The organism is Mesorhizobium sp. BAC0120 (genome assembly GCF_033542235.1).
In the GTDB taxonomy this organism is placed as follows: Bacteria; Pseudomonadota; Alphaproteobacteria; order Rhizobiales; family Rhizobiaceae; genus JAWRCU01.
Genome location: NZ_JAWRCU010000002.1, coordinates 167,897 through 225,567, shown reverse-complemented (window position 1 = coordinate 225,567; position 57,671 = coordinate 167,897). Strand labels below are relative to the sequence as shown.

Below are 57,671 nucleotides of genomic sequence, written 5' to 3'. Positions count from 1 at the left end.
GATTGCATTGCAGTCGGTGCCGTACATCGCCCACGCACCTTGCATGGCCTCCATCGGTGCGGCCGACGCCGCACCGACGACGCCGCTGATAACGAGTACGGCCAGGCCCTTCCCGAGATGTCCATATTTCATGGTTAAGCCTTTCCTCCTACTCTTCTCAGCAACGAGCGGCCTAGCCGGGATCCGGCCCCCCGCACCGAGGGCAAAACCCCTGTTTCCATGCACTCGACCCGTAAAAACGACTTCAGACTCCCGGCGCCTATTTCGTCTCAGGAGCCCAGTTCAGGAAGAAGCCGACGTCGCCCGGAATTCCGCCTGGAAAATTGATGATCATGGCCTTCAGCTTGTAGCCCTGCGGCTTGCCGTATTTCAGGTAACGCTCGTAGAACTCCCTGGCCTTACCCTGGAGGGAGTTGGGCCAATCGGGATCGCTGTTGTTGATGGCCCGCCCGCCGTCAGAGCAAAGGTCAGACGGGAAGCTGTATACCATAGCTTCGAACTTGCCGTCCTTTAAGGCGTTGGTCACCAGACGCCGGACCATAGCGATTTCATTTTCCGTAACATGCCCCTTCAGGAAGTCGTCCGTGAACGCGGACAGCTTCTGCTGCTCCTTCTGCTTTTGTTGCTCGTACTTCTTCGCCTCTGCGAGTTGTTCCTCCAAAAGGCGCATGCGCAGTTGTTCCGCGCTTGGCGGCATCTCGTTCGGGTTCGTAGGGTCCGACATTTTTCGGTCCTCCGGTTGGATCTGTTGTCGTTCTTGCTATTCTGAACTCCTCACAACACGTCCGGCACGATATTCCGGACCGCAGTGTCCTCGACGAAATCGTCCGGGCGCTTCTGTCGCTTGCCCAATTTGGGTTCATCGAATGGGACGCGCTCGTAAGGGATCGACTTCAAGATGTGTGAGATGCAGTTGATGCGAGCCCGTTTTTTGTCGTTGGATGGCACGACCCACCACGGCGCATACCGCGTGTCTGTCATGCTGATCATTTCATCGTAGGCTCGGGTATAGTCCCACCAACGCCGATAGGATTCGACATCCATCGGGCTCAGCTTCCATTGCCGCAGCGGATCATTGATGCGCTGCCGGAATCTCTTCTCCTGCTCCTCCTCGCTCACGTCGAGGAAGTACTTCAGAAGAGTTATGCCGCTTTCGACGATCGCGGCCTCGAAACGGGGGGCCAGTTCGAGGAAGCGCCGGGCCTTTCCCTCGCTGCAGAAGCCCATTACGCGCTCGACGCCGGGGCGGTTGTACCAGGAGCGGTCGAATATCACGATCTCTCCGGCCGCCGGCAAGTGTGCAACATAACGTTGCATGTAGATCTGCGATTTCTCCCGATCCGTCGGCGCCGGCAGTGCGGAGACGCGGAACACGCGTGGGCTCACTCGCTCGGTGATGCGCTTGATCACCCCGCCTTTGCCGGCAGCGTCCCGGCCTTCGAAGATAATGACGATGCGCGCGCCAGACTTTTTGACCCAGGCCTGGAGATGGGCCAGCTCGACCTGAAGCTCGGCAAGTTTCTTCCTATAACTACCTGATTTCTTCTTTTCGACTGGCTCGAACTCGCGTTCCATCACTGCAACGTCAGACGCGCTGCCGCTGCTGCCGTCGGCATCATCGTGATCCCGGCCTTTGTTATTCCTGTGCTTGTTCTTGCCCATGCTTTTCTCCTAGTCCTGTCTGGAGCTCCGCCGCGGTCGACCTCTTGAAGGCATTGTCGGCGTCCTCGAGGTTGTCGAAGACCATGGCGGCGCCGATTTGTCCGATCACACCTGATCGCGTCAGGATCTCGCGCACTTCGGCGTGCAGATCCGCGACCCCCAGCGAAATGCCGCGATTGGCTAGTTCGCCGTGCATCTCTTCCAGCATTGCTGCTCCAGAACTGTCGATCTGCTGGATTGCACTGGCCTCGATCACCAACCAGCGCGTGTCTGGAGGCAGCCCGTTGGCAATCGTCTGCAGGCGCAACTTCACGTGTTCGGTGTTGAAGAACAGAAGGCTGCCCTGGATCAGGCAAATGGCGAGCCCGGGCACTGGTTGGGCCTCCGTCGTGCGATGCAGCTTATAGAAGCCGTCTCGGCCCGGTACACGGCCGAGCATCGCATCGCGTGGATACATCAGTTTGTGGAGGACGTAGGCGAGCGTGGCGGCAATCGCGATAACCACGCCATTGAGCACGCCGAGGCTGATCGGGCCCCACATGGCAATGAGCGCAAAGACGAACTCCATGCGGCTGATGCGCCAGATCTGTTTCAGGCCGGCGAAGTCGATCAGGCTCAGCGCCGTGGCTGCCAGAATTGCTCCAAGCGCGGGGATCGGCATGATCCGCAGGGCCGGCCCCAGAAAGAGCACCGTCGCCACCAGGGCCAGGGCCGCAACGATGCTCGCAGCCTGGGAGCGGCCCCCGATGGTCATGTTGACAGCAGTTCGTGAATCGGAGGCGGATACAGGGAAGGCACCGAACAAACCCGCAGCTATGTTCGCTGCGCCGAACCCGGTGAGTTCGCGGTTCGAGTCGACGGGATAGCCACCCCTGATCCCAAAGCTCCGCGCCGTAACGACCCCGGCGCCGAAACTTACAAGGAAGATCGCCAGAGCGCCGAATGTGAGCGTTCCGACCGGAAGTCCTGCCGCAATCCGCGGAAGGGCCAATCCGGGCAACCCTTGCGGGATATCGCCGACGATAGCTATGCCCCTCCCCTCGAAATTGAACACGGCCGAGAGCACGACCGAGATCACGACCACCAGAACCGGGCCGGGAACCGGAAAGCGGCTAAGCCGAGCGGCTTGCAGCAGGGCGAACATCGACAGAGCCAAGAGGAAGGTCGGCCAATGTATCGATCCCACCTTGCCGATCAGGTCGAGCACGGGGCCGACAAGCCCGTCTCCCCGGACGTCCAGTCCGGTAAATCGGTCGATCTGACCCACAAGAATCGAGAGCGAGATTCCGGCAAAGAACCCGGTCAGGATCGGGCGTGAGAGGAAGTTTGCAACGACACCCAACCGCAATGTTCGAGCCAGCAGGCAGAGCAGGCCAACTCCCAGCGCCAGAATTGCGGCCACAGCCGTGCGGTCAATACCGGCGGGAGCAGTTGCAAAAACGGCCACCAGCACCGCGGCCAGGACCGTCATGGTAGCGGCATCCGGCCCGACGACAAGCTGTCGCGATGGTCCAAACAAGGCGTAGGCGATCAACGGCCAGATGCTTGCATAAATGCCGGTTTCAGGAGGCAGTCCGGCTATCGCGGGATAGGCGATGGCGCTCGGGAGCCCGACGGCCGCAATCGCAAGCCCTGCAGAAATGTCGCTACGGATCCACTCGGCGCGATAGCCCGAAAAGCTGGTCAGGAGCGGAAGCCGAAACCTCTGCCTGATCTTCATCTCGCCGCTAGTCGACATTCGACTGGCCTTTCAGGGATGGCAGGCTTTCAATAGCCAGCCCGAGTCCCGCCAGGATTGCCGGATCGCTTGTCCGAGCCCCGGCGTCATACACTTCAGTCGCCCACGACACTCCATTGAGCACCTGGATTGAAGCGCTTCATGCGCTTGACGATCTCTTCCGTCTGAGGGCCGAGATCTGCCTGGTAGACGACACCCTGTTGGTTGACGAGGAACGTGTTTACGCCCGTCTCCCGATATTTCACCGGCCAGGCCACCAGGGCGAAACCGCCGATCATGTTGCCATTGATGACGTAGTCGTAGGCACCGCCGGCGACATTGTCGCCCTGGCCGGTCAGGATGCGGAAGCGATAGCCGAAGTATCCTTCGCCCTTCTTCGCCTTCTCGAGTGCCGCCTGATTGGCAAAGTTCCCCGCCGGGCTGTCGCCGTCGCCCTGGTCAGGGGGCCAATAGAGGCCATCGGTCTTGCCCGGGGAGCTGATCAGCTTCTGCGCATATTTCAGAACACCGCTGGCGTCCCGGACCTGAGACGCATACTCCCGTTGTGCATCGACATATTCATGCATGGTGTCGATCGCCTGAAGCTCGTTCTCGCCCACGCGGCGGTTGATGATCTCTTCGAACCCTGCGTTGGTATCGAACGCCCATTTGGCGTCCGGTGCCTTCACGAGCGGAAACGGGAATGGCCAGAGCTTGTCGCCGAGATCGAGAATCTTGCGATCATTCAGATCCTCCACCACCACCTGCTTGGCGGCGGCGTCGCGGATCTGGTCGAATGTCGACATCACATCCTTGTCTGCCTTCAACTTTTCGACATTGAGCCCGACAAGGTTGGCGAGGGCAGCAACGTCGTTCTTGGCGAGCGCATCCTTGAACGCGTCGATCGCCGCGCCGGGATCGTCGAACGTAGGCGGCTTCTTGTCTGCCGCGAATGAATAGATGCCGGTCCGATCCTGCGCAAAGGCCATTCCCGATCCAGACACCGCGACAACTGCGACAATGGCAGCGGCGTTGAGCCAAGCTCGCAAAATGGTAAGGGAAGATCTCATTGTCCTGCTCCCTTCAAGGTCAACGCCGACCGCCACCGCGACCGCCACCACCACGACCACCACCGCCACCACGACCGCCGCCACCGCGCGCTACGGGTGGCCGGTATCCTCCTCCCCGCGCTGCTGGTGGCCGACCGCCACCGCGCGAGACGGTGCGTGGGCCGCCACGGGCACCACCGCCCATGCTTTGACGGCCGCGGTTCGAGTTTATTTGGGAGGCCTTGCCCCGGTCGACGTTGCCGAGAGCCGAGGGATTATTCGGGCGACGATCGACCTTGCCGCCTGCTTTGGGCTTGGCCGAGGCACGATTGGCGCCCGACGGCCTGTTGAGGTTTGCGTTGCCGGCGCCGGGCCGGTTTGCATTCCCCGCACCAGCCCTGTTGAGATTTGCGTTTCCAGCGCCCGGCCTGTTGCGATCCGCATTCGCCCGGCCCAGATCTGTCTGCTGCAAGGCATTCTTTCGCACATCCCTAGCCTGCGTCCCCCTGTCGGCGAGGTTTCTTGCTCGCTCGCCACTGACGTTTGCTGCCTGGTTACGAAGGGAATTGGCACGGTTTGACTCAAGGCCATTCTTGATTTTCGTACGATCGATGTTGGCCAGCTGGTTCCTGTCAAAATTAAGCTTGGAGCGGTCGACGTTCTTCCAATCGACATCTTTCAGGTTGACCTTGCCGTTGATGTTGTTGAGGCAGTTGTTGCAGTCGACATCGATGTCGCCGCCCCAGTTGCCGCCCCACACGCCCCAGTTGTCCCAGTCCACGGCGGCGCCAAAGATCGCGCCTGTCACCGCACCCGCCCAGAAACCTGCAGATGGAAAATAGTAGTTGGGATACGGGTCCGCGTAGTAAGATATGGGTTGGGGTGGGTAGTCGGGCACGTAAAGGACCTGCGGATCATATTTCGGCACATAGATCTTCTCCGCGACTGCCGGCTGAATGACGATATTGTCTCCTTCCGAAACCACCTTGATCTTGTCATCTGTCTTGATGATGTTCTTGGCGACCGCCTCATCGCGAAGTTGCTGAATTGCGACGAGGACGTCCTTCTGCTGGTTTGTCAGCGCATCCGCCAGTGCCTGCGTCCAGTCCAGATCGTCGGCCATCATCTTCACGATGTCAGGATAGTTGAGCAGGGAGATCACGCTGGGGTCCCAGCTGTCCTTGGGTTTGAGTGTCTTGTCCTTCGCCTGCTTCTCCAGAAACCGTTCGGCCTCCACGATCTGCAGCGGAAACAGGGAGGCCGAGCAGATCAGAGCCACCAGCTCATCCGGGTAGAGCGCAAATCGCGCCACTAGTTCTTCTAGCTCGTCCTCGGATAGCGGTTCCGGCTTCTGGGCTTCGGCTGCCGGCTGATTGGTAGTCGCGGTCTTTTGCTGAGCAGAGACCGGCAATGAAGTTCCCGCTACTGTCATGAGGGCCGCGACGCCTGCAGCCGCTGCGGTGGCAATCGGGATCCCAAACCACCTGTTGGCCATCATGTTACCTCTCGCACCAGACGTCGCCCGACGGCGGCCCACAGCCGCTGGGCTCCTTGGACACACCGCCCAAGTCACACAGCCATTGATTGTTGGCAGGAATGCAGGGATCAAGAATCGGCAACGTAAGTTACCGTAGCTTCACGCGCGGCTAGTGAATGGCCAGTCCAGAAGGCAACCCGGCATCCCGTAAGGCTGCCATGATGTTGTCGGCGAGACCGGGATTGATGCTCTGGAGGCCCAGCCCGCCCAGGGTCCCGATGCCACCGTGACTGGCGATCTCCACAATCTTCCCGATCGCAGCTGTCGCCTCTGCGCCGCGCCCTAGACGGATGAGAGAGATGGCCTCGGCCACGAAGCCGTTTGCTGCGTCCGGCGTACGGATCCGCTGCGCCTCCGAAAGAGCGTCTTCGTAACGTCCGTTCATGAAATGATAGAGCGAAAGTCCGATCCGCTGTGAACCGAACTCGGCCGGATTTCGAGCGAAGGCCTCTTCGAGCAGAGGGACGCCTCGCTCCCAATTGCCCGCCAAGGACAGCAGCAAGCCGAGGTCCGCCATCACTTCGGTGGCGTTCGGGTTGATCGCCAGCGCGGTAGACATTGCCTCCAGGCCCCCAGCCATGTCCTTGAAAAGCCAGCGCGCCACACCTCTTGCGTGGTACCCCCGGCTTGAATCGGGAGCAAGTTCTATGGCTCGATCTGCCAAATGTGCCGCCCGCTGAAGCAGCCGCGCCTGCGGCTCGTCGGGTGCAAAGCCGAAGCGATACCCGTCCGAATAGATGTGGGACAGACAACCGAAGCCTTCAGCATAATCCGGGTTCGCGCTGACCAAGTGCTCCAGCAGCGCGCGAGCCTGCGCAAAGAGTTCGCGCCGGTACGAGCGTCTGTACTGATAAAATCGGATCACGCAATCCAACGAGGTCAGCTTGTCGGCGGCCCTTCCGTCTGCAACCCTGGCATTGCACTTGAAGATCACCCCATAGGGCTCGGCGAGGATTCGCGTGATCGCGTTGGCGATGTCGTCGCGGAAGTGCAGAATATCGGCAGAGTCCAGCTTTCGCTCAAATGTCTGCCCCCAGACCACTCGTCCGGTCCGCGCCTCCGAGAGAACCGCTTTCACGTTCAGCACGCCTTGATACAGCGAAGTGCTGCCGCCCAGCACCAGATCGACACCGGGTTCCGGCTGCGAATGACCGTCGCCTTGCGTCGGCTGGCCCTTCGGAACTGCGTTTGGTTCAAACACCTCTATCTCGGGAAAACGGCTCAACCCGACGAGAATCTGATGTCCGAAGCCACGATTGAACCCCGGAAACATCGATTCATCACCCTCGGCATCGAATGGCGCCACCAGGATCGATGTGCCACGTACAGCAGGGTTGGGATCGTGCGGGAGAGATGGCCGAGCTACACTCCCCGCGGCTGTACCCTTGCTAGAAGGCGGCTGGAATTCCGGTACGTATCCGCCTTTCGGCAGTTCGATCCTGATCAAGCTGTTCTTGCCATCGGTCAGGTAGAAGCGTTCGAGCGATCTCCGCAACCGTCTGGCTTCCATTCGTACAACCGGATCCAGTTGAGGATCGAAATTCACATCACGGCCAAACACTTCCGTCGCAATGTTGTAGGCTTTGATGCGGCCGGCTCGCCCCGCCAGCGTCTCCTCGACCACATATTCGAGAAATCGCCTGTTGCGCTCCGAAGCGTCAAACTCGCTGGAGCCCAACACACGTCGCACCTCGGCCCGAATCTCATCCGAAGACCGGCTTTCTGGTAGCAGCTCAAGCCCAAGGCCGCAGCCCGCCAGATCAGCATGGCTGCCATTAATGTTTACGGACATTGCAGCGCGCCTCGATCATTCGCATCGCCATCTCTGGGCAAGGAAGCATCTGGGCAAACCGATGATTTGGGTATTTACCTTCCAGTTCCGCCAATTTCTGTCTTTGACGTGAATCAAATTTTGATGATTACACGCAGAGGTAGAACTGACTATCTTATGTTAAGATAATGCTTGCATTAGATAATCAATGTCAATGGGCAAGATAGTCGACAGCCATCGATCTTTCGATTGACGGGCGGCCTCTGAGGAGCCTGCCAAAGCATAATATACCTTCAGACCCTGGTAGAGTTTTTATTGCAATTTTATTAACCTGTTCAAATGTGACTACCTAAACGGGTGGCCGTCTTCAGTCGCGCTAGCCGCAAAGCAGCCGGCCGAGCCCGTGCTGCTTCATAGTCGGGCCGCATCTTCAGTGCCCTGAGAAAACGAGCGTCTGCACCGGGAGCAGCGCGGCCTGCAGGCGCAGGATCATGGCGTGCACCAGGCCGACCGTATCGATCGCGTGCAGCACGAAACGGTGAACGGTGCCGAGATCCTCGGTGGCGAGAATCTCGTGATTGCTGGTGTAGGCGTTGGCAAGGCAGCTGCTTCCCGGAGGGAGTCCATCTATCCCTCCCGAATATAGCGGCTCCAGATAGGCCAGGACTGTTCCGGGTTGCGCCGTTTGCTGTGCGTCGAGCAATATGTCCGTCGGACGCACCTGGCCCGTGGAGACGACTTGCTGGACCTGCGTGACGACCATTGGAATGATGGTATAGGGCATCGATGCGCAGGCGGCCTCCGCGACCATGCCAACTTTGATGACCTGCGCCTCGATCTGGTTGAAGCCGGCAAACAGCACTCTCCTGCCCGCCTCCGATGGAATGAGTATTCCGGCCGGGCGCAACAATGGATTGATGATGTCTCCCTTACGAAGCGTGAACTGCTCGAGATAGCCGTCAACGCCAGCGCGGATGACCGCCTTCTGCAAATCGACCTGTGCCTCGGCCAACGCAGCTTCGGCGCTGGCCTTCTGCGCGGGCAGGACCGTCGAGATCTCGGCCTCTATGCTCTGCTTGTTTGCCGTCGCAGTGGCAACTCCGGCCTCCCTGCCCTGCATGGCGACGCGAAGCCGATCCACTTCACGCTGGGCGACCGTAGAGGCGTTCCGTTGAAGCAACTCGTTTTTGGTCTCGTACTCGTCGCGGGCTTGCTGGTATGCGCTCTGGGCTTCCTGGATCTGCGAGTCGGCGACAACGAGCTTGGTCTTGTCCGCTTCAAGCTGCGCATCTGCCTCGGCTATACGGCGCCGGGCCGTCTCGGCTGCGGCCTCCTCCGCAGAAGTGTCGAGCTTGAACAGCGGCTGTCCGGCTTTGACCTGCTCGCGATAGCCCACGAACACCTCCTCCACGCGGCCAGTCCTCTCCGGCAGTATCGGTATAGTCCGAAAATACGAAACTGCGTTAATGGCGGACGGATGAAAATAAAATATAGCGGTTATAAGCGAAATCGTCAGTATCAGGCATGTGGCAATTCCATATCTGAGCTCGAACCAGACCGAATAGAGGTTGATTTCCTTCCCGAACCTTTTCCCTTGCACGTAGCGACGGAAAAGGTAATCCGGCAATATCGTCACCATGGAGCAGAGCATCAATTCCAGCACGGTTCATGCCCTTTCCTTCGACGTCGCGCGCTGCCGCGCCGCCTGATCGTTGCCGGACGAAAACATCGATCCGTCGGCGGCAGGAGTCTGGCCTGCGCGCGTGACTTGTGAACTCGGCTCCGGTTGCGGAGCAGCTGGCGTGGCGGAGGGCGCATCCGCAAGTTCGGTCCGAGAGACCATGCTCGCCTGCACATCGCTTCCGGACAAATGTCCCGGCTCCGGTCCTGCAGATGATGTGCGGCCGCGCTTTCCCCTGCCGGCCATCCTCGCGAGAGAATCGGCCATTCCATTCAGTGGGGTCGAGAAGTCCGGAAGGGGAATGAATGCCAGCAGCAGGCCCGCGATCCAGAAATAATGATTGTGCGTGAACAAGGAGATCAGCGCAAGAAGGGCCACCAATTCGTATTGGATCTTCTGGCCTTTATGCGCGATCTGCTCCGGAAGGGCGTGCAGCTTGAAGTAGACGACTATTACCAGGAGGACCATGACGATCAGGAAGACCACCATGGCATTGAACAGCACGTCCGTCTGACCGGGAGCAGTGATGAAGAACGGCAAATGGTGGGGAGCGGCAGGATGTATTTCACTGGCCATGGCCGCGACTCCGGGTTGATCTATGCAGCCGAAAACGATCGAGGTCCGGATGCCGCCGATCGGCCGGCGGCGAACGGTATCTGCAACATAGATCACAGGCAAATTTTATTTCCACAACCAACCTTCAGTTCTCAAGCTTGTCCTCCACTCCCAGCAATGTACGAATTATCTCATCTTCAAGTTCCAGTATTAACGACTTATATTCAGATATTTCTTTAGATCGTCTAGGTTTCATTTTTTTCAGATTTGTCAATGTTTCACGTGCCAACTGATAATCCTCACAGAGATCCTTCAAAGCCTCGTCACTTTGCGAACGAATTTTAATCAGGTCAGCCACATCAGCGAACCTCGCCATTGCGGTTGTCAGCTGCATTGACCGGTTCTTCGGCTCTTTCATCGGTCGACGCTGGGAGGCGGTTGCGTAGAATTACCATCACAGACCTCATCGCCGAGAGCACGCAAGTAAGTTACTGTAGGTGCCTGAGTGGAGTGTGGTCGTGGCGGTTCGCAACTTCGCTTAAGTCATCCATAGTCCGTATTTCTCACGTCCAGTTGAGCTCATGGAGGGGTCCAAGACGCGAGCTGGCCGACGCCGGCGTACATTCAAGCTACGCAGCTCCATCTCTTTGTTTTCGCATGGAATTTCCGAAACCGGTGCGCATTTGTCGGTCGATGCGCTAGTCTGCCGCCGCTCCGCCCTTCTCCCGGACGTCAGCGCCTGCAACCTGCATCGCTGGTTCCCTGGCTTCTTCCATCCAGGCATTGAGCAGTGTGTAGGCGACAGCCAACACAGTCGGTCCTATGAAGATGCCTAGGACGCCGAATGCGATCAGGCCGCCGATCACACCCGCCAAGATGAGAAGCAAGGGCAAGTGTGCCCCCTTGCGGATAAGGATCGGACGAATGACCTGATCGATTGTCGCCGCGACGATGGTGAAGAGGAGCAGGACGGCGCCGCCGATCGTGTTGCCGGAGTAGTACATCCAGATCACCGCCGGAACGAGCACCAGGCCGGGACCGAGCTGTATGAGGCAGAGCACAAACATCAGCGCCGTGAGCAGCGCCGCGAAAGGCAGCCCCACCAGTCGCAGGCCGATCCCCCCGATCAGACTTTGCGCCAGAGCTGTCACGACGACACCGAGCGCCACGCTGCGAATGGCTTGCCCGGCCAGGAGGATTGCCGTCTCGCCACGCTCGCCGGCAAGCCGCCGGCCGAAGAGCAACATCGCCGCCGCCGCCTGCTCTCCCTTGGCATACATGACCGCCGCGATCGCCGCCGTCAGCAGGAATTGCAGGAACATTTCGCCGAGACTGCCGGCTGCAGAGGCGATCCATTGCGTCAGCGTTCCCACGTAAGGGGTTAGCCTGGGGGACAGTTGCTCGATGCCGGCCGACGACAGGTTGCCCCATGCCTCGGCGGCAGTCGCGCCTATGACGGGAAGGCCAGCGAGCCAGCCGGGCGCCGGCGGCACCTTCAACGACAAGACCTTGCGCGCCATGTCTCCGATGTCGTCGATATGGGTGACGACCGTGCTCACGGCGGCCCAAAGCGGCACGATCAGAACGAGCAGCACAGCAAGCGTCATCACCAGCACGGCGACCCAGCGGCGGTTGCCGGCATTGCGTTGCACGCGTAGCAGCAGCGGCCAAGTGGCGAGGACCAGCGTCGTCGCCCACAGAACTGCCGGAAGGAAGGGCAGCATTATCCAAACGCTGGCGACCAAGAGACCGCCGATGAACAGCACGGTCAGCGTGATGCGCCCGATGTCCTGGCGCCGGGCGAGCGCAGCTGTCGCGCTGGGTGCCCTTCGGGCCTCTGCGAGACTATCCGGTATGAACAACGAGCTGCCAGTGGGCATGCGTCACCCTCCTAGACGACATCCGCGCTCGAACGTCGCCTCTGCCAGACGAATACGGGAATGCCGAGCAGTCCGCCACGCGCCGCCGCCATACGGACTTGGCCCATCAGGGGCGTCCAGCCGTTCAGCGCTCCGATCGACGACAAGAAAACTGCGAGAGTGATCGAGATTTTGGCGTCAAGAATCGACATCGCCCGAGCCGCATCGGAGAACGGGCCGACGGAATAGGCGAGTTCCTCTCGCGGTAGCACACCCATCACGGAAAGCGTTCCGAGTACGTCGGCCATTGCAGCCACCCCAATGCCGGGCACTGTGAAGTGGGGAACGTCGAGTCGGGATCACGAACGTCACCTGCAGCGTCACCCTCAGGCTGCAGTTCCCTCGGCCTGCTCGGCCCGGCCGCGAAATGCCTGTCCCGGCATCGGCCGCTCCGCTCAAGGGAATGCCACTGCATCGACAAAGACGTGCAGGAACCTCCTTCAACGGCCGCATCACGCTGTGACCGCATTCATGCGCGGGAGTGGGGGGCAATCAAGGATCGGAGACGTAAGTTACGGTAGCAAATGCTCAGCTTAAAGGCCGGCGCCTCAAAGGCTGGCGGACTCCACAGTTCTCAACGTGATTTATCGGACAGCCAGTGCGTCACCTCCGACCAGTTCGTGGCGCGGCGTGTCGGTCGCCTCCAGCTCGAACTCCGATTTGAGCCGAGCGACGTTGACGCGAGCTACTCGGGCCGCGCAACGCCGTCCGGCCGCCTTGTCACATCGGGGACGCTAACGAGCGTCGGCGCACATCCGGCCTTGCGTCGTGGGTCCCCTCACTCAGTCTTCGGTATCAGTATTTTCCAGAAGTCTGTCCTCGACTTGATCCCTCATATCACGAAATACAAGGATCGCTGCGATTCCCAACCGGCGCTTCTGGTCGGCATTTAGTGTTTGGTAGAGCGGTTCCCAAGCATCGGCGAGCCGTCTGACTTCGGCCGATCGTTGAGCGAGGGCGTCAGCACGCCTACGCAAAAAGTCGACCGGATTGCGGTCTCGCAAGACTTCGATCGCGTTGCCGTTCCGCAGTTCGTTCACGCGTGCCTCCCGTTCGGCCAAGCGCGCCTGTCGCCCGGCCGCCCTGGCGCGAATAGCCTCTTCAACGGGCGGCCAAAGCTTTTCCTGGTCAGGTGTCATCTGCAGAGCAAATTTGACGATTGCAATTCGTGCGTCGGTCAGTGCCTGGAATTCACTACCCGTCAACCGCTCCAGGGAAGCGCCGCCGCCCGGAGCGTTTTGCGCGTTGGCCAAGCAGGGCGATCCAACCAAAATCAATGCTGCCAAGGCAGCAGGTCTCAGTCTGAGCATGACAAACTCCCAACGTTTGAGCCGATACAATCTGTTCGTGACGGTAAGCGCCCCCTAAGCTACATTCTCAAAAATCGCCTTCGGCGATTGCAGTTCGGGAGGACCCTTCCCAACGTTTCTGTCCGTTTTCCTTTAGGTACGAATAGCAACCGACGCTGCGATCTCCTTTTCTGGGTAATGATGACGCCCAGCTCCCGCCGCAAATGCGGACCGCTCATCGACGCCGTTCCGGGTTTGGCAACAGGTCCCAAGGGTCGATCGGCAGCACGCTTTTCTTTCCGGCGCGGTTGCTCGTTATTTGCCGAGACGCAATATCAGTAAATGCTAATAATCGGTCGAAAGCGTGGCAGTCGAGCATGTGGACGAATGTTACTTGCCAAATACGGAACAACTGCAATCGAGTCGGCAATACGAAAAGACCGATCCGTCCAGGTGACCAAATGGGAGTGAGCAGATGGGCACCCTTCTGAAGGAGATTCGCCAAAGCCCCATGCTATGGTTGCTCGTCGCGGTCCCGGTTGTGTTCGCCGCCGCAAAACTCGCTCCGGAAGCCCACACAGCGCTCTTCGTGTTGTCGGTGCTCGCCATCGTGCCGCTGGCGGGATTGCTCAGTCACGCTACCGAGTCCGTTGCCGCCAAGACGGGCGACGCCGCGGGCGGGCTCCTCAATGCAACCCTGGGAAATCTAACCGAGCTGGTCATTGCACTGGCCGCTCTGCGCGTCGGACAATACACGTTGGTGAAGGCATCCATCGCAGGTGCGATCGTCACCAATACTCTGTTCATGCTGGGCGCCTCGTTTCTGCTGGGCGGCCTCAAATACCACTTGCAAGAATTTAACCGAGCCAGCGCGCGTCTTCAGTCGGGTCTGCTTTTCCTGGCAACGATTGCCTTGCTAATGCCTTCGGCCGTCGCAGAAGTGGACTCGATATCAGCAGCAGCAGCAACCCAAAGGCTCAGCCTTGGCTTGGCCATTCTGCTGATCGTCGGATACGGGCTAGGGCTGTTGTTCACGCTCAGCACGCACCGCGAAGTCTTTTCCGGGGCGGAACATGCCGAAGCGGGTGAAGTACCGTGGCCGATTGGCCTGGCCCTGGTCACCCTGGGGGCCGTAACAGTACTCGTGGCCCTCGTGAGCGAGATTTTCGTCGAGTCTGTGCAGAAGGCAGCCGAAGCTTTCGGGATGACCCCTGCTTTTATCGGTTTCATCGTCGTCGCACTGGTCGGCGGCGCCGCCGAAATGGCCTCAGCCTTTTCCGGCGCGCGCAAGAACCGACTCGACTTGAGCGTGGGCATCGCGCTTGGAAGCGCTTCCCAGATCGCGTTGTTCGTTGCACCAGTCCTGGTGCTGGTGAGCTACCTGGTTGGCCCCTCCCCGATGAACCTGCAGTTCTGGCGGGGTGCCGTAGTAATGGTGCTCATCGCGACCCTCACAGCAATGTTCGTCACAAACAGCGGGCGGTCGGCGTGGTTCATCGGCGTTCTCGCGTTAATGGTTTACGTGATCCTCGCCATGACGTTGTACATGCTACCGCCGACCGTACAGTGAGTTGATCTGACAATGGGCTGCGCTCCCTACACGCGGAGATCAGAACGGCCGGACTTATGTGTACCTCTCGACCGGAACCATCGTCGCGCAGAGCTGAAAATCCTTCAGGCGGCGTGCCAGCCAGGGCTTTGCGACGTGCGTTTCACCACCGAGAACGTCCCGGCTTGCAGGATCCGCGCCGGCGAAGCGCGCCTGATTACACCGGATGCCGGATGGCCCAGGAGAACCTCCTGCAACGCCCCGGGGGGCCTGGGTACTGTCAGGCGTCCATGATAACATCAGTAGCCAATTGCGACGCGAACATCGTGGGTCAGCCCGTCGGCATTGAGCCCTATGCTCCCGTCTGCCGAAAGGATTCCGTCCACGGTGACGGACAGAACTCCTCGGCCGACCTTCTTCGAGTTGTCGAAACGGATGCGGTAGGTCGCCGATCCATATTTGTAGTTCAGCTCATAACCCGGCCAGCTCGCCGGAATGCAGGGCTCGAACCGCAGCGTCCGGTCCTGCCGTCGAAGACCAAGGATGGCCTCAAGCGCTGCCCGATACAGCCAGCTGGCCGAACCGGTGTACCATGACCAGCCTCCGCGTCCCGTATGCGGCGGCGCGCCATATACGTCGGCGGTGACCACATAGGGTTCCACCTTGTAGTGTTCGACTTGTTCTCTCGTCGATGTATGGGAGATCGGATTGATCAGGTTCCAGAGATTGAAGGCGCGATCGCCGTCGCCCAGCAGCGCAGCCGCCCAGACCACCCAGGTGGCCGCATGCGTGTATTGGCCGCCATTTTCGCGGATGCCGGGAACGTAGCCCTTGATGTAACCCGGGGATAGCGAGCCTTTGTCGAAGGGCGGCTCGAAAAGCGCGATCAGCCCGTCCTTTTCGCGAACAAGCCTTTCGTAGACCGAGTTCATCGCCGTCGAAGCCCGGTCCGCATTGGCCTCTCCGGAGATGACAGCCCACGCCTGCGGGATGGCATCGATCTGGCATTCGTCGTTCTGAGACGACCCGAGCGGAGTACCGTCGTCGAAATAGGCTCGGCGATACCAGGCGCCATCCCAGGCATCGGCCTCCAGGGCCGTGCGTAAGCTTGCTGTCCGTTCGCGGCACCAGGCAGCGCGGCTTTCGTCACCACGGGACGCCGAAATCTCGGCAAACGATTTCAAGACCGTGAGGAAGAACCAGCCGTTCCAGACGCTTTCGCCCTTCCCTTCGGCGCCGACCTTGTTCATGCCGTCGTTCCAGTCGCCTGTTCCCATCAGCGGCAGACCGTGGCGGCCCAATCGAAAACCATGTTCCAGCGCGCGTATGCAATGCTCGTAGACGGTGCCCGTCTCTTCGCTGATTTTTGGTTTGTTGAAGTCCTCTTCCTGGTCCTTCTTCAGCACCGGTGACTCGATGAAGGGTACCTCCACATCGAGCAACGGAACGTCGCCGGTGATCGTGACGTAGTGGTAAACGACAAAAGGCAGGAAATACAGGTCGTCCGTCATGCGCGTGCGCACTCCGATGCCGGATGGCGGATGCCACCAGTGCTGGACGTCGCCCTCCCTGAATTGACGAGCCGCCGCCCGCAAGATGTGCGAGCGGGTTTCGTCCGGCGCACTGTGGACCAGCGCCATCACATCCTGAAGCTGGTCCCTGAAGCCATATGCCCCACCGGACTGGTAGTTGCCGGTGCGCGCCCAGACACGGCAGGCCAGGACCTGGTACGGCAGCCAACGGTTCACCATGAAGTTCAGGCCGATGTCCGGAGTCGAGACCTGGACTGCATTCAGAATGTCTTCCCACCGGGAGGATATGGCAGCGAAAGATCGGCGCGCGCTCCCAGGCTCGGCATGGTCGCGAACAAGTCCGCGGACATGGTCGAGATCGGCACCCTGTCCAAGTACAAAGACGACCTCCTTGCTCTCGCCGGGTGCCAGGGAAACGTCTACCATCAGCGCCGCGCAAGGATCCTGCAGGGCACCGAACCTTTCCGCCAGCGCGGTCCGCGCCAATGCTGCCGGCCGAAACACGGAGCCGTATTTGCCAAGGAATTCTGCACGGTCGGAAGTGGCTGAGCTTGCAGGCTGGCTGGCGGCCGCAAATGCGAGCTTTCCAGCAAAATCACCGCCCCAGCTGTTGCGCGCCACGATAGCTCCCGTTTCGGCATCGCGTTCGCAGACGATCTGCATCGCGGCGTCTTCACGTTGTGTCCCCAGCACCCACTCGGCGAAATACGTTGCCGATAAGTGGCGGGTTCGGGTTCCATTATTGGTCAATTCAACGCGCAGGATCTTGACCGCGTCCTGAGGCGGGACATGCACCGTCAACTCCTGATGCAGATGCCGGCTACTGTTTTCGTAGATGCTGTAACCCTGACCGTGGCGGACGGTTACGATTGCCGGATGCCCGAGCGGCAAGGGCGTCGGCGTCCAAACCTCGCCGGTTTCTTCGTCCCTGAGGTAAATGACCTCGCCGGGCGTGTCGGAAACCGGATCGTTCGACCAGGGCGTCAGCCGGTTCATCTGGCTGTTGTCCGCCCAGCTGTAACCAAGCCCGGCTTCGCTCGCAAGGCAACCAAAACTAGGGTTTGCGATGACGTTGGTCCAAGGTGCCGGCGGCAGCGCCGGGGCCTGTGCGTCATGGCAGTCCACCACCACGACATATTCGCTTCCGTCATGTGTAAAGCCGCCGAACCCGTTCCAGTACAGCAGATCCTCGACCGTAACGGCAGCAGGTTCGGTGGGAACCTCGGTCGCTCGAGCCCCGGATATCTGTGGGGGAAGCGATGAGACTGAGCGCTGCCGATCAAGTTGATCGGCAAGCGAGCCCGATTTGCTCGACAAGACGATATTGGCGACGGCCGCGATGGTGTCCACATGATCAGCCGGGGCGGTGGCCCCGGACAGGACAAAAATGCCTCCTGGCTTGCCGACGAGTTCGCCTTCCGGGCCGGCTTGCAGCTTTGTCGTCAATCGCTTGGCACTACTGGAGCCACGGGCGTCGAACAGGACAAGGTCAAATTGCAAACCCCGGCGGCAGCTGAAGCCATGCGCCGCCGTCATGTCGCGAACCACTGCGTCGTCGCCGTCATTATCGATGCCGACCAGGACGATCGGCAGATCGCCGGAAATTCCGTGGGACCACAAATCCCCCCGATCCAGCAGATCTTTCTTGGAGTGAATCGTCTGCCGAACGACGGGATTTGCGAATGCAATGCTCCCGGCCAGACGGTTGAACAGGGCGACCTGGTCAGCGGTGAACTTCAGGTCGCGGAGCTCGGCTCGATAGTTCTTGAGCGCCTCAGAGAATGTTTCATCGACAGCATCGAAACGCGAATACCGCTCGGCGATTGCCTTGACGGCGAGTTGGTCGTCGGCGGCTCCGGTCGCGAAGGCCACCCGCGCAGTAGCACCAGGTTCCAGATGGAGCGTCCGCCGCAGACAGAAGACCGGATCGAGTACGGGACCTGTCGTGTTGGAAAGGGCCGCGCCGGCATCACATGCCGCTGGATTCGCCACCGTACGGCCACGTCCAAGAAATCTGAGCCGATCGGTCTCATATCCGACGACTTCGCCGGCCTCTTGGCTGGATGACGAAACATGAACCGCCCAAATTGGTTTTTGGTCTGCAGCGCGCGGTCTGCGACGCGCAAAGAGGGCGCCTGTATCATTTTCGTAGCGTGTTTCCACAAAGAGCTTGGCAAATGCCGGATGCGCTCTGTCCGCGCGACGATTGTTGAGGCAGACCTCGGAATAGCTGGTGAATTCGAGGCTGCGCCGACGCCCGCCATGGTTGGTGACGGTCAGTGCGCGCACTTCTGCGTCGACATCAGGTGCGACACAGACATTCCAAGCGATGTCGATGTCTTCGGCGCGACACCGGAACTCCGCCCTATCTCCATGAAAAGCGTGCCCGTAATTGTTTGCGGGCCGGAAAGCCGGCTGCTTGCCGATGGACCAGCACGTGTTGTCGGCCAGATCTCGGACAAAGCAAAACTGCCCCCAGCAATCCCTTGTGGCATCCTCCCGCCACCGAGTGACGTCAAGGTCTCGCAACTTGCTCCAGCCGCTACCTGCATCGGTGACCATGACACTGTAGCGACCGTTGGAGAGCAAGCTGATAGCGGGTGCCTGATCCATCAGTTCGTTCGCCGTGGCGGGCGCGCTACCGCGTTTGGCCAATTTTTCCATCGCCGTCTTCCCTATTCAAACGACAGCCCCGACTCATCCAGCCTCAGCCAGTCCATGGTGGTCGGCCTTCCAACAGGCTGCTAACCGGCAAGGTGTCCATTCCAGATCCTGACTGCGGGAATCTCGTGGTAGTGGGCGAGAACGCTCACAGTACCCGTATCCAAGAGAAAGTGCTGTCCGGCATGCGGTGGCAGCCCGAGCCATCGCGCCCCCAGCACGCGCAGCACATGTCCGTGCGCGAAAAGGGCGACATCGCCGTCCGCAGCCCGCGCCCGGGCCAGGATGCGATCCACCCGAGCACCGACTTGGGCTGCCGTCTCGCCGCCCGGGCATCCATCCCGGAAAATCAGCCAGTCCGGCCTCTTCGCCTGGATTTCCTTGGGCGTCAGCCCTTCGTATTCGCCGTAGTTCCATTCCATCAGGTCCGGGTCGACGATGGCTCCCTCGCCAAGCCCCGCCAAACCGCAAGTCTCCCGTGCCCGCTGCAGCGGGCTTACGAGAACGAGCGCGAAGTTGTGCCTGGCCAGCACGGCCCGCATCCGTTCCGCCTGTCGTCGTCCATTGTCGGTCAGGGCGATGTCTGTCGTGCCGGTGTGGTGCCCGCTCTGGCTCCACTCGGTCTCCCCATGCCTGATTACGAACACGCTCACGTCCAGCTCTCCCGGCTTAGACGTTGTCGGTTTTCCCGCAGCAATTCAGGGAGGCGCGGCTTGACGCATTCCCTGGTAAGGCGCTTCTCGAGCAGGGCTGTCATCGACGCCGCCATGCCGGCCGCGACGGGAAATGACCAACCCCGATCAGGCCGCCTCCATCTCGGCAGTGTACTTCCCAAGGCAGGCCGCCCCGTTGCAGTGAGCCCGGCGGTAAAGCGCCTCCTGACCCATCCTCAGTGTCTCTTCGCGGCCCTGCCACGCCTCCATTGCCGGGTCCTGGAGCGCACGCCCATAGGAGAAAGTGATCTTCCAGGGCTTGGGCCCGGGCAGTCGGTTGATGGCATTAAGATGGGCAGTGGCCGCCAGCTGGTCCTGGCCGCCCGATAGAAACACGATGCCGGGCACCGCAACGGGCACGTGACGCCTGAGGCAGCGGAGAGTAGCGACGGCGACCTCCTCGACGGAAGCTGCCCGAGGGCATTTCTCGCCCGCGATCACCATGTTGGGCTTGAGCAGCATGGACTCCAGCACCACCCGCTGCTCGAACAGGGCATTGAACACTGCGTGGAGGACCGCGCCGGTGACTTCTTCGCAGCGCTCGATCGTGTGCGACCCGTCCATCAACACTTCCGGCTCCACAATCGGCACGAGATCCTGCTCCTGGCAAAGCGCGGCGTATCGCCCGAGAGCATGAGCGTTTGCACTCACGCATGCGACGCTCGGCAGAGCGTCGGCAATGCGAATTACGGCCCGCCACTTGGCGAAGCGGGCGCCCATAGAACGGTATTCCGAGAGGCGATCCCGCAATCCGTCGAGCCCTTCGGTCACCTTCTCGTCCGGCGAGCCGGCAAGAGGCTTCGCGCCCGTGTCGACCTTGATGCCGGGAAATATCCCTTGGCTCGAGAGCACCTCCGCGAAAGGCGTTCCGTCGGAGCTCTCTTGGCGGATGGTCTCGTCATACATGATGACGCCGCTGATGAACTCGGCAGCCCCCTTGGAGGTGAACAGCATTTCCCGGTAGGCCCGCCTAGTTTCTTCAGTGGATCGGATTCCGAGTGCGTCGAACCGCTTGGTCAAGGTCGGGACCGTCTCGTCCGCCGCGAGAATGCCTTTCCCGTCAGCAACCAGCGCCGCTGCCGTGCTCGCCAGTTCGTGGGTCATCGAGGAGCCCTCCCGATCGTGCTCCACCAGCCCTCCGGTCAAAAAATATCATCATTCGCGGGATCAGAACCAGCTTTGGATAAAGAAGTTACTGTAAGTTCGGGGGTCGGATTAGGCACTCGCAGGGAGTGGTCGAGCAGTTTTCGGGAGTAGCCGGCAACTGGTGGGCGCCCGCCAACAGGATTATGACCTGCTCACGCTGGCACCTGGGTTGCCAAAAGCTCAGGCAGGAGTCTCAGTCCAGGTCCATCCACCGTCCTCGCTGAACTCGAGAACCGCGCTGTAGATACCACGCGCTTCGTGGGGCTCACCGTTGTTGACGCAGGTAATCGAACGCTCGGAAAGCAGCTGCAGTGTTTTGCGGAGTTGCTGGGGACCGAGGGTCGCGTCGACCCGATCCAGGAACACGAAGCGCGGCGCGGCAAGCATCGCTCCCGCAAGGGCCAGAAGCTGCTGCTCGGTCAGCGACAGGGAAGTCGCCCAGGCTTGCTCCCCATCCAGTCCGCCTGCCCTGCTCACGAGTTCCTCGATACCGAGCTCGCGCAACACGCCGAGAATTCGGTCGTCCGACATGTCGCTTGCCTTCTCCGGGCGCACCAGGATCCCACGCAAGGTACCCGGCGGCAGATAGGGCCGTTGCGCGAGAAAAGCGAGATCGCCGGACCTGGGCCGAATGATGCGCCCTGCGCCCGGGGTCGGAATGCCCGCGGTCGCTCTGAACAAAGCCGTTCCCGGGGCCTTGTTCGGTCCTGCGAGCAAGACGTGTCCCCCGCCCGGGATCGACACTGACAAACTCTTGATGAGAGGGGGCCCATCCCTCGATGACAGCAGGGTCAGCCCTTGGTAAGTCAAAGACCCTTCTCGCTCGACGATTTCGATGGTCGAACCAGCGCTCGGGGTAGCCGGTGCTTTTTCGATGGCCTCTATCAGCGAACTGATCCGCGCGACTACCGCTGCGAAGTTCGAGATCGACTGGAATTGGGTGACGATCAGCGAAAACGCGCCCACAAGTACGGCGAATGCCGCGGCGGACTGGGTGATCACACCGAACTCGATCTCGCCTTTTATAAATGCCGGAGCAACGATCAGGGCCGGGATGATCTGGATCAGCCAATTATAGCCGGTGGTGAAGAATCCCACGTTGCGATTGATGGAAGTAATTCGGCGAAAATTCGCGACCAGATCTTCGAGCCTGGTCAACAACAGCCCTTTCTGCCGCTCCTCGTCCCTCGCCAGCAGGATCGGCTCGGCACTTTCCCGAACATGAATGAGCCCGGAACGGAAGCTAGCCTCCTTGTCGAGCTGATCGTAGTTCAGATTGATCAGCGGCCGCCCGAGGGCGATCGTCAGATAGGAGCCGCAAGCCGCATAGAGGACGGCTACAACGAACAGCAAAGGATTGATCGACCACAGCACGCCGGAAAAGGTCAGTACCGTGAGACTGCTGTTGAACACCATCAGAACAAAGGAGAGCGTGGTGATCGTGAAGGTGCGAACGTCATCCGCCATCCGCTGGTCGGGATGGGTAAGCTGCCCCGAGGCGTCCAGACGGTAGTAGGTCCCGTCAGCGAGATAGACCGTGACCGCGCGCCGGGTTATGAACTCGCGCCAAAGCAGCGCCAGCCGCTCTTCGGCAAATCGGGCGAAGACCCCGACAAGCGTCAAAGCAGCGAACACGCCAAGATACAGTATCGCCAGCCGGATGAATGCGTCAGTCTGGCGGTCAGCGATCGCTGTCATGAAATTGCGGCCGACGTAGCTGTTGACCACGTTCAGGCCGCTCAGACCGCACAGCAGGGCGAAGAGGCCGCCAGCCATGAATTTGGCCCGCCCGCCGACCTCCGAGCTCGCAAAATTTCGAACTGCGCGCACGAAGCGGGCCCAGGTCACCTTGAGCGGAACCCGTTGCCGATCCATTTCATCCCTCCCCGCGAGTGAGACAGCCTGCGACTTCGTCGGACGCGCAGCCCGCGCGTCCCGGGAGCCAGATCCATCGCCTTGGTCTTGCGGTTTCCGCCCGGCTCGGGTCGCCTGCAGCGGTGGAGTCGGATAGCCCTAGGCCGACATAGCCCCCATCAGTGACGAACCAACTCATCGCTACTTCAGCTCAGAGCGTCATCGAATCCAGGAGACCGTGCAGCAGCGATGCGCTTCGGTAGAGCGCCGCATGCTCCTGGGCGTCGAGATCGGGGAAGAGCTCTGCGGTGATGCCCCGGCGTCCCACGACGCGAGGGACCGACAGGGCCACATCTCGAACTCCCTCGACGTTCTCCGTGACGATCGAGACGGTGAAAACGGCATGCTCATCCTGCCGTATCGCACCGACGATCCGCGCCAGGCCTGCCCCGATGCCGTAGTAGGTGGAGCCCTTCCCCTTGACGATTGTGTAGGCGGCGTTTCTGGTCTTGTTGTCGATCTCTGCCTGCACTGCCTCCGTGATCGGCGCGCCGACTTGTGCTCCGAAGCCAGCAAGGGGAACCGAGCCCACGCGCGCGCATGACCAGGCCAATACCTGGCTGTCGCCATGCTCGCCCAGCACATAGGCGTGAACGGACCGGGGCGAGACATTCAAATGTGCGCCGAGCAGGCTGCGAAACCGCGCGGTATCAAGGATCGTGCCCGATCCGATCACGCGACGTGCCGGCAGGCCTGAGATCGTCCTGGCTATTTGCGTCATGATGTCCACCGGGTTCGACGCGATCAGCAGGATCGCATCGGGGCAGACACGCATGATCTCGGCAATGACCTCGCGGAACACTGTGGCGTTGCGCCCAAGCAGGTCAATTCTTGTCTCGCCGGGCCGCTGCGCGACGCCTGCGGCGATGATGACTACACCGGCATTTCGAAGGCGGTCGTAGTCCCCGCTCGTAACCGCGGTGCCGGAAGCAAAGGGCATTGCGTGAGCGATGTCGAGGGCGTGCGCTTCTGCCAAAGCCGGATCGAGGTCGACCAGCACGATCTCGCTCGCCACGCCACGCAATCCCATGGCATATGCCGCGGCACTGCCCACCATGCCTGATCCGACAATTCCGACTTTCAACCACCACCTCCCGTGAGCGGCAGCTTGAATTCGACTTCTCAGCTCTATTACTGTGGCATGGAGCGCCGGCCAAAGATGCAATTCCCCGCGATCGCGCCCCGATCTTACACGATCTTACGGGCGCTGAGGGTAAGACAGGAATAAGCTATCGCTCGGGCTTCAGGGAGAGCGGGCATTCGTGTCGATCGATGCCCGACAAAGCCTCCCGACAGGACATTGGGCTTGGGGTCCTGGTTTTCGACGGATTCATGTGAACGGCCTCGATCCGGACAGAGGAGTGACCCATGGCTTCAATCACCGCTGAAACACCCCAGAAGCGTGCGACCCCCAAAACCCAACCGGCTGCCGGTCCGCTGTCGGCGACCGAATTGCAGGCGATGGATGCCTACTGGCGCGCTTCGAACTACCTGTCGGTCGGGCAGATCTACCTCCTCGACAACCCGCTGCTGAAGGAGCCCTTGAAGCGCGAGCACATCAAGCCGCGGCTGCTCGGCCACTGGGGCACGTCGCCGGGCTTGAACATGCTCTATGTCCACCTGAACCGGGTCATCAAGCGCGACGACCTCGACATGATCTACATCATCGGCCCGGGGCATGGCGGGCCATCGCTGGTTGCCCACGCCTACCTGGAAGGGACCTACAGCGAGGTCTATCCGAACATCGGGCAGGACGCGGAGGGCATGAAGCGGCTGTTCAAGCAGTTCAGTTTCCCGGGCGGCATCCCCAGCCACGTTGCTCCCGAGACGCCCGGCAGCATCCATGAAGGCGGCGAGCTCGGCTATGCCTTGAGCCATGCCTACGGTGCCGCATTCGACAATCCGGACCTGATCGTAGCCTGCATCGTCGGCGATGGCGAAGCCGAGACCGGGCCACTCGCAACCGGATGGCAGGGAAACAAGTTCCTGAATCCGGCGCGCGACGGCTGCGTGCTCCCGATCCTTCACCTCAACGGATACAAAATTGCCAATCCGTGCTTCCTCGCCCGCATCCCGAAGGACGAATTGCAGAAATTCTTCGAGGGCATGGGGTACGCGCCCTACTTCGTCGAAGGGCGCGATCCGGCGAAGGTCCACCAGGAATTGGCAGAGGTGCTCGACAAGGCGGTGGCGGAAATCAAGCGCATCTGGGCTGACGCACGAAAAGGAGGCAACCTCAAACGCCCAGCCTGGCCAATGATCGTCTTTCGCACGCCGAAGGGCTGGACCTGCCCCCCTGAAATCGATGGCAAGAAGACCGAGGACTATTGGCGCTCGCACCAGGTGCCGATGGGCGACATGGATAAGCCCGAGCATGTCAAAATTCTCGAAAAGTGGATGAAGAGCTACCGTCCGGAGGAGCTGTTCGACGCCGACGGCCGGTTCAAATCCGATTTGGCATCGCTGGCTCCAACCGGTCACCGGAGAATGAGCGACAACCCGCATGCCAATGGCGGGTTGTTGCTTCGCGATCTGAAGATGCCGGACTTCCGCGACTATGCGGTGGAGGTGACCAGCCCGGGTGCAACAACCGCCGAGTCGGCCAGGGCGATGGGCAAGTTCCTCCGGGATGTCATGAAGTTGAACCTGGACAACAAGAACTTCCGCCTGTTCAGCCCGGACGAGAACAACTCCAATCGCTGGCAGGACGTGCTCGAGGTCACCGACCGTTGCTACATGGCCGAAATCTACCCCGAGGACGATCATCTCGCGCCGGACGGCCGGGTCATGGAAGTGCTCAGCGAGCATCAGTGTCAAGGCTGGCTAGAGGGCTATCTGCTCACAGGCCGGCACGGCTTCTTCTCGTGCTACGAAGCCTTCATCCACATCATCGATTCGATGTTCAACCAGCACGCGAAGTGGCTGAAGGTCTGTCACGAAATACCCTGGCGGCGTTCGATCGCCTCGCTCAACTATTTCCTGAGCTCCCATGTCTGGCGGCAGGACCATAACGGGTTCAGTCACCAGGACCCGGGGTTCATCGACCACGTCGTCAACAAGAAGGCGGACGTCATCCGGGTCTATCTGCCGCCGGACGCGAATACGCTCTTGTCAGTGACTGACCATTGCCTGCGCAGCCGCGACTACATCAACGTCGTCGTTGCCGGCAAGCAGCCCGCGCCACAGTGGCTCACGATGGATCAGGCGGTGAAGCACTGCACGGCGGGTCTCGGCATCTGGGAGTGGGCCAGCAACGACATGGGCTCCGAGCCCGACGTGGTGATGGCATGCTGCGGAGACGTGCCGACCCTGGAGACGCTGGCCGCGGTGGAATTGCTTCGCAAACACCTGCCGGAACTGAAGGTGCGGGTCGTCAATGTCGTGAATCTGATGAAGCTGCAGCCGGAGAAGGAACATCCGCACGGGCTTTCGGACCGCGATTTCGACGCGCTATTCACGAAGGACAAGCCGATCATATTCGCCTTCCACGGCTATCCCTGGCTGATCCATCGTCTGACCTACCGACGGACCAACCACCCCAACCTGCACGTCCGCGGCTACAAGGAAGAAGGAACGACGACGACTCCGTTCGATATGGTGGTGCTGAACGACCTCGACCGGTTCCATCTGGCTGAAGACGTGATCGATCGCCTGCCGCAGCTCGGAGCGCGCGCCGCCTATTTCAAGCAGGCCATCCACGAGAAGCTGATCGATCACCGGCAATATATCGAAAAGCACGGCGACGACATGCCGGAGATCAGCGGATGGAAGTGGGGCGTCAAGGGTAAGGCGCCCGCCTCCCGCAGAACTTCGACGGAGGCGGACAACATTTGAACCGCGTTCCAACTAAGCGAATCGCGCGGCTCCGTGACGGCGGAGTTCCGCGCGATCTCCCCTTGTTTCCCCACTGACGGCGATGCCCGAAACCCTGTCGACCGACGCCGAGCTGCACAGGCTGCCGACCAGCGAAGATCTCGCACGCCTGCAGTTCAGCACCGTGCTGTACTATCTGCACGAAACGAACCCGGACAACGGCCTGGTTCGGGACAAGACGGAACCGAATACTCCGGCAAGCATTGCTGCGAACGGGATGGCGCTGGCGACAATCCCCATCATCGTGGAGCGCGGGGTAATTATTCGCAAATTCGCTGCGAAGATTACCCGCAGGCGATTGCAGTATCTGTTGGAGCTTCCGCAAGGACCCGAGCCGGACGCCTCCGGATACAAGGGCTTCTTCTATCATTTCCTGGACATCGAAACGGGTCGCCGCGTCTGGCAGTGCGAGCTGTCGACGATCGACTCAGCGTTTCTGTTCGCAGGCGCACTGACAGTCGCGGCCTACTTCGATCGAGACACGCCGGAAGAGGCCGAAATTCGTCAACTCGCCACCGAGCTCTATGAGCGTGCCGACTGGAACTGGGCGTGCGACGGCGGCGTGACGCTCACCCATGGCTGGCGCCCGGAAAGCGGCTTCATACCGCACCGCTACAGTGGCTACGATGAAGGCCTGCTGCTCTATTTTCTGGGCCTGGGATCGCCGACCCATCCGTTGCCGCCCGAGAGCTACCCTGCCTACACCGAAACATACGAGTGGAAAGAGATCTACGGCCGCGAGCTGCTCTATTCGGGTCCGCTCTTCACCCATCAGCTATCGCACATGTGGGTGGATTTCCGCGGCATCCGCGATGCCTTCATGCGGCAGCACGACAGCGACTATTTCGAGAACAGCCGGCAGGCGACTTTCGTGCAGCAGGAATACGCAATCCGCAACCCGATGAATTGGGCCGGCTACGGGGAACATTGCTGGGGGTTCACTGCTTGCGATGGGCCCGGCTGGATCACGCGGGAGGTTAACGGCGTCAAACGCGAGTTCTTCGACTACATCGCTCGCGGCGCTCCCTTCGGCCCCGACGATGGGACGGTGGCTCCTTGGGTTGTAGTCGCTTCGTTGCCCTTTGCGCCGGAGATCGTCATCCCGACGGCTCGCAACTTCGCCCGGCTGGACCTCGGCATGACGCGGCTCTACGGCTTCAAGCCGTCATTCAATCAGTCGTTTCCGGTCGAGGATAGCGCCACGGGGTGGTGGGTCACTCCCTATCACTTCGGCATCGACCAGGGGCCGGTCGTGCTGATGGTCGAAAACTACCGGACCGGCCTGCTTTGGGACATCATGCGACGTTGCCCGCCACTGGTGGCTGGCTTGCGCCGCGCAGGCTTCTCAGGGGGGTGGCTGGAGCGGTATTAGCTTCCCCGCTCTTTTCGAGCGCGGTTCAAAGGTGGTGGTCGCGAGTTGCTGCCCCCCCCTGCGCAGCCTGGTTCTCAAACCTTCATTCGGCCCAGCTTGCGAAGCCCGCAACCAGAACGGTTGCGTCGATCAAGACGTGCGGAATACCTTGTTCGCTCAACATCTCGCCCTCTCAGAGTTCCGCAGCGCGATCGCACACGCATCGGAGGGAGGTCCTCACCATCGCTGCACAGAAAAGCTTTGCCGGCACACGGAACTTCGCGCTACCAGCACTTGGTTTATGCATGTGCCGTCAACGGCGGAGGATGTTGTTCGATGATGGGATGGTTTCGCCGGCTTCTGCCGCGTGAGGATCGTTTCTTCGATCTCTTTTCACAGCACGCAGGAATTCTGGTGCTCGGCGCCAAAGCGTTGGAGCGGCTTTTGGCGTGCGATGACATCGAGGCCTGTTGCAAGGAAATCATATCGTTGGAAGAGCGCGCCGACGCCATCGCCGGCGAGGTTCTTCTCGCGACAAGGCGCAGCTTCATCACGCCTTTCGACCGCAGCGACATCAAAGACCTCATTCAGTCGATGGACGACGCGATCGACATGATGCGCAAGACGGTGAAGACCGTGACGCTGTTCGAGCAGCGCAGCTTCGACCCGCTCATGCGCGAGATGGCTTCCGCGATCGTGGAGGCTGCCAACTTGATATCTCAAGCCATTCCCCTCCTCGAACGCGCGAGTGCCAATTCGCAGCGACTCAGCGAGCTTGCCGAGGAAGTCGTACGCGTGGAGGAGCGGTCCGATGAACTCTACGACCGCGGGCTCAAAGAGCTTTTCCTGGCACATGGAGGCTCCAATCCGATGGCGTATCTGATCGGCAGTGAAATCTACGGAGAGCTCGAGAAGGTGGTTGATCGGTTCGAGGACGTTGCCGACGAGATCGGCGGCATCGTGCTCGAAAACGTGTAGGAGCCCCGATGGAGGCGACACTCGCGTTTCCGCTTCTTGTCGGGCTCATTGCTGTTGCTCTGGTCTTTGATCTTCTGAACGGCCTGCATGATTCGGCAAATTCCATCGCTACCATCGTTTCGACACGCGTGCTCAGGCCGCAATACGCCGTCTTCTGGGCAGCGTTCTTCAACTTCATTGCGTTCCTGTTTTTCGGATTGCACGTCGCAGAGACGCTCGGCACCGGTATTGTCAGTGCGAATGTCGTCGACCCGCGCGTGATCTTCGCGGCGCTCACCGGCGCAATCGTCTGGAACGTTCTCACCTGGCTTCTCGGGCTCCCTTCGAGCAGCTCCCACGCACTGATCGGGGGGCTGGTGGGAGCCGGCGTCGCCAAGGCAGGCATCGGGGCCATCGTCTGGCCGGGTCTTTTGAAGACATCGGCCGCGATCGTCATGTCACCTGCGATCGGCTTCTTCTTGGCGGTGCTCCTCGTCCTGGCCGTCTCATGGTTTTTCGTGCGCAGCACCCCCTTTGCCGTGGACCAGACCTTCAGGACGATGCAGTTCATCTCGGCGGCACTCTATTCCCTGGGTCACGGCGGCAACGACGCGCAGAAGACCATGGGCATCATTGCGGTGCTTCTCTATTCGCAGGGCCTGCTGGGCCCGGAATTCTACGTTCCCTTGTGGGTGGTGATTTCGTGCCAGCTCGCCTTGGCGCTTGGTACTTTGCTCGGCGGCTGGCGCATCGTTCACACGATGGGATCAAAAATAACTCGACTCAATCCGATGCAAGGCTTTTGCGCAGAGACGGGTGGAGCATTGACCCTGTTTGCCGCTACCTGGCTCGGCATTCCCGTCTCCACGACCCACACCATCACCGGCGCCATCGTGGGGGTCGGCAGCGCCAGGCGGACGACGGCGGTCAGGTGGGGAATAGCTGGCAACATCGTGGTCGCCTGGGTAATCACGATCCCGGCGACGGCCGCCATTTCCGCTGCTTGCTATGCTCTGGAGGGTATCGCGGGGTAATATCGCGTCAGCCTATTACTCCGCCGCCAGGTCTTGAGGTTGAAAGCCTGCCAGCAGGGAGACGAGTCCGGGTTCATCGACCAGGCTCGCGGCCTCATGACTGGTCAGCCACTTTCTTTGTCGCTGACGCCGCTCCTTCCAGTTGGATAGCTCAGTTTCTACCTCGAGGGCATAGACTGTTACATGTACTGGCACGAATGCGTTTTTCATGCGCTTCCAATATTGGTACGCGCCGATCGGCGTGGGATCGATGCGTCCAGTCACGCCAGCCTCCTGCTGGGCCTCGATAGCCGCAGCCTCTTGAGGAGTCTTGCCTTTCATCGTCCAACCCTTGGGAATAAGGAAACGACGCGTGTTCCTTGAGGTCAGCAAAAGGAATTCGACGGCTCCTGCGTACGGCCGGCGATACGGAAGTGCTGCAACCTGGTGGATCGGATGCCCCTTACGGGCAATTTTCTTTGCCTTCTTGGTCTTCATTTGCGGCCCGGATCATAAGCCGGCGAATGATTCGATCAAGGTCACGAATGCGTCATGGCGCAAGCGATCGATGCGAGCTGGCCCCCTTTGAAGCCGAAATCGCGGCTTCATGAGTTCGGATCGCCTGCGAAACCGCGATCCCCTTTATCCTACGCAACGAGGCCTTCTGATTTCGAGCATTGGCCGACTTGAATCGGAACTCATCGGCCCGCAGCAGCAGGAACCTGTGGCTGCGATTGTAGCTGACGCCCCCTCGGGAATCCACTGCGGTCGCTATAATCACGCCATTGCCGGGAGTTGCGAGCCCGGCTTGCGCTCAAGCTTTTGGCAACCAGGATATCGAGCACCGTCACGCCAAGCACCATGGCCAGGGCCAGTCCGACATTGTCACGCCTGGGATTCGGTCGACGCATCGCGCGCCGAAGTGTCGCAATGTCGAGTACGTCGCCCGCAACTCTGCTCCAAAGCCCGATATGCCTGTCTATAGAAAGCGAGAGAATGCCGCTCATGATCTCCCGCGCGCCATAAGCTCGCAGGAGCCCTTCCTGTCCTCGCATGCCCAAGCTGCGCGCCATGCGTCGCGAAGCGAACAATTCGGCGATTCCCAGGCCGATCCCAAACCAGCCGAGGTTGCGAGCCAGGCGGTCCCATCCAGTCAGAGAGCTTGGACCCGTTTTCAGGACCTTGGGGTCGCCTGCCGAGCGCGTAATGTTGGAGACAAGATTCATCTGCTTCTACCTCGCTACGGCTTCAGAACGACTTTGATGCAGCTGTCCTGCTTGTCGCGGAATACCTTGTACATCTCTGGTCCATCCGCCAGACGGGCGATATGGGTGATCACGAAGGACGGATCGATCTGGCCTTCCTCGATGCGTCTCAGCAGATCGTCGGTCCAGCGGTTCACATGGGTCTGCCCCATCCGGAAGGTGAGGCCCTTGTTCATGGCCTGGCCCATCGGGATCTTGTCGACGAGGCCGGTATAGACGCCCGGGATCGATATAATGCCGGCAGGGCGGCAGACATAGATCATCTCGCGCAGCACATGCGGCCGGTCGTTCTCCATGAGCATCATCTGCTTGGCGCGATCGTAAAGCGTGTCCGGCTGCCCGAAAGACACATGGCTTTCAGTGCCTATGGCATCGATGCACTTTTCGGGCCCCTTGCCATGGGTCAGCTCGTTCAACCGCTCGACGACGCTTTCCTGGTCGAAGTTGATCGTAATCGCACCGGCCGCTTCAGCCATCGAGAGTCGTTCAGGCAGGTGGTCGATTGCCACGACCTGCCTGGCACCTAGCAGGACGGCGCTGCGTATCGCCATCTGGCCGACGGGACCGCAACCCCAGACCGCGACGGTATCGGTCGGCTCGATGTCGCATTGAGCGGCCGCTTGCCATCCGGTCGGAAAGATGTCGCCCAGGAACAGCACTTGCTCGTCGGTCAGGCCTTCGGGCACCTTGACATGAGTCGTATCGGCGAATGGAACGCGTATGTACTCCGCCTGGCCGCCGGGATACCCCCCCGTAAGATGCGTATAGCCGAACAGGCCGGCGGTGGTGTGGCCGAACGCCTTTTCGGCGAGATTCTTCTTCCTGTTCGTCCGCTCGCAGACGGAGAAATTGCCGCGCCGGCACTGGTCGCATTCGCCGCAGATGATGGTGAAGGGTATGACGATCCGCTCACCCTTCTTCAGCCGCCCGTCGACACCCGAGCCGACCTCGACCACCTCCCCCATCATCTCGTGACCCATGATGTCCCCCGGCAGCATCGCGGGCACAAGATTATGGAAAAGGTGCAGGTCCGAGCCGCAAATGGCGCAACTCGTCACTCTGACGATGGCGTCGCGCGGGTCCTCGATCTCTGGATCCGAAACTATGTCACACCTGATGTCTTCCTTGCCGTGCCAAACCAATGCCCGCATGCTTAGCCTCCATCCATGGACGCAGCCGCCCCGCATCGAACTTCAGTCGACGCTGGCTGAACCGCTGTTCGACTGACCGATGCCAACAAGCGGGACTTCTCGTCTTTTCCCTCGGCAAGGGCCGGCATCGCCGTGATCTCGACGTGGAAGATCGGTACGGCGTGTGCAGTCGCGCCTAACGGTGCCCCGGGCGGCATTGTTCCTTCAGGAACAAACAATTTCGGTCGGCTGGATCACGAACTGACGAGGTCCCAGCCGCGGCTGGCAAAGGCAATCGCTGCGCGTCAAACCTACTTCCGTTTGCCTTGCTTGCTGACAGGAAACGTAGCGTCGCCATCTCGCTTGTCGGACAGCGGCCGAGGATTGGCACTGGCCATTCCATCATTCCCGGCACCATGACGCGATTGAACAAACTGCCCTTCCGCGTCACGCTCGACGTCCTCTTTGCCCGTGCCGTGCTGGTTGACTTGCTTGCCGATATGCTTCGGCGAGCCTTCTGCCGGGTCCTTCCCGCGATTGCCCTTCTGCATCTTTGCCTCCTGCGAATACAGCCCAACCTGACGGTGGGCCTTTCGTTCCAGGCGCGGATCAGCGCAGCGCATAGAGATAGGCCGCGACATCGCGCGCCTGCTGCTCGGAGATTCCGGTCGAGGGCATCGCCGTGTGCGGAACCATCTGGCGCGAGGCGCGCAGCCAGCGGATCATGTTCTCCTTGTTGTTGGGCAGCACGCCGGCAATATACCGCCTCGACGAAAGCGTTGCGTCGAGCCTGGGGCCGACCTGCCCTTGTGCACCGGGGACACCCGGAATCGTATGGCAGCCGGCGCAGCCATTCGCCAGCATTACCGGGATCGCGCGTGCGGCCACGCCGCCGACCGCCAGATCGACTTGGCGCTCGACGCGCTGCTCATGATAGGCCCATGCGCCGGAAAAGGCTGCGACGAGCAAGGCGAGGATCGGACCGATCCATTTCAAACCGCCCAGTTGAACCGGCCGGCTTGTCGCGGCCGGCGAATGGATCGCGCCAGCCCCGGCACCGGCCGCGGGCGCTCGCTGCGGGTCGTACCGGTCTCGGGGGCGCACCCACCACCACACCGCACCGGCTGACGCGACAACGGTGTAGAGGAGCCAGTCATGGCGTCGATAAGGCATGAGCAGTTCCACCGTTGGACTTGCCGCTTGCCCTGATCCACAACCCGGCGATGAGCAGCGCGGCAAGGCCGTAGACCAGTCCGGCGGGCACCCACATGATCAATCCGGCGAGCTGCTGGTCCTCCAGTGGCGTCAGGCCCCATTGCTCCGAAAGGCCGGTATTGGCCGGATACCAAAGTCGCGGCGACAGCAGCAGCAGAACGCCGAGCACGCTCGTGTGCATCGATGTCAGGAAAAGATGCATCACGGAGACCCCGAGGCCCTGCTCTGCCCCCCTGCGCGGCAGCAGCACCCACCAGAACAGCAATCCTGTGCCCAGGAAGCTGGCGTGCTGGGCATAGTGGAGCACGCCGCGCTCCAGCGCAGCCTCGAAAAGACCTGGCACGTGCCATATCCAGATCGCCAGCCCATGCAGCACTGTCGCGACGGCCGGACGAGAAATCCGGCGCCAGATTTGGACAACCGGGCCGGCTCCGAGCAGGTTTCCCACCGCGTGCCGACAGCCGCGCGGCAGCGACCATAGCATCGCCGCCCCGGGGGCCGATGCTGCGATCAGGGGCGCCGCCACAGCCATGATCAGCTCGTGCTCGATCATATGGGCCGCGAATAGCCGCTCGCTCAGGGCGTGCAAGGGCGTGACGAGCGCGGCGGCAATGGTGAGCCAGCCCGCCGCAAACAGAAGAGCCTGCTGAAGTCTCAGAGCATGGGCGCGCCTGGTCCTTTGCCACAGGCGCAGCGTCCCGCCGGCATAAAGGGACGCCACCAGGACGAGCGGCAGGACGATCGCCGGCCCGATCGTCCAAGTCGTCTCTGGAGCCGTTCCGCCGAGGCAAATCGAGGCGTCGAAAAGCCAGCTCATCGCGTGCACTCATCAAGGATGAGCGAAGCTATGCCTTGCATGACGACAACGAGCGCGAACAGCGCCGCTGTAAGCATGCCGAGCATTGAAACGAAACGCTCGGTATCGAACTCCCGTTCGGGCTTGAACGACGCTCCGCCATGCTGCCAGGCCCGCCAGGACAACGCCCCCCCTGCCAGAGCGAACAGCGCAAGCACGAGGGCGGCCAGGGGGATCACCGGGAGCTTGCGCTCGCATTGCCACTCCACCAGCGCGTAGTTGAGCTGAGTAGAGATGCCCCAGGCCAGAGGACCGGCAAGCAGCCCGCCCCAGGATGTTCCGACCCGAAGCGCGCGCATCTAGAACCTCGGCATCCAGTAGATCAGCACATAGAGCGGCAGCCATGCCAGGACGACGAAATCCCAGTAGAACACATTGTCCTCGACATCCCCGAAGCGCCGCCCGGCATAGCCGTGCCGCGTGAACATGAGGACCGTCAGCACGATCGTGTCGCCTACGTCGGTGAGCAGATGTGTCGTGTGTAGCCCAAGCAGCACCCAGAGCATCGAGCCATAGGCGTTGGTGTCCCAATAGATGTTGAGCGCCGGGAACTCGAACCAGCGCACGACGAGCGGCGCGATGCCGAACGCGCACATCACCAGAAGTCCGATGCGGACCGGCAGCATCTCGTATTTCTTGGCGTAGCCGTTGAGCATATGGTTCGGCACCACGCTGGCGAGCAGCAGGATCGTGACGATCGTGCCGGGCCAATGGTTGGGCGGCGGCGCGCTGAGCGGCCAGCCGGGGGCGATGTAGGCGAGGTAGAGATAGGCACCGGCCGCCAACGCGAAGCCGGTGCCCTCCAATGCGATGAAGCCGAGCGTGCCCCACCAGGTCGGGCTGCGCGGACCCGAGCCGAAAGTGGCGAGATGGGATAGGTCGACGACAGTGTGCTGTCTCATTCCTCGTCCTCCGGCGCGCCCTTCGGCCAGAACCAGCCGACCAGCGAAATGGTGATCGGCAAGGCCCCCCACACGACTGCCCAAGGCGTGAAGATCGAATAGAGAAACGTGGCGCCGACGGTGAGCGCAGCGAAGAGCGGCCAGATCGATGGCCTTGCGGATTTTTCCCGGATGTCGGGTTTGGCCTCGGCGATCGTAGAAATTAGAACTTCGCGGGCGTCTACGCGAAGTCCTCCAGCCACAGGCAGGACCTCACGCTCGGCCCAGAGCGGCTCCTGGTGGGTCACAACGGGAATCCGCGCGAAATTGTAGCTCGGCGGCGGCGATGAGGTCGCCCATTCCAGCGTGCCGGCATCCCATGGATTTTCGCCTGCGACGTCGCCCTTCGTGGCGCTCCACACGAGGTTGATGACGAACAGGACGAAACTGAGGAAGAACACTACTGCGCCGGCCGAAATGAAAAGATTGATACCGCCCCAGCCGAGCTCGACAGGATAGGTGTAGACACGCCGCGGCATGCCCCAGAGCCCCACGATATGCATAGGAAAGAAAGCGGCGTTGAAGCCGATGAGAGCGAGCCAGAAATGCCATCGCCCGAGTCGCTCGCTCATCATGCGACCGGTCAGCTTGGGGAACCAGTAATAGGTGGCGCCGAGCAACGGAAAGACCGAACCGCCGATCAGCACGTAATGGAAATGCGCGACGACGAAATAGGTGTCGTGCACCTGCAGGTCGAGCGGCACCGAAGCCAGCATGACGCCGGTCAGCCCTCCCGCCACAAAGGTGAAAAAGAAGCCGAACACAAAGAGCAGCGGCGTGTTCAGCCTCGGCCGGCCACCTTCCCACAGCGTCCCCAGCCAGCAGAAGATCTGGATACCATTCGGGATCGCGATCAGCATGCTGGAGGCGGTGAAGAAGCTCGCGCCGAGTTTGGGCAGGCCTGTCGCGAACATGTGATGGACCCATAATCCGAAGGAAAGGATGCCCACCGCGATCAGTGACAGGACGAGCGCCAGATAGCCGAACACCGGCCGCCGCGCGAATGTTGGAATGATGGCCGACACCATGCCGGTTGCGGGCAGGAAGATGATGTAGACCTCAGGGTGTCCGAAGAACCAGAACAGGTGCTGGAACAGCAACGCGTCCCCGCCCTCGGCCGGGTTGAAGATGTGGGTGCCGACCAGCCGGTCAAGGATCAGGAATGTCGAGGCGATCATCACGGCCGGCATGGCAAAGATCACCACGAACGACGTGACCAGCATCGCCCAGACGAACAGCGGAATCCTGTCGAGCGACATGCCCGGCGCCCGCTGCTTGAAGACAGTCACGATGGTCGCCACCGCTACGGCCAGCGAGGAGACCTCCGTATAGGTGATCATCTGCGCCCATGTGTCAGCGCGCTTGCCGGGCGAGAACTCCGGACCGGAGAGCGGCACATAGGCAAACCAGCCGACGTCCGGCCCCGTATTCAGCGCGAAGGAGACCCAGAGGAACAAGCCGCCGGAGAGATAGATCCAGTAGCTGAAGGCGGCGAGGCGCGGGAAAGCGATATTCCGCGTGCCGACCATCAGCGGGACAAGGTAGAGGCCTACAGCCTGTACCATTGGCACGGCGAAGAGGAACATCATCGTTGCGCCATGCATCGTGAAGATCTGGTTGTAGAGGTCGGGACCGATCAGGCCGCGCTCAGGACCTGAAAGCTGGATGCGCATCACCACGGCAGCCAGACCGGCGAGGCAGAGAAAAACAAAAGCCGTAATCAGGTATCGCTTGGCGATGACCTTGTGGTCGACGCTGGACAGGAAGCCGATGAGGCCGGGCCGCGTCCTCCAGGTCTCGGCCAGCCGTCGGTGCAGGCTGATCTCGTCAAGTTCGGTGTCCCGTATGCCGTGATGCTCCGGCGCAAGGTCGACGCTGCTCATTTGAGGTTCTCGAGATAGGCCACAATGGCGTTGAGCTCATCGCCGGTGAGATTCATGACCGGCATCTTGGCTCCCCACTTGATGCTCTGCGGGTCGGCGATCCAGGCGGCCAGACTGCCGCGGCTCATCTGCAGCGTGCCGGCGGCGAGGGTCCTGCGGCTGGCCACATGCGTGAGGTCGGGGCCGGTCGTCCCCCCTGCCGTCGTGCCCTGGATACGATGGCACATCACACAAGGGCGATCGAGGAACAGGTCGCGGCCCGTGCTCTGCTCTTCAGTCAATGGCTGCGCGGCATCCCTGAGCTGATCGGCGTACCATGCGTCGAAATCGGCCCGTGGTTGTGCAATGACGAGCATCGCCATATGCGCGTGCTGCAGCCCGCAAAACTCGGCACATTGGCCACGATAGACGCCTGGCTTGTCGGCTTTGAGTGTCAGCGAGTTCACGACGCCCGGGATGAGATCCAGCTTGCCGTGGAGGCTCGGCACCCAGAAGGAGTGGATCACGTCGTCGGACTGAAGCACCAGCCTGACCTGCTCGCCCGCAGGAATATGGATCTCGTTGGCTGTGGTGAGAATCTTGCTCGGCTCGGCGTTCTCATATTTGACCTCCCACCACCATTGTTGTCCGGTCAGCCGGATGGTCAGCACCGCATCCTCGCCGACACCGGCGAGGGTCCGGTTCGCGAAAAAGCTGAGCAGCGTGAGCGCGACCAGTACGATCCCAGTGGCGGCGACAGCGGAGATCACCACCCGCGAAACGGTCCGCTCACTGGCTTGATCGACATGCAGAGGATGGATCCGTCTCTGCCTGCGTCGAAGCATGATCGTGACGAGCACGGCCATCACCAGCACCCAGATGACGGCGCAAAGCACAGTGAAGAGCCAGATCAGATTGGCAAGCTCGTCCGCGGCCGGCCCCTTCGGATCCAGCGCCGACTGCACTCCATTGCAGCCGGCAAGGATTGAACCCGACAGAGCCGCGATCCAGCCAAGACCCCGCCTCACGGCGATTTCCCTTCTGTGGCGGCGCCAGGCAGCCGGTTCTCCGCCGGATGCGGCATCATATCGTCGTTGCGGTTGGGAGCCGCTGCGCTCGGCACCTTGCCAGAGAGCGAGCGCACGAAGGCGGCGAGCTCCCAGATCTGATCATCGGGTATGTGGTTGCGGAAGGACGGCATCCCGTTCGGCCGGCCGTCGCGGATCGAGGCATGGATCGCCTCGATCGAGTCGCCGTAGATCCACTTGTCATCCATCAGCGCCGGCCCCATGCCTCCACCTCCATTGGCATGGCAGCCTGAGCAGTTGTACCAGCTGAACAGGCGCTTGCCTTCGCTAAGCTGGAAGGCATTGGCTTCGAACTCGGCCGCTTTGGCGTCCGAGAGCAGCGGGCTTCCGCCGCCAGGCGCCAGCGTCGTCACCGGCACGCCTTGCTCGCTGTCGCCGAGCGATGGTTGAGGACGTGTCTGCCGCTCCTCGCGCTGGCAGCCCGCCGCTGCGAACGCCAGGCAAAGGAGCAGCATGGACGCGAGCCGTCTCATGGTGATGCCGCATTCCCCGTATCCAGCCGCGGCACATGAAACTCGGCCAGGACCGCGTCTATCTCCTGCCGGTGCTTCTTGAGCGCGGCGTCGAGCTCGCCGCTCAGCGCCTTCTCGTCGCGCCGCACGCCCATGGAGATATCATAGAGCATCGGCACGACAGGCTTGTCGATCAGCGGTGAAACCGGCGCGACCCGGAGCTTCACCGGCTGCCGGCTTGCGAAGAAACCTGCCAACGGCCCCCACACGATCGCGACATCGATATCGCGACTGGCTACCGCCTCGATGATCTCCGATTGCGGGTCGGGCGTGGAATAGTCGCCATAGACCGGAAAGCCCTTGAGGTGTGCGCCGATGCCGCGGCGGGCGAGCGCCGCTACGGGCGGCGAGTTGGCGCCATCGTCGCCGATCAACTGCACGCCGATTTTGAGGTCACGGAGTCGCGGGTCGTCGAAGGAGGAAATGCCCGGCTCGCCTTCCCGCGTCACAAAGACGTAGCTCGAACGATAGTAAGGCACGGTCGTGCGCAGCATCTCGAGCGCCGCCGGCGCGCCGGGAATGAGATCGCATAATCCGGCTTTGAGCGTGTTGCGGACGAAGCCCCGGCGCTGCGCCCACCAGACATAGGATACGTCGGCGCCAAGCTCCTTGGCGACGATGTCGACGATCCTGTTTTCGAAGCCTTCGCCTCGCTCGTTGGAGAAAGGCAGATTGTTCGGGTCGGCGCAGACACGCAGCTCGCGCGCCTGGGCGGCTGTCGCGACACTGACGAATGCCGTGACCAGAGCGCCCGCCATCAGCGAACGTGCAAACCCCGCGGACATCGCCCTTATCGACGCAGCCATCTTCTCAAGGTAGCCGGAAGACATAAAGCGTTCCTCCGGTGTTGGTCACATCCTTGAGGTCTTTCATCGCGTTGACGAAGCCCAGCGCCGCGGTCGCGTCGCGCGGATCGAGATCACCCGCGACGATCGCACCGGACCAGCCGCCGACGCCGGAGAGGATGGCGACATATTCATGGCCGTCGGGTCCGCGATAGGCGATTGGCTGGCCGATGATCCCCGACGAGGTCCTGAACTGCCAGAGCAGCTTGCCCGTCTTTGCGCTTACTGCTTTGAACCAGCCCTCCATGGTGCCGTAGAAAACGACGTCGCCAGCCGTTACGAGGGCACCGCTCCAGGCCGGAAAATTCTCATCGATCTTCCAGACCGGCTTCTCGTTGGCAATATCCCAGGCCGTGAACTCGCCGCGGTGGCCGCCCGGTCCCGCCTTCATGCGCACGTTCATGCCGACATAGGGCGTGCCGGCGATGTAGTTCACCTCGATGCCCTCCGAGTCCATGCACAGGTTGTTGTGCGGGATGTAAAGCAGCCCCGTGCGCGGCGAGAATGCCGATGGCTGCCAGTCCTTGGCCCCGGGTGAGGCCGGACAGATATCGCGAACGACCTTACCGGTCCCGGTTTGTTTCTCGGGATTCTCGATCAGCCGCCCACTTTCGAGATCGACGCCCTTGCTCGAATTGACCGGCGCAAAGGGCTTCGCCGAAAGAACTTCGCCCGTGGTGCGGTCGAGCACGTAGAGATAGCCGTTGCGATCGGGGCGAACGAGCACCTTGCGCGGCTCGCCCTTCCACTGCATGTCGAGCAGAATCTGCTCGTTGATACCGTCGTAATCGTGCAGGTCGTGAGGTGTCCACTGGTAGAACCAGCGCGCAGCTCCGGTGTCGGGATTGCGCGCGAAGATGCCCGCGGTCCACTTGTTGTCGCCGGGCCTCAGATCGGGGTTCCAGGGTCCCGGATTGCCAGTGCCGTGATAGATCAGGTCGAGTTCGGGATCGTAGGAGATCCAGCCCCACATATTGCCGCCGCCGATCTGCCAGGCGCTCGGCGGCCAACTCGCGACGCCGAGGTCGGTGCCCTTGTCGCCGTCATAGAAGGGCTTGAACTCCGGGCCGATCAGCACGTCGCTGTCAGGGCCGGTGCCGTAGGCCGTCCACACGACATGGCCGTCATTGGCGTCGAGCGCCTTGACCCAGCCGCGCACGCCCAGCTCGCCGCCGGAATTGCCGACCAGGACTTTGTCCTTGACCACCAGCGGCGCCATGGTGATCGTTTCGCCGATATTGATGTTGCCGATCTTGGTGTTCCAGACCGGCTGGCCGGACGCGGCGTCCACAGCGATCGTGTGGCCGTCGAGCGTGTTGAAGAAGATACGGCCGTTCGCAAAAGCCGCGCCGCGATTTACAAGGTCGCAGCAGGCAACGCCTTGGGAGGCAGGCTCCGGCCTTGGCTCGTAGCGCCATTTCATAGGCGCACCTGGCTTGGTGAGGTCGAGCGCAAAGAGGATGTTCGGATAAGGGGTCACGATATACATCGTGTTGCCGACCACCAGCGGCGCGGCCTCGTGCCCCCTGTTCACGCCGGTCGAGAATGTGAAAGCGACCTGCAGCTTGCCGACATTGCCTTCGTTGATCTCGTCGAGTTCACTGTAGCGCGTCGAGGCATAGTTCTTGGCTGGCATCGTCCACTGGCCGTCGTCCGGCGGGGCCGCTGCCGCAGGGGGTTTAATGGCCGGTTGTTGGGCAAATGCCGGGAAGAAGCCCGTCGAGAACGCCCCCAGCACCGCAAGTGCGAAGATTGCGACGGAAACCGCCAATGTGGTTTTCCTTGCGATCGTGGCGTAATGAGAGGACATCATTTCAGCGAACCGCCCACGCCTGCTCCCAGCTCTGCCGCAATATCGGCTTCGCTGCCGGAACACTTCGGATGGCCCCATCCGGATGCGCTCTTCCCACCCGGATCGATGTCGTAGATGATCCCGTCCTTGGCCTTCGGGTTGACGCCGGCAGGCACTTTGTCCAGGCTAAGCGCGCCGCGCACACGCCACGCGACATTGTGGTCGGCGCAGGCGGAATCGCCACTGACACCCAGCCCACCGACGATTCCGTTCTGATCGTAAAGGGCCAGGCCTCCGCCGAACGCCACGATGCCGCCGATCGGCTGGCCGACGAGCGGATCGTTCCCGGTCCCGAATGTGGCCGGATCGCCTCCGTAGGCGGCTGTCGTGTTGACCGGATTCGTGCGCTCAAGGCCGAACAGGGGACCACCGGGCTGAACGGCAGCGTAGAGGTTGGCGCTTGACAGCGCCATTTCCTTCACGCTCATCCCGTTGGCGGTATTGGCCTTTGCCGCCGCTACCAGCCGGCTCCCTGGCCATTGCGCATCTGCCGTCGGGCCAGTGAATGCGACGGCGCACACGCTCCCGTCGCGTGCAACGACGACAGCCCATTCATTCGTTTCGAGGCCACCATTGGCGGGACCGCCGCTCGCCTTGACACTGCCCTTGAGTGCCGAAAGCAGCTGTTCATGCTGGACCGGACACGGAGCTTTGGCGGAGACGGCCGACGTGGTCGAGCAGAGAATCCCGAGGCAAAAGAGAACGCATGTGAGCTGCAACGAGATGCTTCGAAACGGCGTGCGGTTCATTGGGACTCGCTCTGGTTCGGATCACACCTAATTACCCAGCCAATCGTTTGTTCCTCGATCGGCCTGGGTGACGCGAACGGCTCAGCCTTAGTCAGCCGTTCCGGAACAAAGCGACCGCCCTACCGTTCGGACAGGCAGGAACTCGCGATGAAATACTTGAAGCTCTTCTTCTCTCGAATTGGCCTCGCCGGCCGGGAAGACCGGCCGGACAGTGTCAGCCCGGTGGACGCAATTGTGCGCCTCTTCAAGTCCATGCCCGGCCCTAGGAGCGGTTTCGGCACGGTCGTTGGGGATGACAGCACGCAACGGCGCGTACGGTAAGGTGCCGCATGACCAGCCAGGTTCCGCTTCGTGACTTGGATGCAGCGCCGCGCCGGAACCGCGGCGACAACGCATGGAGCATTGCCGGCGACCTCGCCTATCTGAAGCTCATGATGGTGAATGTCGTGTTCTATGGCCATCCGAGAGAACCAGACTGGGTGCTGGTGGATACCGGTCTCAGCATCAGCGCCGACGAAATAATGGAATGCGCCGAGAAGCGCTTCGGCAGCGACACGCCTCCTCGCGCGATAATCCTCACCCACGGCCATTTCGATCACGTCGGCTCGGCCAAAACGCTTGCCGATAGGTGGGACGTTCCGGTTTACGCTCATCCGGACGAACTGCCCTACCTCGACGGCTCGACCTCATATCCGCGGGCCGATCCCTGGGTCGGCGGCGGCACGCTCGCGCTGATCTCGCCCCTTTTCCCTCGCGGTCCAGTCGACCTCGGGGCAAGGCTGCATACACTGCCTGACGATCACTCGGTTCCGGGCATGCCCGGCTGGCAGTGGATCCACACGCCGGGCCATGCGCCTGGACACGTCTCGCTCTGGCGCGAAGCCGACAAATCCCTCATCGCCGGCGACGCCTTCATCACGACTGGTCAGGAATCGGCCTACGATGTCGCAACGCAGGAACTCGAGATGCACGGCCCTCCCCGCTATTTCACGCCGGACTGGGAGGCTGCCGAAGCCTCGGTCCAGACCCTTGCGAAGCTTAATCCGGAGCTGGTGATCACAGGTCACGGCGCACCGGCGAAGGGCCCTGGCATGAGAACAGCCTTGAAGAGGCTGGCGCGCGACTTCAGGGAAGTTGCCGTGCCGTAGGACGATTGATAGGCGTCACCGGAGCGGCTGAGCCGCAACCAAGGCTTCGGGCTCGGAAGTTGGGCAAAGAGTGCTCCAGACCTCACGCAGGGGGCCGCCGCCAGGATTACAAAATCACGGCTCGTCCGACGAAGCTCTCTTCAGAGCCTCCTCGACGCGTTTGCGGCGAAGCGCGTCGGCAATGAAGAGACGGGACAACGCATGATAGAGTGGTTCGTTGGAGATGATCCGGGCCGTTCCATAGCCGAGCATCGACGCGATCATCAGCGGGATGACGGTATTGTGCGAGCCGGTCATCTCGAGAAGGATGACGAAGGTCGTCATCGGCGCCTGGACCACGCCGGAGAAGTAGCCAGCCATGCCGAGCAGCGCGGCCAGGCTTGTGCCGGAGCCCAGCAAAAGACCGATCGAGCTGCCAAGGCCGGCACCCACCGATAGCGAGGGCGCAAACAGCCCGCCCGGTATTCCGGAAATCGTCGAGAGCAGTGTCGCCAAGAATTTTTCGAAGAACAGGAAAGGCGGCAAGGCTTCGCCCTCGATCGCGCCACGCGCCTGTTGGTAGCCTGTACCGAACGTATCGCCGTGAGACATCAGGCCGATCAAGGCAACGGCCAGCCCGCAGATCGCCGCGACGACCAGTTTTCGCCGCAACGGTGCCGGCTGGACGAAGCGGCGCAGCCGCCGCGTGGCCCGAAGCACCGCGATGCTGAACCCTGCGCCGAACGCCCCTCCGGCGATGCCGCACGCAACCACCAGAAGCCAATCCAGGGGGCCGGAAACGGCCGCATCGGTTTCACCGAAATATGTGTAGTTGCCCACCAGCGCCAGCGCCGCCAGGCCCGCCAGGATGACCGCGGTCAACACGAGGCCATTGGTGCGAGCTTCATAGGTCTTTCCCATTTCCTCGATAGCGAAGACGATACCGGCGAGCGGCGTGTTGAAAGCGGCTGCAATTCCTGCGGCAGAACCCGCAAGGATCAGTCCGCGGGCCCTTGCCATATTGCCCCACCGGGCAACCTCGAGCATGACGGAGGCGCCGATCTGCACGGTCGGACCCTCGCGTCCGATCGAGGCACCGCATCCAAGGCCGATCACCGTCAGAAGGACTTTCCCGACAACGACGCGCAGCGAGAGCATGGGACGGCGCTCTTCAGGCTCGCGCAGATGACGGGCGGCGATCGCCTGCGGGATGCCGCTCCCCGGCGAGCCCGGGAAAAACCCGGCGAGGTAGGTCACAGCGATAAAGCCAGCTGGAGTGAGGATGACCGGAATGCCGGCCCACCAGCCTGCCCCCGCGGTAAGTTCACGGAACAGCAGCTGTGTCTCGTCGGCAAGCCGCGCAAAGAGCACGCTGATCAGGCCAATCGCCAGGGCTCCAGTCCAGAAGACCAGGCGTGGCTGCCAAACGCTTCGCGTCCACAGCGTGCGCGAGCGACGCCATACCGGATGCCATCGGGTCCTGGCCAATTTGTCTCTCCCTCCGCAGGCGCACTTGCGAGGCGGTCTCGCATCGATCTGTGCTTCTATGCTAAATTGCGCCGAGCCGCCGGGCTGCAACGCATCGCGAGCGGCAAGCTATGGTAGAAATCTGCCATGGGCTCAAGATTTCGCCGCGCGCGCTTCGCGTTCACCTCCTGGGCGTCGATCACCAACTGGTGAATTGCACCCGGAACTGCTGCGAGGCAAGCAAAGCAGAAAATGAGTCGGCTTACGGCACGACCGCAGGCTGACCTCGGGGGAATTGCTTGAGAGCATTTTTCGTACGCAAGGCAGCGGACCATGAGGTTGTGGGCTTATTCGTTGCGCCGACCCTTATTCTACTTGCAACTCTCGTCGACGAATGTTGCGATCCGAACGCGTGCGAGTACGCCCTGGCCCGAATAGGCGGGATTATGGTCGGGGGATCGACCGCGGCGAAATGGCCCCTCTCCGACACCGACTCTGATGGTTCTTTCGAATTTGCCACTGGTCTGGAGACGGCCGTTCTCACACAGCATTGGGAGGACGACCTACGTTTCATTGGACGCTCCCTGTTATGGAAGCCGCTCGCCCGAGCCGCCAGAAGATTGGCGAGCGATTTCAAGCGCCGGCAGACCGGACAATCAGCCAGTCCTCGCGAAGAAGGATGACAGGCCGCCCAGCCGGATCGCTTGGCCATCGAACTCGGCCCGCTTGCCGGCATGCTCGATCAGCTCCAAAGCGCCGAGCTCAGCCGGAACCTCCCACTCGCATGCTTCGTTCGCGAAGTTGAAAACACAGAGCAGCCGCTCGTTTTCGCTTGGGCGCAAGAAGGCCAGGACGTTATCGTCGGAATCGAGGAAGCGAATATCGCCGTTGACCAGCGCCGGATGCCGCCGGCGAAAGTCCAGCATGTCCCGGTAATGCGCCAGGACGGAGGAGGGATCACCTTCCTGCCGGTCGACGGTCCGGCGCAAATGCGCCTCAGGTATTGGCAGCCAAGGCTTGCCGGTCGTGAAGCCGCCATTCGGCGCGGCAGCCTCCCACACCATCGGCGTGCGGCAGCCGTCGCGGCCCTTGAAGGCGGGCCAGAAGCGGATGCCGTAGGGATCGCGCAGGTCCTCGAAGGCAAGCTCCGCCTCTTCGAGGCCCAGCTCTTCGCCCTGATAGAGGCAGATCGAGCCGCGCAGCGAGATGAGCAATTCGATCGCGAACTCGGCCATTCTGTCCGTGTTGCCGTCGGGCGGCGTCCAGCGGGAGACATGCCGCATCACGTCGTGGTTGGAGAAGGCCCAGCAAATCCATCCGTCGGCGACCGCCTCCTCGAAATCCGCAACGGACTTCCTGACATGGGCCGCCGAAAAAGCTGGGCTGAGCAGGTCGAAAGTGTAGCACATATGCAGCTTGTCGCCGCCCGACGTATAGAGCGCGACCGTTTTCAGCGCGCGTCCTTCGTCACCGACCTCCCCCACCGAAGTGCGGTCGGGGTACTCGTCGAGAAGAGCCCGGAAGCGCTTCAGGAAGCCGGGATTCTCCGGCTGCGTCTTATCGTAAAGATGGTCCTGGTAACCGTAAGGGTTGGTGGCTGGCACGTCCACGACCGCGCGCTGCTGTTTCGGTGGGTTGTCGCGCAACTTGCTATCGTGGAAATAGAAGTTGACGGTGTCGAGGCGGAAGCCGTCGACGCCTCGCTCCAGCCAGAAGCGCACAGCCTTTAGCAGTGCATCCTGCACGTCGGGCTCATGAAAGTTGAGGTCCGGCTGCGAGGCCAGGAAATTATGCAGATAATACTGCTTGCGCGTGCCGTCCCACTCCCAAGCCGGCCCACCGAAGACCGACAGCCAATTGTTGGGCGCCGTGCCGTCGGGCTTGGGGTCTGCCCAGACGTACCAATCCGCTTTCGGGTTGTCGCGGCTTGAGCGGCTTTCTCTGAACCAGGGATGCTGGTCGGAGCTATGCGACAACACCTGGTCGATAATGACTTTCAGGTTGAGCCGGTGCGCCTCGGCGACCAGCCCGTCGAAATCCTCGAGCGTACCGAACAGCGGGTCGACCGCCTCATAATCCGAGACGTCATAGCCCATATCCGCCATGGGGGACTTGAAGAAAGGCGACAGCCAGATCGCGTCCACGCCAAGCGACGCGATATAGGGCAGCCTTGCCGTGATACCCGAAAGGTCGCCGGTGCCATCGCCGGTCGTGTCCTGGAAGGAGCGCGGATAGACCTGGTAGATGACTGAACCGCGCCACCAGGCGGGATTTCCGGCCTCGCTCATGCTGATTTCCCTTCATCCGGCCTCCGCTCCTCGCGGAGATAGATCACGGAGCGGCCCGCGACCAGCATGGCGCCACCGCCGAGCATCCGCTGAACATCGCGCCCAGTTCCGGCTGCGGGCGACCAGCGAAAGCCTTCGCGCACCGGAACGTTGAAGGCCGAAGCCCGGCGGTCGCCATTGACGAGGACAGCGACCCTTCCTGCTCCGTCCGGCTCGGTAAGAACCATTGTCAGGCGCCGTCGATCTGGCTCGCCCCAGTGTCCCGTCGAAAGCGGCTCGCCGCTTTCCGCCAGCCATTCGACGTCTGCGGGGCCAGACTGGCCAATCGGCCTGCCATCGAGAAAGTTGGTGGCATTGAGCGCGCCTGAATGGCGGCGAAAGGCGGCGAGAGCGCCTACATGGGCTTCGAGCTCGCCGTCGCGACGCTCCCAGTCGAGCCAGGTCGTCTCGTCGTCCTGCGCATATGCGTTGTTGTTGCCGGATTGGGTACGGCCGAACTCGTCGCCAGCCGTCAGCATGATCGCGCCGCGCGAGGCAAAGAGCGTCGAAAGCAAAGCAAACAGGTCGCGCCGGCGCACCGTGGCGATCACAGAATCTGCCGCCTCCCCCTCGACGCCGTTGTTCCAGGAGAAATTCTCTCCATGACCGTCGCGGTTTTCCTCGCCGTTCGCCTCATTGTGCTTTTCTTGGTAGCTGACCAGATCGGCAAGCGAGAAGCCGTCATGCGCTGCGATGAAATTGACGCTGCGCGTCGTCGGCTGACCAACTCTGCGGAAGACATCGGACGAACCCGCAAGACGCGTCGCCAAGGTGCCGGTCATGGCAGGGTCGCCACGCCAGAAGCGGCGGATATCGTCGCGAAAGCGGTCGTTCCATTCGAGCAGCGGCGGCGGGAAATTACCGAGCTGATAACCGTCGGGGCCGACATCCCAAGGCTCGACGATCATGACGCGGCCGCTGAGCATGGGGTCGGTCAAGATTGCGTCGAACAACCTGGCATCGGGATCGAAGTCCCGCCCCTCCCGCCCAAGCACCGTAGCGAGGTCGAAACGGAAGCCATCGACACCTGCGTAGGCCACGAAATGACGGAGCGCATCGACGATAAGCGCCGCGGCATCCGGGTTATCGCAGGCGATTGTATTGCCGGTGCCGGTATCGTTGACGAGCAATCCCGGATCGTCGGGATCGCTGCGGAAGTAGCTGCGGTTGTCGAGGCCGCGCAGCGACAATGTCGGCCCTTTGTCGTCGCTCTCGCCGGTGTGATTGAACACGAGATCGAGGAGGACACCGATGCCGGCCTCGCGCAGCGCAGCCACGGTCTGCCTGAGCTCCGTGATCCCGCCCGGCGCAAGGCGCGGATCGAGTGGCTTGAAGGTGACAGGGTTGTAACCCCAGGCATTCCGGAGCCCCAGCGGTGGCAGGTGCCGCTCGTCGATCCAGGCGACGATCGGCATCAGTTCCACCGCTGCGACGCCGAGCTTCTTCAGATGCGCGACGATCGCCGGGTGTGCGAGCGCCGCTATCCTGCCGCGCAGATCTTGGGGCACATCGGGATGGCCGATCGTGAAGCCCCGAACGTTCACCTCATAGACAAGCCCGCCGCCCGAAAAGAGCGGCGGCTGCGGCTCGAACGCGGGCGGAAGGCGAGTGACGATCGACTTCGGCACCAGCGGCGCCGTGTCGCCACCTTCGTGGCGCGGCGCAGCCAGCCTTGGATCATAGGTATAAGGGCGGTCGATCGCGACCGCGTAGGGGTCCACCAGCAATTTGTCCGGGTCGAACCAGCAGCCGCTTGCGGGATCGTAAATCCCGTCGGCGCGCAGGCCATAATGCGTGCCGGCCCCTACGCCGTCGACCTCCGCCACGAACAGGCCTTCGCCAATGGCGCGCGCTTCGACACGGCGCATCTCTGCCTCGCCGGTGAAGATCGAGACGAATATCCGCTCCGCCGCCCGGCTGCGTATGGCAAAGCGCACCCCGCCGTCGATGATCGTCGCGCCTAGAGCAGGATGAACGGAATCATTCATCCTGCTCTCGCTCTTTGTTTTTGCAGCATGATCTTATCCGAAAAGTCTCCAACTTTTTGCTCCGCTGACCTTCGGTTCGGGATCATGCGCGAGCCGGCTCGGTCAGATCGCTGGCGGGGCTCCTCAGGTGATGACAGTCGGCTTGCTGCGCCCGGTATGCTTCGTAATGCCGGCGATCTCGTCCGCAGCGACGATCAGGTCAGCGAGCGCCTGCTGCGTATCTAACCCGTGCTTGGCCGGATCCGCCTCGTAGCGCTCGATATAAACGCGTAACGTCGCCCCTTCCGTACCGGTGCCGGAAAGCCGGAAGACGACACGCGAGCCGCCTTCGAACATGATGCGGATGCCCTGATTGCGGCTCTCCGAGTGATCGACCGGATCGTGATAGGCGAAGTCGTCTGCGGCAGCGACCCTGAGGGCGCCGAGCGATGTTCCCGGCAGAGTCGAGAGCCTGGCCCGCAACTCGTCCACCACAGCGTTGGCTCGCTCGGTCTCGACTGCCTCATAGTCGTGGCGGGAATAGTAATTGCGGCCGTATTCGGCCCAGTGCTTGGTGACGATGTCCTTCACGCTTTCCTTGCGCACGGCAAGGATGTTGAGCCAGAGCAACACCGCCCACAACCCATCCTTCTCGCGCACATGGTCGGAGCCGGTCCCCGCGCTCTCCTCGCCGCAGATCGTGGCGAGCCCGGCGTCGAGCAGGTTGCCGAAGAACTTCCAGCCAGTCGGCGTTTCGTAGATGCCGATCCCGAGCTTTTCCGCGACGCGGTCGGCGGCCGCGCTGGTCGGCATCGAACGGGCTATGCCCTTGAGGCCATCCTTGTAGCCGGGCGCGAGATGGGCGTTGGCAGCCAACAGCGCCAGCGAATCCGACGGTGTTACGAAAATTCCGTTGCCGATGATCAGGTTTCGGTCGCCGTCGCCATCGGATGCAGCGCCGAAATCAGGTGCGTCGTCGCGCATCATCTCGTCGAAGAGATGCTTGGCATGGACGAGATTGGGGTCGGGATGATGCCCGCCGAAATCCGGGAGCGGGACGAAATTGTGCGCCGTGTGGTTGGGAGCGCCGAGCCTGTTCTCCAGGATTTCCTTGGCATAGGGGCCGGTCACCGCATGCATGGCATCGAAGGTCATGCGGAAGCCCGAAGCGAACATCGTACGGATTGCCTCGAAGTCGAACAGGCTTTCCATCAGCTCGGCATAGTCGGCCACGGGATCGATCACCTTCACGGTCATCTCCCCGGCCTTGACGCTGCCGACCTTGTCGATGTCGACCTGGCCTATATCGGCTATCTTGTAGCTGTCGATCGCCTTGGAGCGCGCGAAGATCGCCTCGGTGACCTTTTCCGGCGCGGGTCCGCCGTTGGAAATATTGTATTTGATGCCGAAATCCTCGTGCGGGCCGCCGGGATTGTGGCTGGCCGACAGGACCAGCCCGCCGAACGCCTTGTATTTACGGATGATGTTGGAGGCGGCCGGCGTCGACAGAATACCGCCCTGGCCCACGATCACCTCGCCGAAGCCGTTGGCCGCGGCCATCGCAATTGCCTTCTGGATCACCTCGCGGTTGTAGAAGCGGCCGTCGCCGCCGATCACCAGAGTCTTGCCCTGAAAGGCTTCGAGCGAATCGAAGACGGATTGGATGAAGTTCTCGACATAGTTCGGCTGCTGGAAGACGGGCACCTTCTTGCGCAGGCCGGAGGTACCCGGCTTCTGGTCGGTGTATGGGGTGGTTTTGACGGTTCGGATCATGCCTGTCCCTGCTTTCTTGCGATCAGCGAGTTGTAGAGCTCGACATAGCGAGCGGCGCTCCGCCCCCAGGAGACATCCGCCTTCATCCCCTGCTTTTGCATGGAGGTCCAGACCTGTTTGTCGGCATATGCCGCAATCACGCGCCGGATCGCGTGCACGAAGGCATCGCCGTTGTCGGCCGTGAACTGAAAACCGGTAGCGACCCCCGCCGAGAGCGCGGCCTCATTAGCGTCGATGACCGTGTCGGCGAGCCCGCCGGTTCGCGCCACAACTGGGACGCAACCATAGCGCAGGCCGTAGAGCTGGGTAAGGCCGCAAGGCTCGAAACGCGAAGGAATCAGGATTGCGTCGCAGCCGCCCTGCATCAGGTGCGACAGAGGCTCGTCATAGCCGATGACGACGCCGACCCGGCCGCGAAAGCGGGCCGCGCCTGCCAGCAAAGCACCTTCCAGCGCATGGTCGCCGGAGCCGAGCACCGCGAGCTTGGCGCCTGCCGCGACAATGTCGTCCATGATGGAGGTCAATATGTCTATGCCCTTTTGCCAGGTAAGGCGGCTCACTACACAGAGCAGCGGAGTTGCGTCGTGATCCAGCGCCAAACGCTCCTCGACCGCGCGGCGATTCACGGATCGCTTTCCGAGGGTGCGGGGCGAATAGCTGGCTGCGAGCAGCTTGTCCGTTTCCGGGTTCCAGACCTCGGTGTTGATGCCGTTGACGATGCCGGCGAGATCGGCTGCGCGGATGTTGATAAGGCCGTCGAGACCCATGCCGAATTCGGGAGTGCGTATCTCCTGGGCGTAAGTCGGGCTGACGGTTGTGATTTCCGAGGCTGCCTGCAGCCCTCCCTTCAGATAGCCGACGCCGCCGTAATATTCGACGCCGTCCAGCGACATTGCACTACCCGGCAGGTCGAGCTCGCCGAAAATGCCGGCGCCGAACTGACCCTGGAAGGCCAGATTGTGGACAGTCATGACCGACGGCACGCCGGGAGCCCGGCCATAGCGCATATAGGCGAGCGTCATTGCCGCCTGCCAGTCATGGGCGTGGACGATGTCGGGCAAATAGCCGGCAATCGCTCCTCCCGCTATCTCGGCCCCTACCTGGGAGAGCGCCGCGAAACGCCGCCAGTTGTCCGGCCAATCGATTCCCGCCATGTTCCCGTAAGGGCCGCCCTGTCGATCGAAGAGATGCGGCGCATCGAGCACCAGCAGGTCGAGGCCGCTCGACTGGCCGGCAAAGACCGACGCCTGACCACCTTGCAGAGCAGGGTACTGCAGGACGATCTTCTTCTTGCTGAACCTGCTTGTGACGACAGGGTAGCCCGGCACCAGCGTTCGTACGTGGACGCCCTGCCCTTCCAAGGCGAGCGGCAATGCGCCGGTAACGTCGGCGAGACCTCCTGTCTTGATCAGCGGATAAATCTCGGACGTGACTGCCAACACCTGCATCAATCAGAGACCCAGTCTGTCGATCATCGGCTGGGTGATCAGGCAGATGCCGTTCTCCGAGATCCGGAAGCGCTTCGCATCGAGCACCGGATCCTCGCCGACCACAAGTCTTTCCGGGATGACGACGCCGTGATCGAGCACGACCCGGTTCAAACGGACATGCCGGCCGATCACGCAATCGGGGAGCATCACCACCTCTTCCAGAGTGGAGTAGGAATTGATGCGGGCGCCGGTGAAGATGAGGCTGCGCTTGAGATGTGCACCCGAGACGATGCAGTCGCCCGAGACCAGCGACGACACCGCCATTCCCCGCCGGCCGTCCTCGTCGTGCACGAATTTTGCAGGCGGCCTCAGCTCGGAATAGGTCCAGATCGGCCAGTCGCGGTCATAAAGGTCCAGCTCGGGCGTCACGTCGGTGAGGTCGATGTTGGCTTCCCAATAAGCATCTACCGTCCCAACATCACGCCAATATGGCGCCGCCTCGTGACTGGAACGCACGCAGGATTTGGCGAAGCGGTGAGCGACCGCCTTACCGTTCTTGACGATATAGGGGATGATGTCCTTGCCGAAATCGCGGCTTGAACCGGGCTGAGCGGCGTCGCGGCGGAGCTGGTCCATCAGAAACTTGGTCTTGAAGACGTAGATGCCCATCGAGGCTAGCGCGAAATCGGGCTTGTCGGGAATGCCCGGCGGGTCGGCAGGCTTCTCGATGAAGGAGATGATGCCGTCCTTCTTGTCGACATGCATCACACCGAAGCCGGTTGCCTCTTTGCGCGGCACCTCGAGGCAGCCCACCGTCACGTCGGCGCCGGCGTCGACGTGCTGCCTCAGCATCAGCTCGTAATCCATCTTGTAGACGTGGTCGCCGGCGAGAACGACCATATATTCCGGGCCGTAGGCCTCGATGATGTCTATGTTCTGGTAGACCGCATCCGCCGTCCCCTCGTACCACTGCGTCTCCGAGACGCGCTGGCTGGCGGGCAGGATATCGAAGCTCTCGTTGCGTTCGGGCCTGAGGAAGTTCCATCCCCGCTGCAGATGCCGGATCAGCGAATGGGCCTTGTACTGCGTTGCGACGGCCAGTCGGCGAATACCGGAATTCAGCGCGTTCGAGAGTGCGAAGTCGATGATGCGCGACTTGCCGCCGAAATAGACCGCGGGCTTTGCGCGTCGATCGGTCAGCTCCTTGAGCCGGCTGCCTCGCCCCCCGGCAAGCACATAGGCCATCGCATCGCGCGCCAGCGGCTGATTTCTGCTTGTTGCCATCTATTTCCTCCCAGGTCGCTCAATCGGAGACGAGCTCGATCATGATCGTCGCAAGCGGCGGCAACAGCATCGTTGCGGCTGTGCCCTTTGCGTCTTCCGTCGCAGTCACGCTTCCGGCGTTCCCCTTCCCTGACCCGCCATATTCGACGGCGTCCGTATTCATGATTTCGCGCCACTCCCCGGACACAGGAAGCGGCAGGCGGTACATTTCGCGCATAACGGGCGTGAAGTTCGAGATGACGGCGACCGGGTTCCCCTCCGGAGCCTTGCGCAGCCACGCGAAGACAGAATTTTCCGCATCATCGACAATCAGCCATGAGAAACCCTCGGGCTCGCAGTCGCGAGCATGGAGCGCAGGGCAAGAACGATACAGATAGTTCAAATCGCGTATCAATTGGCGCATGCCGGCATGCGGTTTGAACTGCAGCAAGTTCCAGTCGAGCTCACGTGCTTCACTCCATTCGCTGCGTTGCGCAAACTCCTGCCCCATGAACAACAGCTTCTTGCCCGGGTAGCCCCACATGAAGGCATAGTAGGCCCTCAGATTCGCGAATTTCTGCCAGTCGTCGCCCGACATCTTGTTGAGCAGTGTGCCTTTGCCGTGCACCACCTCGTCATGGGAGAGAGGCAGCACGAAGTTCTCGCTGAAGGCATAGAGCAGCCCGAAGGTAATCTCCTTGTGGTGGAACTTCCGGTAGATCGGCTCGCGGGACATGTATTGCAGCGTGTCGTGCATGAAGCCCATGTTCCACTTGAAGCCGAAGCCGAGCCCGCCTTCATGTACGGGCTGCGAGACCTTGGGCCATGAGGTCGATTCTTCTGCGATCGTCACGACACCAGGGTGATGGCCGTAGACGGTGCGGTTCATCTCCTGCAGGAAGCGGATCGCCTCCAGGTTCTCGCGCCCGCCATATTTATTGGGGATCCACTCGCCCGCTTTGCGGGAATAATCGAGATAGAGCATCGAGGCGACGGCATCGACGCGAAGCCCGTCCAGATGAAAGACTTCCGCCCAATAGAGCGCGTTGTTGACGAGGTAGGAAACCACTTCACGCCGACCGAAATTGTAGATCGCCGTGTTCCAGTCCGGATGAAATCCCTGGCGCGGGTCGGCATGCTCATAAAGCGCCGTGCCGTCGAAGCGCGCCAGCCCATGCGCGTCGGTTGGGAAATGCGCGGGCACCCAGTCGAGAATGACGCCGACCCCGGCGCGATGGGCGCCGTCGACGAAGCGCGCGAAGCCATGCGGGTCGCCGAAGCGAGCGGTGGGCGCGTAGAGCCCGGTGGTCTGGTATCCCCAGGACGGGTCGAAGGGATGCTCGGTGATCGGCAGAAACTCGATATGCGTGAAGCCGGTTTCGACCACATAAGGGATCAGCCGGTCGGCAAGCTCGTCCCAGGAAAGGAATGAACCGTCCTCACGTCGTTGCCATGAGCCGGCATGGACCTCGTAGATCGATACCGCCTCGCGCCGGTAATCCGCCTTGCTCCAGAATGCACGATGCTTCTGGTCACCCCAGTCGTGCCGGACGGGCGATGCGGTCACCGAAGCAGTCGCCGGACGCAGTTCGGAGCGGAAGGCAAATGGGTCGGCTTTCAGCGGTAGGACTTGCCCGGCGGCGCCGATGATCTCGTATTTGTAAGGCTGGCCTTCGCGGATATCGGGAATGAAGATCTCCCAGATCCCGGTGTCCTGCCTGAAGCGCATGGGGTGGCGGCGGCCATCCCAATCGTTGAACTGCCCGACCACCGACACGCGCCTGGCGTTCGGCGCCCAAACCGCAAAATGGATGCCGGTGGCGCCCTCGTGGTCGATCAGATGCGAGCCGAGCTTGTCGAAGAGCCGCAGATGCGATCCCTCGGCGATGTAATAGTCGTCCATCGGCCCGAGCACGGGACCGAACGAATAGGGATCGGTGATCCACCACTCGCCACCGGGATTGCGGGCACGGTAACGCAAGGGCTGACGCTTGCGGACCGAGATCCTCCCCTCGAAGAAGCCGGCGTCGTTGCGACGCACAAGCTCACCTGCTTCCTGGCCGTCCAGGGTAAAGGCGGTGACCATCTCGGCGTGGGGAATGAAACAGCGCGCGACGAAGCCTTTGCCCGCTTCCTGGATGCCGAGGACCGCGAAAGGATTGCCGTGGACCCCGGACACGATCGCCTCGACGTCCGAGGCAGCGGCTTTTCCTATCGGGCTGTTCGGCCCTTTGGCCGAGCGGTTTGTCTTCATCCGTAGCGCCCCTCCCTCAGTGCCGGCGCCATGGTCTTCGCCCCGCCTAAGCAGCCATTCGTGGTTTCCCACGGATGCCTGCCTAGATTCCTTGTTTGTCGCAGGTTCTTGTCGCAAAACCGTGGAATACTTTCACGGAACCTGCCTAGGTTTCATTCATGCGGGACGTTCCATATTTCGCTGGCATATTGCCTGATTGTCCGGTCCGATGAAAACCACCCCATGCGGGCGACGTTGCGGATCGCCTTCGCATTCCATTGGGGGCTGTCGCGCCAGATCTCATCGACTTTGCGCTGGGCGGCCGAATATGACTCGAAATCGGCGGCGACCATGAACCAGTCGCTGTCGTAGATGCCGTTGAGCAGGTCGCGGTAACGATTTGGATCGTCCGGCGAGAACACGCCGGAGGAGATCGCCGAAAGTGCCTGCGACAGTTCCGATGAGGCTTCGATGATGTCGCGCGGCCTGTAGCCGTTGGCGCGGCGCTCCGCCACTTCTTCGGCGGTCAGGCCGAAGATGATGATGTTGTCCTGCCCGACATGTTCGCGCATCTCGACATTGGCACCGTCGAGCGTGCCGATCGTGATCGCCCCGTTGAGCGCGAACTTCATGTTGCCGGTGCCGGAAGCCTCCATGCCGGCCGTGGATATCTGCTCGGACAGATCGGCGGCCGGCATCATGATCTCGGCGAGACTCACATTGTAGTTCGGCACGAAGACGACCTTGAGCAGGCCGCGCACTGCCGGGTCGTGGTTGATCACCTTGCCGACGTCATTGGCGAGTTTGATGATCAGCTTGGCGTTGTGGTAGCTCGGAGCCGCCTTGCCGCCGAAGAATTTCACGCGCGGCAGCCAGTCGCGATGCGGGTGCGAACGGATCTGATCATAAAGCGCCACCGTCTCTATGATGTTGAGGAGCTGGCGCTTGTACTCATGGATGCGCTTGATCTGGATGTCGAACAATGCCGACGGGTCGACCTTGATCCCAAGCCGCTCGCCGACCAGGTTCGACAGCCGTGCTTTGTTGGCGCGCTTCACGCCAGCAAATTTCTCGCGAAAGGAAGCATCCTCCGCGAACGCGTCGAGTTTCTTCAGGTCGCTGATATCGTCGAGGAACTTGTCGCCGATTGCGTCGCGCGCGAGCGCGGTCAGGCCCTGATTGCACTGGATCAGCCAGCGTCGCGGCGTGATCCCGTTGGTCTTGTTGTTGATGCGATCCGGGTAGAGCTTGTGCAGGTCGGCAAACACCGTCTGCTTCATAAGCTCGGTATGGAGCGCCGAAACGCCGTTGATCGAGTGGGATCCGACGAATGCGAGATTGCCCATCCTGACGCGCCGTTCGCCGGCCTCGTTGATCAGCGAGATGCGGGCAATCTGCTCGTCGTCGAATCCCTTGGAGCGCGCTTCGAGCAGGACTTCGGCATTGATTGCATAGATGATCTGCATGTGGCGCGGCAGCAGCCGCTCGAATAGCGGCACTGGCCAGCTCTCCAATGCCTCCGGCAGCAGCGTATGGTTGGTATAGGCGAACGTGCCCTTGGTGATCGACCAGGCGGTGTCGAAATCGATGCCGTGCAGGTCCATCAGGAGCCGCATCAGCTCGGCGACGGCGACGGCCGGATGCGTGTCATTGAGATGTACCGCCGCCTTTTCATGCAGTGATAGAAAATCGCCGTACTGGCTGAGATGACGCTGCAATATGTCCTGGAGCGACGCGGCCGAGAAGAAATACTCCTGGCGCAGCCTGAGCTCCTGCCCCGCCATGTGGGAATCGGCGGGGTAGAGCACGCGCGAGAGGGCGTCCGCCTTGTTGCTCTCGCGCAGCGCGCCGATGTGGTCGCCCGCGTTGAAGGCGCCGAG

Annotated in this window: 44 protein-coding genes and 1 pseudogene (2 of these 45 running past the window's edge); 6 read left to right on the top strand and 39 right to left on the bottom strand. The window is 61.5% G+C overall.

The genetic code is table 11. The features are described 5' to 3' along the window. The 13 genes and pseudogenes from SAZ10_RS04545 to SAZ10_RS04485 all read right to left on the bottom strand — a co-directional run. Positions 1 to 132, bottom strand: the start of a protein-coding gene (locus SAZ10_RS04545) for a hypothetical protein (RefSeq protein WP_318607990.1). 282 nt of this gene lie to the left of the window's left edge; the window shows 132 of its 414 coding nt (coding positions 1-132); the start codon lies at positions 130 to 132; the stop codon falls past the left edge of the window. Positions 133 to 259: 127 nt separating this feature from the next. Then, positions 260 to 724 (bottom strand): histidine kinase, encoded by a 465-nt coding sequence (locus SAZ10_RS04540; RefSeq protein WP_318607989.1) that lies wholly within the window; start codon positions 722 to 724, stop codon positions 260 to 262. Between the two features lie 50 nt (positions 725 to 774). Further along, positions 775 to 1,575, bottom strand: coding sequence for a polyphosphate kinase 2 (ppk2, locus tag SAZ10_RS04535; RefSeq protein ID WP_412535172.1), 801 nt, complete (start codon positions 1,573 to 1,575; stop codon positions 775 to 777). A 61-nt stretch (positions 1,576 to 1,636) separates the two neighbouring features. Then, a complete protein-coding gene (locus SAZ10_RS04530) occupies positions 1,637 to 3,400 on the bottom strand; it encodes a SulP family inorganic anion transporter (RefSeq protein WP_412535159.1) in 1,764 nt (587 codons plus the stop codon). 95 nt (positions 3,401 to 3,495) lie between these two features. Beyond that, on the bottom strand, positions 3,496 to 4,449 hold the full coding sequence (locus tag SAZ10_RS04525) for a DUF2950 domain-containing protein (RefSeq protein ID WP_318607987.1): 954 nt from the start codon (positions 4,447 to 4,449) through the stop codon (positions 3,496 to 3,498). 19 nt (positions 4,450 to 4,468) lie between these two features. Further along, positions 4,469 to 5,923 carry a DUF3300 domain-containing protein gene (locus tag SAZ10_RS04520; RefSeq protein ID WP_412535171.1) on the bottom strand — a complete coding sequence of 485 codons (1,455 nt, stop codon included), beginning with the start codon at positions 5,921 to 5,923 and terminating at the stop codon, positions 4,469 to 4,471. Between the two features lie 151 nt (positions 5,924 to 6,074). Then, a complete protein-coding gene (locus tag SAZ10_RS04515; protein WP_318607985.1) occupies positions 6,075 to 7,757 on the bottom strand; it encodes a hypothetical protein in 1,683 nt (560 codons plus the stop codon). A 409-nt stretch (positions 7,758 to 8,166) separates the two neighbouring features. Beyond that, complete coding sequence (locus SAZ10_RS04510; protein ID WP_318607984.1) at positions 8,167 to 9,399, bottom strand: HlyD family secretion protein; 1,233 nt, start codon at positions 9,397 to 9,399, stop codon at positions 8,167 to 8,169. A 3-nt stretch (positions 9,400 to 9,402) separates the two neighbouring features. Further along, positions 9,403 to 10,089 (bottom strand): hypothetical protein, encoded by a 687-nt coding sequence (locus SAZ10_RS04505; protein ID WP_318608460.1) that lies wholly within the window; start codon positions 10,087 to 10,089, stop codon positions 9,403 to 9,405. A 28-nt stretch (positions 10,090 to 10,117) separates the two neighbouring features. Next, a complete protein-coding gene (locus SAZ10_RS04500) occupies positions 10,118 to 10,366 on the bottom strand; it encodes a hypothetical protein (protein WP_318607983.1) in 249 nt (82 codons plus the stop codon). Positions 10,367 to 10,670: 304 nt separating this feature from the next. Continuing rightward, on the bottom strand, positions 10,671 to 11,852 hold the full coding sequence (ydiK, locus tag SAZ10_RS04495) for an AI-2E family transporter YdiK (RefSeq protein ID WP_318607982.1): 1,182 nt from the start codon (positions 11,850 to 11,852) through the stop codon (positions 10,671 to 10,673). 68 nt (positions 11,853 to 11,920) lie between these two features. Further along, a pseudogene (locus tag SAZ10_RS04490) lies at positions 11,921 to 12,207 on the bottom strand (amino acid permease); the annotation flags it as partial. Positions 12,208 to 12,673: 466 nt separating this feature from the next. Next, positions 12,674 to 13,201: a Spy/CpxP family protein refolding chaperone gene (locus SAZ10_RS04485; RefSeq protein WP_318607980.1), complete on the bottom strand. Its 528-nt coding sequence runs from the start codon at positions 13,199 to 13,201 to the stop codon at positions 12,674 to 12,676. A gap of 454 nt (positions 13,202 to 13,655) precedes the next feature. Between SAZ10_RS04485 and cax the strand changes: the two genes are divergently transcribed. After that, complete coding sequence (gene cax / locus SAZ10_RS04480; RefSeq protein WP_318607979.1) at positions 13,656 to 14,750, top strand: calcium/proton exchanger; 1,095 nt, start codon at positions 13,656 to 13,658, stop codon at positions 14,748 to 14,750. 278 nt (positions 14,751 to 15,028) lie between these two features. Here the strand turns inward: cax and SAZ10_RS04475 are convergent, their stop codons facing one another. The 5 genes from SAZ10_RS04475 to SAZ10_RS04455 all read right to left on the bottom strand — a co-directional run bounded on the left by SAZ10_RS04475 (position 15,029) and on the right by SAZ10_RS04455 (position 23,779). After that, positions 15,029 to 18,940, bottom strand: a complete 3,912-nt coding sequence (locus tag SAZ10_RS04475; RefSeq protein WP_412535170.1) for a GH36-type glycosyl hydrolase domain-containing protein — start codon at positions 18,938 to 18,940, stop codon at positions 15,029 to 15,031. Between the two features lie 65 nt (positions 18,941 to 19,005). After that, entirely contained in the window at positions 19,006 to 19,575 is a 570-nt protein-coding gene (locus SAZ10_RS04470; RefSeq protein WP_318607978.1) for a histidine phosphatase family protein, read from the bottom strand. A 147-nt stretch (positions 19,576 to 19,722) separates the two neighbouring features. Further along, positions 19,723 to 20,739: a class I fructose-bisphosphate aldolase gene (locus tag SAZ10_RS04465; protein ID WP_318607977.1), complete on the bottom strand. Its 1,017-nt coding sequence runs from the start codon at positions 20,737 to 20,739 to the stop codon at positions 19,723 to 19,725. 222 nt (positions 20,740 to 20,961) lie between these two features. Further along, the gene (locus SAZ10_RS04460) at positions 20,962 to 22,656 is read right to left on the bottom strand and encodes an ABC transporter ATP-binding protein/permease (protein ID WP_318607975.1); all 1,695 of its coding nucleotides are present in this window, start codon (positions 22,654 to 22,656) and stop codon (positions 20,962 to 20,964) included. 190 nt (positions 22,657 to 22,846) lie between these two features. Continuing rightward, a complete protein-coding gene (locus SAZ10_RS04455) occupies positions 22,847 to 23,779 on the bottom strand; it encodes an L-lactate dehydrogenase (protein WP_318607974.1) in 933 nt (310 codons plus the stop codon). A gap of 284 nt (positions 23,780 to 24,063) precedes the next feature. Here SAZ10_RS04455 and SAZ10_RS04450 point away from each other — a divergent pair, with 284 nt between their 5' ends. The 4 genes from SAZ10_RS04450 to SAZ10_RS04435 all read left to right on the top strand — a co-directional run bounded on the left by SAZ10_RS04450 (position 24,064) and on the right by SAZ10_RS04435 (position 29,910). Continuing rightward, a complete protein-coding gene (locus SAZ10_RS04450) occupies positions 24,064 to 26,529 on the top strand; it encodes a phosphoketolase (RefSeq protein WP_412535158.1) in 2,466 nt (821 codons plus the stop codon). A gap of 82 nt (positions 26,530 to 26,611) precedes the next feature. After that, positions 26,612 to 27,940 (top strand): glucoamylase family protein, encoded by a 1,329-nt coding sequence (locus tag SAZ10_RS04445; protein ID WP_318607973.1) that lies wholly within the window; start codon positions 26,612 to 26,614, stop codon positions 27,938 to 27,940. A gap of 315 nt (positions 27,941 to 28,255) precedes the next feature. After that, positions 28,256 to 28,897, top strand: coding sequence for a DUF47 domain-containing protein (locus SAZ10_RS04440; protein ID WP_318607972.1), 642 nt, complete (start codon positions 28,256 to 28,258; stop codon positions 28,895 to 28,897). Between the two features lie 8 nt (positions 28,898 to 28,905). After that, a complete protein-coding gene (locus SAZ10_RS04435) occupies positions 28,906 to 29,910 on the top strand; it encodes an inorganic phosphate transporter (protein ID WP_318607971.1) in 1,005 nt (334 codons plus the stop codon). Between the two features lie 15 nt (positions 29,911 to 29,925). Here the strand turns inward: SAZ10_RS04435 and SAZ10_RS04430 are convergent, their stop codons facing one another. The 13 genes from SAZ10_RS04430 to SAZ10_RS04370 form a co-directional block, all read right to left on the bottom strand. Further along, positions 29,926 to 30,387: an NUDIX hydrolase gene (locus SAZ10_RS04430; RefSeq protein ID WP_318607970.1), complete on the bottom strand. Its 462-nt coding sequence runs from the start codon at positions 30,385 to 30,387 to the stop codon at positions 29,926 to 29,928. Between the two features lie 742 nt (positions 30,388 to 31,129). Continuing rightward, positions 31,130 to 32,305 (bottom strand): zinc-dependent alcohol dehydrogenase, encoded by a 1,176-nt coding sequence (locus SAZ10_RS04425; RefSeq protein ID WP_318607969.1) that lies wholly within the window; start codon positions 32,303 to 32,305, stop codon positions 31,130 to 31,132. A 290-nt stretch (positions 32,306 to 32,595) separates the two neighbouring features. Further along, positions 32,596 to 32,835 carry a hypothetical protein gene (locus SAZ10_RS04420; RefSeq protein ID WP_318607968.1) on the bottom strand — a complete coding sequence of 80 codons (240 nt, stop codon included), beginning with the start codon at positions 32,833 to 32,835 and terminating at the stop codon, positions 32,596 to 32,598. Positions 32,836 to 32,893: 58 nt separating this feature from the next. Continuing rightward, positions 32,894 to 33,457 (bottom strand): c-type cytochrome, encoded by a 564-nt coding sequence (locus SAZ10_RS04415; protein ID WP_318607967.1) that lies wholly within the window; start codon positions 33,455 to 33,457, stop codon positions 32,894 to 32,896. Then, a complete protein-coding gene (locus SAZ10_RS04410; protein WP_318607966.1) occupies positions 33,438 to 34,316 on the bottom strand; it encodes a cytochrome c oxidase assembly protein in 879 nt (292 codons plus the stop codon). Before SAZ10_RS04410 ends, SAZ10_RS04415 begins: the two co-directional genes overlap by 20 nt. Further along, positions 34,313 to 34,654 carry a hypothetical protein gene (locus SAZ10_RS04405; protein ID WP_318607965.1) on the bottom strand — a complete coding sequence of 114 codons (342 nt, stop codon included), beginning with the start codon at positions 34,652 to 34,654 and terminating at the stop codon, positions 34,313 to 34,315. Before SAZ10_RS04405 ends, SAZ10_RS04410 begins: the two co-directional genes overlap by 4 nt. Next, positions 34,655 to 35,257 carry a heme-copper oxidase subunit III gene (locus SAZ10_RS04400; RefSeq protein ID WP_318607964.1) on the bottom strand — a complete coding sequence of 201 codons (603 nt, stop codon included), beginning with the start codon at positions 35,255 to 35,257 and terminating at the stop codon, positions 34,655 to 34,657. Beyond that, positions 35,254 to 37,179, bottom strand: a complete 1,926-nt coding sequence (gene ctaD / locus SAZ10_RS04395) for a cytochrome c oxidase subunit I (RefSeq protein ID WP_318607963.1) — start codon at positions 37,177 to 37,179, stop codon at positions 35,254 to 35,256. Before ctaD ends, SAZ10_RS04400 begins: the two co-directional genes overlap by 4 nt. Continuing rightward, positions 37,176 to 38,186, bottom strand: coding sequence for a cytochrome c oxidase subunit II (coxB, locus tag SAZ10_RS04390; RefSeq protein ID WP_318607962.1), 1,011 nt, complete (start codon positions 38,184 to 38,186; stop codon positions 37,176 to 37,178). The genes ctaD and coxB overlap by 4 nt, the downstream gene beginning before the upstream one ends. Then, a complete protein-coding gene (locus SAZ10_RS04385; protein WP_318607960.1) occupies positions 38,183 to 38,719 on the bottom strand; it encodes a c-type cytochrome in 537 nt (178 codons plus the stop codon). Before SAZ10_RS04385 ends, coxB begins: the two co-directional genes overlap by 4 nt. Next, positions 38,716 to 39,588 carry a substrate-binding domain-containing protein gene (locus tag SAZ10_RS04380; protein WP_318607959.1) on the bottom strand — a complete coding sequence of 291 codons (873 nt, stop codon included), beginning with the start codon at positions 39,586 to 39,588 and terminating at the stop codon, positions 38,716 to 38,718. The genes SAZ10_RS04385 and SAZ10_RS04380 overlap by 4 nt, the downstream gene beginning before the upstream one ends. Further along, positions 39,569 to 41,413 carry a methanol/ethanol family PQQ-dependent dehydrogenase gene (locus SAZ10_RS04375; protein ID WP_318608457.1) on the bottom strand — a complete coding sequence of 615 codons (1,845 nt, stop codon included), beginning with the start codon at positions 41,411 to 41,413 and terminating at the stop codon, positions 39,569 to 39,571. Before SAZ10_RS04375 ends, SAZ10_RS04380 begins: the two co-directional genes overlap by 20 nt. Further along, positions 41,413 to 42,204, bottom strand: coding sequence for a GlcG/HbpS family heme-binding protein (locus tag SAZ10_RS04370; protein WP_318607958.1), 792 nt, complete (start codon positions 42,202 to 42,204; stop codon positions 41,413 to 41,415). The genes SAZ10_RS04375 and SAZ10_RS04370 overlap by 1 nt, the downstream gene beginning before the upstream one ends. A 329-nt stretch (positions 42,205 to 42,533) precedes the next feature. On the opposite strand from SAZ10_RS04370, the gene SAZ10_RS04365 reads away from it, so the two are divergent. Continuing rightward, a complete protein-coding gene (locus tag SAZ10_RS04365) occupies positions 42,534 to 43,352 on the top strand; it encodes an MBL fold metallo-hydrolase (RefSeq protein ID WP_318607957.1) in 819 nt (272 codons plus the stop codon). 114 nt (positions 43,353 to 43,466) lie between these two features. On the opposite strand, the gene SAZ10_RS04360 is transcribed toward SAZ10_RS04365, so the two are convergent. The 8 genes from SAZ10_RS04360 to SAZ10_RS04325 form a co-directional block, all read right to left on the bottom strand. Further along, on the bottom strand, positions 43,467 to 44,819 hold the full coding sequence (locus SAZ10_RS04360; RefSeq protein WP_318607956.1) for a chloride channel protein: 1,353 nt from the start codon (positions 44,817 to 44,819) through the stop codon (positions 43,467 to 43,469). A gap of 635 nt (positions 44,820 to 45,454) precedes the next feature. Continuing rightward, positions 45,455 to 47,086: an alpha-glucosidase family protein gene (locus SAZ10_RS04355; RefSeq protein WP_318607955.1), complete on the bottom strand. Its 1,632-nt coding sequence runs from the start codon at positions 47,084 to 47,086 to the stop codon at positions 45,455 to 45,457. Continuing rightward, a complete protein-coding gene (glgX, locus tag SAZ10_RS04350; protein WP_318607954.1) occupies positions 47,083 to 49,113 on the bottom strand; it encodes a glycogen debranching protein GlgX in 2,031 nt (676 codons plus the stop codon). The genes SAZ10_RS04355 and glgX overlap by 4 nt, the downstream gene beginning before the upstream one ends. A gap of 123 nt (positions 49,114 to 49,236) precedes the next feature. Further along, entirely contained in the window at positions 49,237 to 50,865 is a 1,629-nt protein-coding gene (locus SAZ10_RS04345) for an alpha-D-glucose phosphate-specific phosphoglucomutase (protein WP_318607953.1), read from the bottom strand. Beyond that, positions 50,862 to 52,313, bottom strand: coding sequence for a glycogen synthase GlgA (gene glgA / locus SAZ10_RS04340; RefSeq protein WP_318607952.1), 1,452 nt, complete (start codon positions 52,311 to 52,313; stop codon positions 50,862 to 50,864). The genes SAZ10_RS04345 and glgA overlap by 4 nt, the downstream gene beginning before the upstream one ends. A gap of 3 nt (positions 52,314 to 52,316) precedes the next feature. Beyond that, positions 52,317 to 53,579 (bottom strand): glucose-1-phosphate adenylyltransferase, encoded by a 1,263-nt coding sequence (gene glgC / locus SAZ10_RS04335; RefSeq protein WP_318607951.1) that lies wholly within the window; start codon positions 53,577 to 53,579, stop codon positions 52,317 to 52,319. Between the two features lie 19 nt (positions 53,580 to 53,598). After that, positions 53,599 to 55,812: a 1,4-alpha-glucan branching protein GlgB gene (gene glgB / locus SAZ10_RS04330; protein WP_318607950.1), complete on the bottom strand. Its 2,214-nt coding sequence runs from the start codon at positions 55,810 to 55,812 to the stop codon at positions 53,599 to 53,601. A gap of 152 nt (positions 55,813 to 55,964) precedes the next feature. Continuing rightward, positions 55,965 to 57,671, bottom strand: partial view of a glycogen/starch/alpha-glucan phosphorylase gene (locus SAZ10_RS04325; RefSeq protein ID WP_318608456.1) — the 3' portion only. Its footprint extends 762 nt past the window's final position; 1,707 of the gene's 2,469 nt are visible here — the last part of the coding sequence; its start codon lies off the right edge, out of view; the stop codon is at positions 55,965 to 55,967.

What these genes read in the sequence shown, in the direction of transcription:
- SAZ10_RS04430 (WP_318607970.1), bottom strand. Translation starts at nt 30,387, where the DNA reads ATGAAGACCAAGAAGGCAAAGAAAATTGCCCGTAAGGGGCATCCGATC.
- SAZ10_RS04370 (WP_318607958.1), bottom strand. Translation starts at nt 42,204, where the DNA reads ATGAACCGCACGCCGTTTCGAAGCATCTCGTTGCAGCTCACATGCGTT.
- glgX (WP_318607954.1), bottom strand. Translation starts at nt 49,113, where the DNA reads ATGAATGATTCCGTTCATCCTGCTCTAGGCGCGACGATCATCGACGGC.
- SAZ10_RS04440 (WP_318607972.1), top strand. Translation starts at nt 28,256, where the DNA reads ATGATGGGATGGTTTCGCCGGCTTCTGCCGCGTGAGGATCGTTTCTTC.
- glgC (WP_318607951.1), bottom strand. Translation starts at nt 53,579, where the DNA reads ATGGCAACAAGCAGAAATCAGCCGCTGGCGCGCGATGCGATGGCCTAT.
- SAZ10_RS04540 (WP_318607989.1), bottom strand. Translation starts at nt 724, where the DNA reads ATGTCGGACCCTACGAACCCGAACGAGATGCCGCCAAGCGCGGAACAA.
- SAZ10_RS04410 (WP_318607966.1), bottom strand. Translation starts at nt 34,316, where the DNA reads ATGAGCTGGCTTTTCGACGCCTCGATTTGCCTCGGCGGAACGGCTCCA.
- ppk2 (WP_412535172.1), bottom strand. Translation starts at nt 1,575, where the DNA reads ATGGAACGCGAGTTCGAGCCAGTCGAAAAGAAGAAATCAGGTAGTTAT.
- SAZ10_RS04380 (WP_318607959.1), bottom strand. Translation starts at nt 39,588, where the DNA reads ATGTCTTCCGGCTACCTTGAGAAGATGGCTGCGTCGATAAGGGCGATG.
- glgB (WP_318607950.1), bottom strand. Translation starts at nt 55,812, where the DNA reads ATGAAGACAAACCGCTCGGCCAAAGGGCCGAACAGCCCGATAGGAAAA.
- SAZ10_RS04375 (WP_318608457.1), bottom strand. Translation starts at nt 41,413, where the DNA reads ATGTCCTCTCATTACGCCACGATCGCAAGGAAAACCACATTGGCGGTT.
- SAZ10_RS04425 (WP_318607969.1), bottom strand. Translation starts at nt 32,305, where the DNA reads ATGCGGGCATTGGTTTGGCACGGCAAGGAAGACATCAGGTGTGACATA.
- SAZ10_RS04520 (WP_412535171.1), bottom strand. Translation starts at nt 5,923, where the DNA reads ATGGCCAACAGGTGGTTTGGGATCCCGATTGCCACCGCAGCGGCTGCA.
- SAZ10_RS04420 (WP_318607968.1), bottom strand. Translation starts at nt 32,835, where the DNA reads ATGCAGAAGGGCAATCGCGGGAAGGACCCGGCAGAAGGCTCGCCGAAG.
- SAZ10_RS04460 (WP_318607975.1), bottom strand. Translation starts at nt 22,656, where the DNA reads ATGGATCGGCAACGGGTTCCGCTCAAGGTGACCTGGGCCCGCTTCGTG.
- SAZ10_RS04385 (WP_318607960.1), bottom strand. Translation starts at nt 38,719, where the DNA reads ATGAGACGGCTCGCGTCCATGCTGCTCCTTTGCCTGGCGTTCGCAGCG.
- ydiK (WP_318607982.1), bottom strand. Translation starts at nt 11,852, where the DNA reads ATGCCCACTGGCAGCTCGTTGTTCATACCGGATAGTCTCGCAGAGGCC.
- SAZ10_RS04405 (WP_318607965.1), bottom strand. Translation starts at nt 34,654, where the DNA reads ATGCGCGCGCTTCGGGTCGGAACATCCTGGGGCGGGCTGCTTGCCGGT.
- SAZ10_RS04415 (WP_318607967.1), bottom strand. Translation starts at nt 33,457, where the DNA reads ATGCCTTATCGACGCCATGACTGGCTCCTCTACACCGTTGTCGCGTCA.
- SAZ10_RS04365 (WP_318607957.1), top strand. Translation starts at nt 42,534, where the DNA reads ATGACCAGCCAGGTTCCGCTTCGTGACTTGGATGCAGCGCCGCGCCGG.
- SAZ10_RS04435 (WP_318607971.1), top strand. Translation starts at nt 28,906, where the DNA reads ATGGAGGCGACACTCGCGTTTCCGCTTCTTGTCGGGCTCATTGCTGTT.
- SAZ10_RS04450 (WP_412535158.1), top strand. Translation starts at nt 24,064, where the DNA reads ATGGCTTCAATCACCGCTGAAACACCCCAGAAGCGTGCGACCCCCAAA.
- ctaD (WP_318607963.1), bottom strand. Translation starts at nt 37,179, where the DNA reads ATGAGCAGCGTCGACCTTGCGCCGGAGCATCACGGCATACGGGACACC.
- SAZ10_RS04525 (WP_318607987.1), bottom strand. Translation starts at nt 4,449, where the DNA reads ATGAGATCTTCCCTTACCATTTTGCGAGCTTGGCTCAACGCCGCTGCC.
- SAZ10_RS04515 (WP_318607985.1), bottom strand. Translation starts at nt 7,757, where the DNA reads ATGTCCGTAAACATTAATGGCAGCCATGCTGATCTGGCGGGCTGCGGC.
- SAZ10_RS04485 (WP_318607980.1), bottom strand. Translation starts at nt 13,201, where the DNA reads ATGCTCAGACTGAGACCTGCTGCCTTGGCAGCATTGATTTTGGTTGGA.
- SAZ10_RS04445 (WP_318607973.1), top strand. Translation starts at nt 26,612, where the DNA reads ATGCCCGAAACCCTGTCGACCGACGCCGAGCTGCACAGGCTGCCGACC.
- SAZ10_RS04345 (WP_318607953.1), bottom strand. Translation starts at nt 50,865, where the DNA reads ATGATCCGAACCGTCAAAACCACCCCATACACCGACCAGAAGCCGGGT.
- cax (WP_318607979.1), top strand. Translation starts at nt 13,656, where the DNA reads ATGGGCACCCTTCTGAAGGAGATTCGCCAAAGCCCCATGCTATGGTTG.
- glgA (WP_318607952.1), bottom strand. Translation starts at nt 52,313, where the DNA reads ATGCAGGTGTTGGCAGTCACGTCCGAGATTTATCCGCTGATCAAGACA.
- SAZ10_RS04465 (WP_318607977.1), bottom strand. Translation starts at nt 20,739, where the DNA reads ATGACCCACGAACTGGCGAGCACGGCAGCGGCGCTGGTTGCTGACGGG.
- SAZ10_RS04530 (WP_412535159.1), bottom strand. Translation starts at nt 3,400, where the DNA reads ATGTCGACTAGCGGCGAGATGAAGATCAGGCAGAGGTTTCGGCTTCCG.
- SAZ10_RS04400 (WP_318607964.1), bottom strand. Translation starts at nt 35,257, where the DNA reads ATGAGACAGCACACTGTCGTCGACCTATCCCATCTCGCCACTTTCGGC.
- SAZ10_RS04500 (WP_318607983.1), bottom strand. Translation starts at nt 10,366, where the DNA reads ATGCAGCTGACAACCGCAATGGCGAGGTTCGCTGATGTGGCTGACCTG.
- SAZ10_RS04355 (WP_318607955.1), bottom strand. Translation starts at nt 47,086, where the DNA reads ATGAGCGAGGCCGGAAATCCCGCCTGGTGGCGCGGTTCAGTCATCTAC.